This window comes from Flavobacterium phragmitis (genome assembly GCF_900112575.1).
In the GTDB taxonomy this organism is placed as follows: domain Bacteria; phylum Bacteroidota; class Bacteroidia; order Flavobacteriales; family Flavobacteriaceae; genus Flavobacterium; species Flavobacterium phragmitis.
Genome location: NZ_FOMH01000007.1, coordinates 250,043 through 307,713 on the forward strand (window position 1 = coordinate 250,043; position 57,671 = coordinate 307,713).

Consider the following 57,671-nt stretch of genomic DNA (forward strand, 5'->3'; position numbering starts at 1 on the left):
TATTCGGGCTATTATATTGATGTACCTCCTGGAAGATCTACAGTTACGGCAGGGATAGTTTTTGTAGGTACAGGCAATGGATATGTAACCTGCAGGCTATCAACCTCTAGTGGTAGTATGGGGTCGTTTCCAAGTAATGTTACCCCTAATCTCTCTGGATTCACTGTGGTAAACGGAACAAGTACGGGTCAGGTTCTCTGGTATGTAAATAATACAAATAATTATTCTCAAAGATTTTATATGTGGCTTGGAGCTGCTGCAGGAGCGGCGACAGCTGCTAATGTGACAGTGGGAGGTTATAATAACTATTTGGAAGCATTTATTATGGCGGCTTATTAGTGTATTAATCATGCTAATTTTTAGAAGAGTTCAGATTACTCATCACACTAAAAATATATTCAATAGTAAGACTGATAAAGAAATAATTACTTCTAAATTTCTTTTTTGTCAGGTGTTATAGAAAGTGGAATATCTATTTTTAAAAGCGTTTGTTAGTTTCAGACGCTTTTTTTTGTAATTTTATTAGTTCATTTGCTTGATAATCATTGATTTATACGAGGTGATATTTTTTTTTATTTTTATTCTAGTGGTATTAATACAGTTATTTTAATTATTAAAACAAAATGTCCAGACATAGATGGGCGTATTTATAAAAGGTATTTATGCTAAAGGTAAAGTATAACTTAACAACATATGGCAGTTTTCTTGCTGATGTGGCAACTGGTTTTAACGCAGTGTCTGCAAAAAAAGTTGTGATAAAAAATAACGAGCTGGTTTTTCCCGAATCAATAGGAAAAGGAATTTTCTCTTGTTACGATGTAGATACAGGACTTGCAGTGGTTATAATGGATTGTACTTTTTTTGAAGATGTAAATTTTATTCGTTTACCTGCCAATGTCAATTATTTTCATGCTATGAGCTTTAATCTCACTAATTTTTCCTCTATAGTAAATATGGATGGAAAAAATGGACAGATTAATGGAGAAAGTTGGCAGAATAAAATTTTTTACAGTACTGCCAAAACTGGATTATCCTGGACTGCGCCTCAAAATATTCCCATTAAAATTGTGATTTTGTTATTGTCACAGGAATGGGTAATTAACAAATTTCGTCTTAAAGAATTAGAAAGTCGGGTACCCCATCAAAAGGAATTGCTGGAAGATGCGCCACTGCAGTTTTCACTTGACATGGATCTCGAAACAGTATTGTTGACGCAGGAGATCATAGCAAGCAAACCCCCGGAGTTTTTTGTAAAACTATTTTATAAAGGCTATGTCAAACGTTTGATAGCGCATGTACTAGATAGAGATAAGAGAGATTTGCATCCTGAAGAAGTATTAAAATATCAGGATGTACTCAATATTGTTGAGGCAAAAAAAAATATAGAAGATCATTTGGAACAGTCGTTGCCTGCACTGGATGATGTAGCAAAAAGCTGTGGAATGAGCTCGTCAAAATTTGCTAATATATTTAAGGCGATGTATACTAAAAGTTATCTGCAGTTTTTTCAGGAATTAAAAATAGAAAAGGCCGCCGACTTGTTGAAGAAAAACTGGGAAATTCTTGATGTAGCAAAGTCTGTGGGTTTTGTAAACCAGAGCCACTTTACACGAGTGTTTAAGGAATATTACAGAATACCTCCAAAAGAATATCGTAATGCTGCAACAAAACATTGAAGTTTTGTGATTTGAAGAAAGGATAAATAGTTTTAAGCTTACTAAATTATGATAGAAGTAGAATATTATTTTAGTACTTCAAATCAATGGATAATGGATTTTGCTAAAAGTTTTAGTGAAAGTACTGGTCTTGAAGTAGTATGTAAAGAAAACAAGATTATATTTCCAGAGTCTATGGCTAGTGGACGATATGAGTATTATAAATTAAGTGAAAGTTTAGGAATGTTATGTGTCGATGCAATATTTTTAGATGAAATATTGTTGCAAAAAACAAAATTGGTAGGGAATGATTATTATGGGGTAGTTTTTAATATTGGGGAAGATGATATTTCGGTAGTGCAAAAATTGAACAAAAGGGTTATTGATATTAATAGCCCAGTAAAACAGGTTGTTCTTAGTTCACATACATTTAATTCTTCCGTATTATTTCCCAAAAATAAGCCAATTCGTTATGTACAGATTTTTGTTCATAGAAGCTGGGCTGTAAAAAATCTTACAGAATCAAGACCAACAGAGTTTACTAATTTTGATGATTTCGCAAATGCAATGCCAATGGGTGCGATTGCAGGTTTTGATCTTAAAAGTTATAAATTAGCGAATGAAATCTTAGAGCTTGATTCTGACAAGCCTAATCTTATACAAATACTTGAAGGATATGCTTGTCAATTAATAGCATTGTTTTTTAATAACCTTGAAGTGGAGTATTTAGAGAAGAAAAAAGGAATTTCTCAAGATATAGTAAGAATTATTGACCTTAAAGAGAAGCAAGAACTGAATCTTGCAGAAATAGTATCACTTGCACAAGCGGCTGAGGCATGCTTTATGAGTAAAACCAAATTTGCATCTATGTTTAATACATTGTTTAAGAAAAATTATGGCGAATACTTTATCCAAAAAAAAATGGAGAAAGCAGAACAATTATTAAAACAAGGTTTGAGTATCAATAGTGTCAGGACCATGTTAGGATATAGTAATATGAGTTACTTTGCTAAAACATTTAAAAAATTTTATGGTGTTGCACCTAAAACTTTTATAAGAAATAAAAGTTAAATGTTAGGGTAACATGTTATAAGTTTTAAGTCGAATATTTTCTTTAACAATCTCCTTTGATTAAACAAATTATATTAAAATAAAGGAAGAAATCTAATAACTCATTTATGCACTCGCAAAAGGCATTTTTTTGGATAAATTATAAATAAAACTTTCATCCTATTTGTATAAGTACACAATTTTATATACGGTTAGCCCGACAGATTTTTAAAAGCTGTCGGGCTTATTTTTTTGTAGAAATTATATTTCTGTGAGAGTTTCCGATAAGAAGATTTTTAATTTCATTTGAAGGTATAAGTTTCGCAGGGAGTTTGGAGGGTAACGGATATATTTTAATTAAAGGTGTTTGGCAGGATACGATATGTATTATATTGATAATAAAAAAAACCTAACAGGTTTTAAAACCTGTTAGGTTTGCTAGTAGTGAAAACTTAATTTCCTAATCTCTTAATGGTAGAAATGACTAAATTTTCTTTCTCATTCTCGCAACTGGAATATCAAGCTGTTCTCGATATTTTGCAATAGTTCTTCTCGCAATTGGATACCCTTTTTCTTTTAAGATTTCGGCCAATTGATCATCCGGAAGCGGTTTTCTTTTGTCTTCTTCTTCAATGGTATTTTGAAGGATCTTTTTAATTTCCAAAGTTGAAACATCTTCTCCTTGATCGTTTTTCATTGCTTCAGAGAAAAATTCCTTAATCAGTTTGGTTCCGTATGGTGTTTCAACATATTTGCTGTTTGCCACACGTGAAATCGTCGAAATATCCAAACCAACCATATCAGCAATATCTTTTAAGATCATTGGTTTTAGTTTGGTTTCGTCGCCATCTAAGAAATATTCTTCCTGATAATGCATAATTGCATTCATCGTTACAAAAAGTGTTTCCTGACGCTGTCTGATGGCATCAATAAACCATTTGGCAGAATCTAATTTTTGTTTGATAAACTGAACGGCATCTTTCTGTGCTGTCGATTTGTCTTTAGATTCTTTATACGTCTGCATCATTTCCTGATAATCTTTAGAAACGTGCAGAGAAGGAGCATTTCTTCCGTTTAAAGTCAGTTCCAATTCACCGTCCACAATTCTGATAGCGAAATCCGGAACTACATTTTCTGTAACTTTATTATTACCAGCAAAAGAACCACCCGGTTTTGGATTCAGTCTTTCAATTTCGTGAATCGCTTTTTTAAGCTGTTCGTTCGAAACGCTGTATTTCTGTAAAAGTTTATCGTAATGTTTCTTTGTAAAAGCATCAAACTGATTCTCGATAATGTCAATTGCCAAATCAACATATTCAGTTGGCGTTTTATGTTTTAATTGAAGCAACAAACATTCCTGTAAATCACGTGCACCAACTCCCGAAGGTTCCAATTCGTGAATCACGGTCATCATTTTCTCTACCATTGCTTCATCAGTATAAATTCCCTGAGTGAAAGCCATGTCGTCAACAATATCGGGAATGCTTCTGCGGATATAACCCATATCATCAATACTTCCAACAAGGAATTCAGCGATTTCGCGCTCTTCATCATTCAAAATAAAAGTATTCAGCTGATTGATCAAATCCTGATGAAAACTTATAGGAGCCGCAAAAGGTGTTTCGCGTTCTTCATCGTCACTGTAATTGTTTACCTGAGTTTTGTAATCAGGTGTATCGTCGTCGCTTAGATATTCGTCAATGTTAATGTCGTCTGCTTCGATTCTGTCTGATTCGTTATCGTCATAATCGTCGTAGTCGTCGTTAGCATATTCATCCGCTTCGTATTCGTCTTCTTTACCCGCTTCCAAAGCCGGATTTTCGTTCATTTCTTCTAATAAACGCTGTTCAAAAGCTTGCGTAGGCAATTGAATTAACTTCATCAGCTGAATTTGCTGTGGAGATAATTTTTGGGATAATTTTAAATTTAAAAATTGCTTTAGCATAGTTAAGGCGCTATTTTTTGCCACTAAGACGCTTTTTCTGCCACTAAGGCGCAAAGGCGCAAAGTTTTTATTTGTTTTTTTGTTTCTTGTCGCAAAGGCGCTAAGACACAAATTTTTTGTTTAAATTTTTGAAATTAAGGCACAAATTTTTTGTTTGCCTATATTTTATTGAAAATTTTAAAATACTCTTTTTGTATTTATAAATCTTCTGATTCCACTCTTTATTAACGGAACGTTGAAATTAATCAAAAAGCCTAAATCTTTATTCAGTAATTTTAGCTGACCTATAATTTGTGCTTCCCAAACTGGATTTATTTGTTCAACTGCTTTTATTTCGATAATTATAGAATCTTCAACTAGTAAATCTAATCTTAATCCTTCGCTAAATTCAATTCCGTCATAAAAGATAGGAATGTCAACTTGACGTTTTACATCAAGACCAGCTTTAGCAATTTCATGAGCTAAACAAACTTCATAAACTCTTTCCAATAATCCGGGTCCAAGTTGTTTGTGAACCTTGAATGCCGAGTTTACAATTATTTTTCCAATTTCTTCCGTTCTTTCAGAGAGCATATTTTTTTAAGGGTTTTGCCACGAAGGCGCGAAGGCACAAAGTTTTTTTAAGTTTTTAAATCTTCACTAAAAAATAAAATAATACTTGTGAATTTGTGTCTTCGTGGTATTATTTTAATTTTTTTGAGTCTTTAATTCAGTTAGTTTAAAAATAAACTTAGTGTCTTTGTGCCTTCGTGGCAAATCTCTTTTTTCTTAGAACTCAGCGCTTCCCGGAGTTCTTGGGAAAGGAATTACGTCTCTAATGTTTGTCATTCCAGTTACAAACAATACTAAACGTTCAAAACCTAAACCAAAACCGGCGTGAGTTGCCGAACCAAATCTTCTGGTGTCTAAATACCAGTATAATTCTTCTTTATCAATTCCAAGTTTTTCCATTTTCTCAACCAAAACATCGTAACGCTCTTCTCTTTCAGAACCACCAACGATTTCTCCAATTCCAGGGAAAAGGATGTCCATAGCGCGAACTGTTTCTCTTCCTGGTTCTGTGTTGTCGTTCAAACGCATGTAAAACGCTTTAATGTTTGCTGGGTAATCGAATAAGATTACCGGACATTTAAAGTGTTTTTCTACTAAATAACGCTCGTGTTCTGACTGTAAATCAGCTCCCCATTCGTTAATGATATATTGGAATTTCTTCTTTTTATTTGGAGTTGAATCTCTTAAAATGTCGATTGCCTCAGTATAAGAAACACGTTTGAAGTTGTTTTCTAAAACGAAGTTCAATTTTTCCAACAAAGCCATTTCGCTTCTTTCTGCCTGCGGTTTTGATTTTTCTTCTTCCAAAAGTCTTCCTTCTAAGAATTTCAAATCATCGCCACAATGGTCTAAAGCATATTTAATTACATACTGAATAAAATCTTCAGCCAAATCCATGTTGTCATCAAGGTTGTTGAAAGCAACTTCTGGCTCAATCATCCAGAACTCCGCCAAGTGACGAGAAGTGTTTGAATTCTCTGCTCTAAAAGTTGGTCCAAAAGTATAAATCTGACCCAAAGCCATTGCAAAAGTTTCTCCTTCTAATTGTCCAGAAACGGTTAAGTTTGTATGTTTTCCAAAGAAATCTTTTTTGAAATCAATGTTTCCTTCTTCATTTTTTGGAAGATTATCCAATGGCAAAGAAGTAACTTGAAACATTTCTCCAGCACCTTCAGCATCAGCTCCAGTGATAATTGGCGTATTTACATAAACGAAACCTTTATCCTGAAAATATTTGTGAACCGCATAAGACAATACCGAACGCACACGCATAATGGCACCAAAAGCATTTGTACGCACGCGCAAGTGAGCGTTTTCACGTAAAAATTCTAAAGAATGTTTTTTAGGTTGCATTGGGAATTTCTCAGCATCAGAATCTCCAAGGATTTCTAATTTAGAAACCTGAATTTCATATTTCTGACCAGCACCTTTACTTTCAACCAAAGTTCCAATTACAGAAACTGCTGCTCCAGTAGTGATTCTTTTTAAAGTCTCTTCTGGTGTATTTTCAAAATCAACAACACATTGAATATTATTAATTGTAGAACCGTCATTTAAAGCGATGAACTGATTATTTCTAAAAGTTCTCACCCATCCTTTTGCATTCACTTCCTGTAACGTCGTCGTACTGTTTAATAAGTCTCTAACCTTTGTGTGTTTCATTTTTATATATAATTGATATTAAATAATATTCGTTTTGAACAACTGCAAATATAATCGATAATAATTAATTTTTGAAGCTGTTTCCTGCTATCCGCTATATCTTTTTCTTGCTAAAGGAGCAAGAAAAAGGATATCGCTTCTATCAGGGCTAGGGCAATCGGTTTCAAAAGAAGCAATTTCTCTTGTTTTTGTCATTCCGAGGAACGAGGAATCACACTAGTAATTCCGTTAAGAAAGTCGCCAATCTTTGTCGATTTCCGAGCGTGATTGCTTCGCCAGTTCGCTATCGCTCGTGCCCTCGTTCCTCGGAATGACAAACTGTGGGTTAATCTTTGTCAAAGTTTTAAACTTTGACAAAGATTTGTATTTTTTAAATTCGTGTCAATTCGTGAAATTGCTTCGCCCGTTCGCTATCGCTCGGGTCGTGGCAAACAAAACCTTATTTCTCCAAATTCTCCAATTCCTCTTTCTTAGTTTTCTTCTTCTCAAAAGTTAAAACCAGCGATGGTAAAACTACTAAGTTAGCAAACATAGCAAAAACCAAAGTACAGGAAATTAATCCTCCTAAGGCGATTGTTCCGCTGAAGCTTGATAATGTAAAAGTCGCAAAACCTAAAATCAGAACTACAGAAGTATAGAAAGTACTTACTCCCGTTTCTCTTAAAGCGCTGAAAACTGATTTTTTCACTTTTCCTTTGTTTTGCATCAGATCATGTTTGTATTTCGCCATAAACTGAATCGCGTTATCAACCGAAATTCCGAAAGCGATACTAAATACCAAAATCGTCGATGGTTTTAACGGAATTCCGAAATAACCCATTAATCCTGAAGTAATGCAAAGCGGTAAAATATTCGTAATCAAAGAAGCTGCTACCATTTTGAACGAACGGAATAAATACAGCATCAAAATTGCAATTGTCAAAATTGCAAACAATAATGATTCGATTAAGTTGTGTGCCAAATAGGTTGTTCCTTTTTGGAAAACCAATGCTTTTCCGGTTATCGTAACTTCGTAACGGTCTTTCGGGAAAATCTCATCAATTTTCTTGCGGAGTTTTCCTTCTACTTTTGCCATTTCATCCGTTCCGATATCTTTCATGAAAGTCGTAATTCTGGCATATTGTCCAGTCGAATCCACATACGCTTTCATTAAATTTTCTTTGCTGTTTTTGGTTGCATTTTTAGCATAACCCAAAATAAAAGTCTGTTCCTGAGAAGTTGGCAATTGGTAATATTCAGGGTTTCCGTTGTAGAAAGCCTGTTTGGCATATTTTACCAAGTTTACAACCGAAACCGGTTTTGCCAATTCTGGAATTTCTGAGATAGTATTCTGCAGTTCATCCATTTTACGAATTGTCGCCGGCTTCATAACACCTTTTTTCTTTTTGGTGTCAATCATGATTTCCAAAGGCATTACTCCGTTGAATTCCTTTTCGTAAAATAAAATATCTTTAAAGAAAGAAGCTGTTTTTGGCATTTCTCCAATCAAACTTCCAGACACTTTCATCTGTCTTACTCCATTTAAACTAACTACAAAAAGTACTGCGTAAATGATATATACGATTGTTTTTTTACCTTTTACTACAGTTGCAACAGTATTCAATAATGTTGAAATATACGTTTTGTCTAAATGGTATAAATGTTTCGCTTTTGGCAATGGCATAAAACTGTAGATAATTGGCACGATAAAAAGTGTCAAAGTATAAACAGAAAGTACGTTGATTGAAGTCACCAATCCGAACTCAAAAAGTAATTCGTTTCCTGTAATCATCAAAGTTGCAAAACCAATTGCAGCTGTTAAATTGGTCATCAAAGTCGAAGAACCAATTTTTGAAATAACACGTTGCAACGCTTTTGCCTGATTGTTGTGCAGTTTTATTTCCTGCTGATATTTATTGATTAAGAAAATACAGTTGGTAATTCCGATTACAATAATCAACGGCGGAATAATTGCAGTTAAAATCGTGATTTTATATCCAAATAATCCAAGTGTTCCAAACGACCAGGTTACGCCGACAATTAAGATGCAGATCGAAATAAACGTAGCTCTGAACGAACGGAAGAAGAAAAAGAAAATCAAAGAAACCGTCAATAAAGACGCTCCAATAAAAAGTCCAATTTCGCCTTTCATGTTATCCGCATTGATTGTACGGATGTAAGGCATTCCCGAAACTTTAAGATCGATTCCAGTTGTTTTTTCGAATTTATCGATTTTCGGAACTAAATCTTTTAAGATAAAAGTCTTTCTCTCAGCTGTATTTACAAGTGCTTTGTTCATGTAAATTGCAGAACGAACGCTTCCACTTTCTTTGTTAAACAACAAACCTTCATAAAAAGGCAGATTGTGAAACAAATCGTACTGTACCGTTTTTAAGTAAGCCGGATCAAGCGCTTTGCTTTGTTCAATAAAAGGTGCTAAAACAAATTTTTGGTTTACGGTATCTTTTTCCAGTTTCTTCAAGTCATTTAAAGAAATAACCAAATCCACTTCTTTGGCTTTTTTCAAACCGTTCATTAATTCTGTCCAAGCAGCATAATTTTTTGGTGTAAAAAAGTTTTTATCCTGAAATCCAATTACGATAAGATTTCCTTCTTCTCCAAATTTATCTAAGAATTTTTGATAATCCTTATTCGCAATATGATCTTTCGGAAGCAAGTTGGCTTCAGTATAGGTCATAGAAAGGTTTTTCCATTGATAACCAAAGAAAATAGTTAAAGCGGAAAGGATAACTAGAATTGTTATTCTGTTTTTAAGTATGATTCGGGCCAATTTTTCCCAAAATCCAACTTGAACTGTGTTTTTCATAAAATCTTTAAAAATGGATGCAAATGTAGTGAAAAGTGCTAGAAATCATAAATAAACCACTGTATTTTACTTAACGTTAACACAAATTTGAAAGTTTGTTCTTTGTGATAATCCGATTCGTTTGTACTATTTAATGAATAGCTTTTCTCATCTTTGCATGAATTAAAAATCATGAAAAATAATTTTTATAACTTCGATTGGTTAAAAACGCTTCGGGAATTTAATTTTAAAGGAATGAAGTAAGTCATTCAAAACAGAAAAAACAAAGACAATGCAAGATAACAATACTACTACTTTTATTTTTTTAGCGATTCTTTTTTTGCTGATTGTTATCATTTGTTTTATGATTTACCAATTGATGCAGGCCAAAAAAGCAAAAGAAGATGCCGAAAAGAGTTTTTATGCGCTGGAAGTAAAAGTAAATGATCTACAGTTAGAAAATTTGGAGTCCAAATTGAATCCGCATTTGTTTAAGAATATTTTAAATTCGATTCAGTCGCATGCTTATCAGACTTATTTCGCTTTAGACAAATTAGCCAATGTTCTGGATTATATTTTATACGAAAGCAAAAAGAAATTTGTGACGGCAAAAGAAGAGATCAATTTTGCACTGAATCTAATCGAAATCAATAAAATTAAAATCAGTCCGCTTTTCGAATTGAAGATTAAAACGAATATAAACGAAGACGATAAATTGTACGATCAGCCTTTGTTAGCGCCTTTGATTTCTATTGATTTAATAGAAAATGCTTTTAAACACGCCGATCTTCAAAGTGCCGATGCTTTTATTTCGGTTGTTTTTGAATTTAAAGACAATGCTTTTTTTATGACGGTTTCGAACAAAATCTCCGACAAAAAAGTGCTGAAAAAGGAGCGAAGCGGTTTTGGACATGCGACTTTAGAACATCGCCTTCGAATTATTTACAAGAATAATTTCAAACTCGATAAGTTTATAGAAAACGACATTTATATTGCTCATCTAAAAATAGATTTACTTGAATACAAAACTGAAATGCTTGCTACTGGACGATGAGCTTCCGGGATTGACTTATTTGAAAATGCTTTGCGAACAAATTCCGGAACTGGAAATTGTAAAAACATTTAATAATCCTGAGAAACTTTTGTCTGATATTCCAGATCTGGATTTCGATCTTTTAATTTCTGATATCGAAATGCCAGGAATGGACGGCTTGCATCTGGCCGAAATTCTCGAGAATAAATTGGTGATTTTTTGCACAGCTTACAAAGAGTATGCTGCCGATGCTTTTAATATCGATGCGGTAGATTATATCACAAAACCGGTAAAGTTAGAACGGCTTCAAAAAGCAATCACAAAAGCTTTTGAACGTTTTGATAAATCGGATAATTCTAAAAAGTTTATACAACTGAATACTGATAAAGGGAAAACACTTTTGTATTTTAATAAAATTCAATACATCACAACAGCTGCAAGTGACAGTCGCGATAAAACAGTTTTGTTGGCAGATGGAAGTTTTCTGAATCTGAAAAACGTAAAATTTGACACCCTTTTGCATGAATTGCCTGATGCCGATTTTTGTAGAATTAACAAAAAAGAGATTGTTGCTGTAAAAGCGATAAAGTTCTTTAACCACAACGAAATTGTATTGCACCATGTGGAAGAAAACAATAAAAATACAGCTCTAATTCTGAGCGAAACTTATCGTTCTGATTTTTTGAAAAAGGTAAAATTATAACTTATTACAAAGTTTTTCCGACTTGTTACATACATTGAAAATTAGCTGGAAATTTGCTTTTTCACTTAAAACTCAGTTCTGATATTTGCGGCAATAAATCTAAAGAACGAGTTATGAATAACATTAAAAACTCTGTATTTTACATTACAATTATCGGTGGTTTTACGGCGCTGATTTATTGGGTAATTTCAAAAGGTGCCGCATTAGAAGTGGGGCGCAACATCGTAAAAAAACAAATCGAAAGCAACCATTGGAATGACTTCCTGGATTCTATGGTTCATAATTTACAGCATCCATTAGCTATTTTATTGGCACAGATTGTAACTATTATTTTAGTCGCACGTTTGTTTGGATGGTTTTTTAGAAAAATTGGTCAGCCGTCTGTAATTGGCGAAATGATTGCAGGTATTGTTCTGGGGCCGTCTTTGGTCGGAATGTATTTTCCTGAATTTTCAGCCACTTTATTTCCAAAAGAATCATTAGGGAACCTACAGTTTTTAAGTCAGATTGGTTTGATTCTTTTCATGTTTGTTATCGGAATGGAACTGGATCTTAAGGTGTTAAAAAATAAAGCCCACGATGCGGTTGTAATCAGCCACGCCAGTATTGTAATCCCGTTTGCTTTAGGATTAACTTTAGCTTACTTTATCTATCACACTTTTGCCCCAATTGGTGTTGAATTTTCTTCTTTTGGATTATTTATGGGAATCGCCATGAGTATTACTGCGTTTCCGGTTTTGGCGAGGATAGTTCAGGAACGTGGCATGCAGAAAACAAAATTAGGAACCATTGCGATCACTTGTGCCGCAGCCGATGATATTACGGCTTGGTGTATTCTAGCGGTGGTAATTGCTATTGTAAAAGCAGGTTCGTTTACAAGTTCATTGTATGTTATCGGTTTAGCGATTTTATACGTAATTATTATGTTGAAAATCGTTCGTCCGTTCCTGAAACGTGTAGGCGATTTAAATGCAACTCGCGAAAGTTTAAATAAACCAGTTGTTGCGATTTTCTTTATCACGCTTTTAATATCTGCTTATGCATCTGAATTAATTGGAATTCACGCTTTATTTGGAGCTTTCTTGGCAGGAGCAATTATGCCGGAAAACAATAAATTCAGAAACATATTCATCGAGAAAGTAGAAGATGTTGCCATTATCGTTTTATTGCCATTGTTCTTTGTATTCACAGGTTTGCGTACACAAATTGGATTGTTAAACGATCCGGAATTATGGAAAATTACTGGATTAATTATCGCTGTTGCCGTAGCAGGTAAATTCTTTGGAAGTGCTTTGGCAGCAAAATTTGTGGGACAAAACTGGAAAGACAGCTTGTCTATTGGTGCCTTAATGAATACTCGTGGTTTGATGGAACTTGTTGTTCTAAATATCGGTTACGATCTTGGAGTTCTTTCTACAGAGATTTTTACGATGATGGTAATTATGGCTTTGGTTACGACTTTTATGACAGGCCCGGCTTTAGATTTTATCGGATTTATTTTTAAAGATAAAGAAACTGCTGTACCGGAAGAAATAGGAAGTAAGAGTAAATATAAAATCCTCCTTTCATTTGCAACACCAGAAAGAGGAAAGAAACTGCTTCAGATTGCCAACAGTTTGGTTAAAAAACAGCCGGACAATTCGATTGTAACTGCAATGCATTTGTCATTGAGTACAGAAATTCACTCTTTTGACGTGAAAGATCATGAGAAAAAAATGCTGATTCCAGTTGTCGAAGAATCCAATCGTTTAAATCAAAAAGTGGTGAGTCTTTTTAAAGTTTCAAATGATATTGATACCGATATTATCGATTCAGCAAATCATGGAGAATATGATTTATTGCTGATTGGTTTAGGACAATCTATTTTTGATGGAACTTTGCTTGGAAAAATCCTTGGTTTTACAACCCGAATCGTAAATCCGGATCGTTTGATTGATAAGTTTACCGGAAAAGAAGGTTTGTTCGAAAATAATCCATTTGACGAAAGGACCCGTCATATTTTGGCAAAAACTAAAATGCCCGTTGGTATTTTGATTGATAAAGATTTGGAAGAAATCAATCAGGTTTTCATTCCGGTTTTTAGTAAAGAAGATGCTTTTTTAATAGATTATGCTAAAAAATTAATCAATAATAATGGTTCACAGATCACAGTTCTCGATGCCAGCGGTGAAGTAAAAAGTACTCGCGAGATTCAAGAAACCATCCGATCTATAGAACAGATTGCCCCAAATCATATTATGATTATGAATGACAGAACTATTAAGAAAGAGTTTTTAGATGGTCAAAACTTAATGATTATAAGTTTGGACAGCTGGAAGAAATTAATAGAATCTCAAAGTACCTGGCTGAATAATACGCCTTCGGTTTTGATTTTGAAACCATAAATAGTTTTAAATCTCAATTTTTTGAAATTCCAAATTCCAATTTTTACTGATTGGAATTTGGGATTTTTTTTGGAGCAGAACTTTGTCAAAGTTTAAAACTTTGACAAAGTTTTTTTTTACGTGAATGTCATCCTGAGGAACTAAGGATCACAAAAGAAACTACGAATAGTATTCATACTTTGCAGAGCTACTTGTGGAGATGTCTCCTTCGTCGACATGACAAATATTAAGGGTATGTATTGAGAAAAAATCTGCTGAGATCTGTTTAAATCTGCATGAAAAATAATATTGTTTCATTCTTTTAATAGTTTAAATAATCTTTTATCCATTCAAAGAATAAAAACAGTAGAGAATTTGGAATTTTTAAGTATTGAGATTAAAAAACTACAATCCCAAATCAAGCACATAAGAAATCTTAACCGCAATATTATCCTCAAACTTCAATAACTGATTTGGTCCATAACGATAGAATCCAGCAAGACCAAAACCTTTGTAGATTTTGTTTAATTCTAAACCTGATTCATAAAATCCTCTTTCAAGTGTTTTGTAAGCTGGGCCAACATGCTGTTCAGGGTTTTCCATATTACCCCAAGCCATTCTGGAAACTATAACCAATGAAGGTCTGACCTTTTTGAGAATTGTAATACGGTCGAAACCATGTTTGATTTGGAACATTAAATATTGGCTTGAGAAAAACTCATTAAAAAACATCGTTTCAAAAGCGTTTCTTCCAGAAAAAGTAATACGCTGAACCACCGTTTCTTTGGTTAAATTGTTAGGAGAAGTATTGTACAAATGTGTAATTGGAACATCTCCCATGGCTAAACCTGCTTGGAAAAGTAAACTGGTTTTCTGGCGGTTTAAATATTTCTTTTCGTACTCTGCTTTAAAATCGATTTTGCTGAAAGTGAAATCATTGTCGAATACATTTGGAAGAGACTGTGTGTATTGAAAAGTAAATCTAGGAAATCTTTTCTCCGTCTCATTTCTTCCCGTTGGAGTCTGCATGAAATCACTGAAAGGTGCCCAAACGATAGAAAGCATTGCCGTTGTCATAACATAACTCGAATACAATTTCCCATTGTAATTAAATAAATAATCAAATTTTGGTTCGATGTAGTTTCTTGAGAATTCTAAAACAGCTTCCGTTTTCGGAATAATTTTGGTCTGAATATTACCGCGCCATCCAGTATATTCGTAGAAAGTACTGATGTTAATCGGACGAGGATCATAAATTTTAAAAACACGTTTGTCAACTGCAAAAACAGTACTTGCAATCTCGCGCACGTCATCTGTATAATAGCCGTTAAACCAAGTGTTGGTGTATTTATCCAATAAAACTCCTGCTCCTAAACTGTATTTAAAAGCTCCATCTTTTGTTCCGTAAGCCGTATAACCTTCAAGACGGAAATTTTTAGATAATCGGTCATTTGTAATGCCGCCAAGACCAAGACGAAAACCTTCGTAATTATTATAGCTGATAATCTTTTTTAAATCCAGATCAACCGGGCCGATTGGATAAAAACCATTAATGATTTTTCTTCCAATTCCCAGACGTTTTTCAATTCGGTTGCTGACAGAAATACTGTCTAGTAATTGATATGTTTTTTGGCTCTTTAAGTCGAGATTTTCTTTTCGGTAGGCTTCCCAAAAACTTTCCGGTTTTTTAGCAGCATCGTCATTAATTTCGATATAAAGTGATGGGTTTTTTACCGAATTGTTGGTGTTGAAACGAATATCAAAACTATTACTTTCAGAAAGCAGATAAGTAAAGTCTGAAGCCACTTTTTTTCTCGGTTCAAAATTCTCTTCAACATCTCCATCAAATTGAATCGTTCCGCCAAGAATCCTAATGTCATCATCATTCTTTCCTTTTACAATCTTGAAAGTGGTATTGCTTTGGAACCAGATTTTTTCTTTCGGAATATATTCAAATTCATGAATACCGCTGATATCCAAAACGCCTTTTATTCGCATTACCGCTTTAGCGACAGCAAAATTTTCTTTGTCAATATATAAAACTCCTTCTAAACCAGATGATCTTCGTTTAAGCTTATTTTTGAAATAAATCATGTAAGCGTCACGACCTTTAATACTTACAGTGTCTAATAATTTATAATTGTAGGTAGATGTTGCAGAGTTCGAAATTGGATTTTCATATTTGGTTTCAAATAATTCATATTTCGAATCATAAATCGAAATGGACTGAAGATTAAATGCTAAAACTTCATAAATAGGCTGTTTAAAACCTGCAATTTTAGTTCCGAGAACCGTTTCTTTCAGTTTATTGTTTGTAAATTGATATTGCGAAACTTTCTCTGTTTGAAATAAATGCTGTTTGCTTACAATTTCCTTGAATTTATAATCAGAAGAATCAATGTTGATTATTTTTTTGTCTAAATCTTTATAAGATGCCGAAGAATCGATTCTGCCGTCTATAGAATCCGGATTTGCTGTAACAATAAGCTTGTTGTAGGTTTTGTATTCGAAATTGCTGAGTTTTTTCTGCGGATCATTTTGCCATTTGCTGGCAATCACTTTTCGAATTATTGTTAAGGCCGGATTTTCATTAGAAACAACAACTTCTTTTAAATCATCTGTCTGTTGTACAAGAGAAACAGCATAAAAAGTTTTGTTTTTGATTAGTGCAATAGTCTTCTTTTGAAAGCCAACATAAGATACGCTTAGAGTGGTTGCCGACGTACTGATTTTGAAAATGAATTTCCCATCAACATCTGTAATAGTGTTGTTGTTTTCTGATGTTGTAATGGTGGCAAACGGAAGAGGTTTGTTGTTTGAATCGGTTACGATTCCGTTTATTTGAATTTGCGCCTGAAGTGTAAGCGTAAAAAACAAAGTCAAAAAACAAAATAGCTTCATACAGAATGATATAGTTTCAAAAACGAAAAGAATTTAATTTTCGTATGCAAAAATAGCAATAAAAAAATCCGCCTGATACAATAAACCAGACGGATTTTTTATTTTATTCCAAAACCTAATTACACTTTCATGATTTCAGCTTCTTTTAAAGCTAATAATTCATCGATTTTTTTGATGTAAGCGTTTGTTAAGTTCTGAACTTCTTCTTCTGCAGATTTGCAGATGTCTTCTGAAGTTCCTTCTTTTTCTAATTTTTTGATGTCAGTATTGGCATCTTTACGAGAATTACGAATACCAATTTTAGCATCCTCAGCCTCAGATTTTGCTTGTTTTGCTAAATCACGACGACGCTCTTCTGTTAATGGCGGTACGCTGATAATTACCATATCACCATTATTCATTGGGTTAAAACCAATGTTAGCGATCAAAATTGCTTTCTCAATTGCCTGCAGCATATTTTTTTCAAATGGCTGTAATGTAATTGTTCTCGCATCTGGAACACTGATTTTAGATACTTGCGAAAGCGGTGTTGCAGATCCGTAATAATCAACAAAAACACCTCCAAGCATAGCTGGAGAAGCTTTTCCTGCACGAATATTTAGAAATTCTTTTTCTAAGTGTGCAATCGTACCATTCATTGATTCTTCAGTACTTTCTAAAATAAAATCTATTTCTTCAGTCATTGTTTTTTAGTTTTCAGTTTTATTTTCAGTTTTCAGTTAAAGTCATGCGACTGTAAACTGTTACTGATGACTATATATTTACTACAGTTCCTATATTTTGGCCTTCGCAGATTTTCAATAGGTTTCCAATTTTGTTCATGTCAAAAACTACAATTGGCAATTTGTTTTCCTGGCTTAAAGTAAATGCTGTGGTATCCATTACATTCAATCCTTTTTTGATTACGTCATCAAAAGAAATAAAATCAAATTTTACAGCTGCTGCATTTTTCTCTGGATCAGAATCGTAAACTCCGTCAACACGTGTTCCTTTTAATATTACATCAGCATTGATTTCGATTCCTCTTAAAACAGCTGCTGTATCAGTTGTGAAGTATGGGTTTCCAGTTCCTGCACCAAAAATTACAATTCTGCCTTTTTCTAAGTGGCGGTCAGCTCTTCTTTTAATATATGGTTCTGCAATAGATTCCATTTTTAGAGCCGTTTGCAGACGCGTTTTCATTCCTTTGTCCTCAAGCGCACCTTGCAAAGCCATTCCGTTAATTACAGTAGCAAGCATTCCCATGTAATCGCCTTGAACTCTATCCATTCCAGAGCTTGCTCCGGCAACTCCTCTAAATATATTTCCTCCTCCAATAACAATTGCAATCTCTACTCCTTTACTGTGAATCTGCTTAATTTCGTCTGCATATTCGGCTAATCTTTTTGGGTCTATACCGTATTGTAAATCACCCATTAGGGCTTCGCCGCTAAGTTTTAGAAGAATTCTTTTATATTTCATGTGTGTGTCGCGTTAATTTGTGCAAATATAGACATATTCTGATTTTTAAAAATAATGTTTGCAAAAAATTAATTATAAGTGCGATTTTAGACTAAAAAAGCCTTTTAAAGGCAAAACTTAAATGGGGATTTTTTTGCCACAAAGAGCGCAAAGATTTTATAGATAGATGAAGCCTTAATGCGAAAAGTTTGCAAAGCGTTCTGAACACAAAGCTCTGCGAACTTTGCAATTTCCTATTTCATCATTTAAGATAAAACTCTTAGTGTCCTTTGCGTTAAATTCTCATTTCAAGAGAAGATTAAATGAAATTTAAATAGACTATTAAATGTGACAAATGTCATTTCTGCATCTTTCTAAATTTTGTATTTTTATTGTAACAAAAAATAAACAAATATGAAAAGTACTGTAGCCAAAGCATTATTCAATAGTCATTCTTATGCAGAATACCGAAAACTAGTAACCGATTTATTATCTGAAGGAAAATCAACCGGAAATGAGCAGTCAGAAAGTTTGACCAACTATTCTAAATTGAATGAAGCGAGAATGAACAGGCTGGAGAAAACCATAAAAATTTCTGAATCTGTTGCAGAGAAACTCCAAAATCTGGACAATCATTATATCTGGCTGGTTTTGTCTGAAGGCTGGTGCGGAGACGCTGCGCAGATTCTTCCTATTTTAGACAAGATGGCTCATGTTTCTAACAAAAGAATTGATCTTAGAATTGCACTTCGGGACGAAAATGACGATTTGATGAAGCAATATTTAACTAACGGTGGAAGAGCAATTCCAAAAGTCATTGTAATTTGTAAAGAAGCCGGAATTGTTCGTGCAGATTGGGGACCAAGACCTAAAGGAGCAGCAGAATTAATGGCAACTCATAAAAGAGAAGTTGGACCAATTGATGAAAAAATAAAAACTGATTTACAGTTATGGTATTTGGCTGATAAAGGGATTTCTGTACAGGAAGAATTGCTTGAAATTATGGAGAATATTAAGTATAATCGATTGTAGTTTTTCTTAATGTGTTGATAAACAAATAATTTCGTTGATAAAATTATCTTAAAGTCTTTTTATCTTAGTTTGAATTTCGTATCTTAGTATTGATAACCCACGTCTATTATAACTTTCTGATTTACTCTTTTTATTGGTGTTTATTTAATGTTTAACAATTAAAAGTACACTATTATGAAAAAGTTATTCGAAAGGTTTTATGATTTCTTCTCTCAATTTTTATTTGGAGGAAAAAATGTGCCTCACTATTAACTCGGGGAAATAAGTATGAAATAATTTTACTTATCAACTTTAGGAAACATGGCACATTACTCCATAAAAAAGTAATGTGCTTTTTTATTATTTAAAACTTTCTTCAAACAAAGTAATGTCAATAGCATTTTTTACATCGTAATCACCAATTTTAGTGCGACGTAAAACTGTTAAATGTGAACCTGAATTCATTGCTTTTCCAAAATCATAAGCAAGGGAACGAATATAAGTTCCTTTAGAACAAACGACTCTAAAATCTACTTCTGGCAACGCAATTCTAGTAATTTCAAATTCGTGAATAGTAGTTTTTCTGCTTTCAATTTCTACTGATTCTCCTGCACGTGCATGCTCGTACAAACGAACACCATCTTTTTTAATGGCAGAAAAAATAGGCGGTTTTTGGTCAATTTCGCCTAAAAATTGTTTGACAGTTTCATGAATCAAAGCTTCGTCAATATGATTTGTTGGGAAAGTCTGATCGATTTCGGTTTCCAAATCATAAGATGGAGTAGTGGCTCCAATGTAAAAAGTTCCGGTATATTCTTTTGCCTGGCCTTGAAGCTCTGAGATTTTTTTGGTAAATTTTCCAGTGCATATTAATAAAAGGCCGGTTGCCAAAGGATCTAAAGTTCCAGCATGACCAATTTTGAACTTTTTTGGAAGTCCAACTTTATTAATCAAAAGGTATTTTAATTTATTGACAGCTTGAAACGAACTCCATTTTAAAGGTTTGTCAATCAATAAAACTTGTCCGTTTAAATATTCTTCAGGTGTCATTATATAATCGTAAGCGGGTGAATGAAAAAGTGAATCAATAATAAAATGATTCCAGCAAGGATTCTGTAGTAACCAAAAACTTTAAATCCGTTTTTAGTCAAAAATCCGATGAAAGTTTTAATTGCTAATAATGCTACAATAAAAGCAACAATATTTCCAATTACCAACATGTTAACTTGGTCGTGAGATAATTCGAAACCCGCTTTGTAATAATCGTAGCATTTTTTTGCTGTTGCTCCCAACATAGTTGGAACCGCTAAGAAAAATGAAAATTCTGCTGCAGAAGTTCTAGTCAGTTTTTGAGCCATACCTCCAACAATACTTGCACCGCTTCGAGAAACTCCAGGAATCATGGCAAGACATTGAAATAAACCAATTTTTAAAGCTTTGGCATACGTAATTTCAGTTGAAACTTCTGGATCATTTGGTTTGTTAAACCATTCGTCAACTTTTAATAAAATTAGACCTCCAATTAGAAGTGAAACGGCAACTGTAACAGGGTTTTCTAGTAAGCCATCAATAAAATCGCTTAATAATAATCCTAAAACAACCGCAGGAATAAAAGCGACTAAAAGTTTAAAATAGAAATCAAAAGTTTGAAAAAAACGTTTGAAGTATAAGATTACAACCGAAAGTATCGCACCAAGCTGAATTACAATGGTAAAAAGTTTAGTGAAATCGTCATGAGCGATTCCGAAAAAAGAAGAAGCAATAATCATATGTCCTGTAGAAGAAACAGGCAAAAATTCTGTAATTCCTTCAATAATGGCAAGAACAATAGCTTGTAATGTGTTCATTTAGAATTTTAGATTTCAGATTTTAGATTTCAAATTGTCACCCTGAGCGGAGTCGAAGGGCATTCCAATTGGAAATCTATAAACCTATTTATTTAGATTTTTTGAAGATAGAATAAATCGTGATTCCAAAACCGATTAAAACAGTTGTTGGTGCCAAACGAATACGTCTAAAGCTGAAAATGTCTTCATTAAAAACATTTGGATCTTTACTTCCTCCGCCAGACATTAAAATAAATCCTAGCGCTATTACAGCAATTCCGATTAATAGGATTTTGTAATTAATGGCATCAAAAAGGAATTCCTGTTTTTGAACTTGTTGTTCTTCTTTATTATTGTTGTTTTTCATTTTTATGTGTTTGTAAGCCTGAGCGAAGTCGAAGGCATTTTTTTTAAATCTAAAATCTGCAATCTAAAATCTGCAATCTAAAATCTGCAATCTAAAATCTGCAATCAAAAATTAATAAAGATCGTCAGTTCTTAAATTCAAGAAACGTTGCGTTGCAAAATGCGTGCTTACCCAAGTAATTAGAACTCCTAATCCGAAAACAGCAACCAAAACCAAACCAGTTAAAATTTTGTCTTCTAGAATTCCTAAACCAGGGAAATTAGTATCTACATATAGTAAAAGTGCAATTAAAGCAATAATAGCTAAACCAGCACCAAGCATTCCTAGTTTTACGCTTCGCATTACAAAAGGTTTACGGATAAAAGCTTTTGTAGCGCCAACCATCTGCATGGTTTTGATAATAAAACGATTTGAATGTATAGATAAACGTAGTGAACTATTGATTAATAAAACTGCAATTACTGTCAAGAAACCGCTGATAATCAAAATCCACATACTTACTTTTCTGATATTGTCATTTACTAGATTTACCAATTGTTTGTCGTAAACAATATCTGAAACCATTGCATTTTTGCGAAAGTTGCTTTCAATCTTAACGATACTGTCTCTTTCTACATAATCTGCTTTTAAGTGAATGTCGTATGAATTCAATAAAGGGTTTTCTCCCAAGAATGTAAGGAAATCTTCTCCAATAATATCAGTATGTTCTTTTGCTGCTTTTTCTTTGCTTACGTAAACAAAAGATTTAGCAAAAGGTGCTCTTTTAAGTTCGGTATTAAATGCTTTGATAATACTGTCATTTGCTTCATTTTTGAAGAAAACCGTCATGGCAATTTTTTCTTTAAAATCGTCTGCCAATTGTTTAGAATTAATAATGAATAATCCCAGTACTCCTAAAAGGAATAAAACCAAGAATACACTTAATACTACCGAAAAATAAGAGGAAATTAACCTGCGCTTTTGAAATTTATCAAAGTTAGAACTCATAGTCTGCTTAAATTATGTGGTAAAAATAATAAAGTATTTCTTGTATTTAAAGTTAATAACAAACTTTTATACTTAAAAGTACGATTTAAATATAGAAAAGAAGTTTTATTTGATGCAAAGTGTTACATGAATAATTAAAACAAAGAACGCAAAGTCTTTCGTAAGGTCCGCAAAGTAAAAAGTTTGGCACAGATTAAAAAGATTAAAAATGATTTTTAAGTCTGCGTAAATTCTTTAATCTGTGGCAAAAAAAGAATCTAAGTACATATTTTTAATCGTAATAATGCGTGCTTTTACTTAACCCTAAACAAGTAATTCATTATTTTATTTGTTTGTCACTGAAATAGCTTTGCTACAATCCGCAATAAATGTAAATTTGCGGCTAAATTAATTTAGTGAAAAGCTTAGAACCTTAGTAACTTAGAATCTTAGTCACTTAGAAATGAAGTACAATCCAAACGAAATTGAAGCCAAATGGCAAAAATATTGGGCAGAAAATCAAACTTTTGCAGCAAAAAACAACTCCGAAAAACCGAAACATTATGTTCTCGACATGTTTCCTTATCCTTCTGGAGCAGGATTACACGTAGGACATCCGCTGGGTTATATTGCTTCAGATGTGTATTCTCGTTTCAAAAGACATCAGGGTTTCAATGTTTTGCATCCAATGGGTTACGATAGTTTCGGATTACCTGCAGAACAATATGCAATTCAGACTGGGCAACGTCCAGAAGATACAACGCGTGTGAATATTGACGGTGGAGTAGATAAAGAAGGAAAGCAAATTGCGGGTTACAGAAAACAATTAGATAAAATCGGATTTTCATTTGATTGGGCTCGTGAAGTGCGTACCTCAAATCCGGATTACTACAAACATACACAATGGATTTTTATTCAATTGTTCAATTCTTGGTACAATAAAACAACAGATAAAGCAGAAGATATTTCAACTTTAGTTGCTGTTTTTGAAAAAGAAGGAAATGCAAATGTAAATGCCGTTTCTGATGATAATATTGCAGTTTTTTCGTCAAGCGAATGGAATGCATTCTCAAAAGATGAGCAAGAAAAAATCCTTTTGCAATACAGATTAACCTATTTGGCAGAAACCGAAGTGAACTGGTGTCCAGGCTTAGGAACGGTTTTGGCAAATGACGAAATTGTAAACGGAGTTTCAGAGCGTGGAGGCTTTCCTGTTATAAGAAAAAAAATGACACAATGGAGTATGCGAATTTCTGCTTATGCCGAACGCTTGCTTGAAGGTCTAAACGATATCGATTGGAGTGAGTCTATCAAAGAATCTCAAAGAAACTGGATTGGGAAATCGGTTGGTGCTTTGGTAACTTTTAATGTGAAAAATCATGATGAAGTAATCGAGGTTTTCACTACTCGTCCTGACACTATTTTTGGAGTTACTTTTATGACTTTGGCACCAGAACATGATTTGGTTGCTAAAATTACAACTCCAGAACAAAAAGCAGAAGTTGAAGCGTACATCGAAAAAACAGCAAAACGTTCTGAGCGTGAGCGTATGGCCGATGTAAAAACCATTTCTGGTGCATTTACAGGAGCTTATGCTGAACACCCATTTACAAAAGAACCAATTCCGGTTTGGATTGGAGATTACGTTTTAGCAGGTTACGGAACAGGTGCTGTAATGGCGGTTCCTTGCGGAGACGAAAGAGATTATGCTTTTGCGAATTTCTTTAAAGGTCAGAACGGAATGCAGGAAATCAAAAATATCTTCGCAAATGTTGATATTTCTGAAGCGGCTTATGGATCAAAAGACAACGTTGAAATCGCAAATTCTGATTTCTTAAACGGACTTAACTATAAAGAAGGTACTAAAAAAGCAATTGCAAAATTAGAAGAAATCGGTCAAGGAAAAGGTAAAACCAATTACCGTTTGCGTGATGCTGTTTTCTCTCGTCAGCGTTATTGGGGTGAACCTTTTCCAGTTTATTACGTGAATGGATTACCTAAAATGATCGAATCACAGCATTTGCCAATTATTTTACCAGAAGTAGAGAAATATTTACCAACAGAAGACGGTTTGCCACCATTAGGAAATGCAGCAGTTTGGGCTTGGGATACAAAACAAAATAAAGTTGTTGCAACTGATTTAGTTGATAATGTTTCAATTTTTCCTTTAGAATTGAACACAATGCCAGGATGGGCGGGAAGTTCATGGTATTGGATGCGTTATATGGACGCTCATAATGAAACTGAATTTGCGAGTAAAGAGGCATTAGCTTACTGGGAAAATGTAGATTTATACATTGGAGGTAGTGAGCACGCAACAGGTCACTTATTGTATTCTCGTTTCTGGAATAAATTCTTAAAAGACAAAGGTTTTGCTCCAACCGAAGAACCATTCAAAAAACTGATCAATCAGGGAATGATTTTGGGGACAAGTGCTTTTGTTTATAGGTTAGAAGGGACAAATACTTTTGTTTCTAAAAATAAAATTGGAGATCAAAAAGTGCAGCCAATTCATGCGGATGTTTCAATGGTGAATTCTTCTGATGAATTAAATGTAGAAAAATTCAAAGCCTGGAGAGAAGATTATGCTGATGCAGAATTTATTTTAGATGATAATGGAAAATATATTGTAGGTCGCGAGGTTGAAAAAATGTCAAAATCAAAATACAATGTAGTAACTCCAGATGATATTTGTGACGAATATGGAGCAGATACATTACGTTTATACGAAATGTTCTTAGGGCCATTAGAGCAAGCAAAACCATGGAATACTGCCGGAATTTCTGGAGTATTTGGTTTCTTGAAAAAATTATGGAGATTGTATTTTGATGATAATGGTTTAATCGTAAACAACGACGAACCAACAAAAGACAACTTGAAATCATTGCATAAAACCATCAAAAAAGTAGCAGAAGATATAGAGAATTTCTCTTTCAACACTTCGGTTTCTCAGTTTATGATTTGTGTGAATGAATTGTCTTCTCAAAACTGTCATTCAAGAGCGATTTTAGAGCCGTTAGCGATTTTGGTTTCGCCTTATGCACCTCACATTGCTGAGGAATTATGGTCGCAATTAGGACATACAACTTCAATTTCAGAAGTTGCTTTCCCAATTTTTGAAGAAAAACATTTAGTTGAAACTAATAAAGAATATCCAGTTTCTTTCAACGGGAAAATGCGTTTCACAATCGAATTGCCTTTGGATTTAACCAAAGAACAAATCGAAGAAATCGTTATGAAAGACGAAAGAACTCAAAAACAATTAGACGGAAGAACGCCAAATAAAGTGATTATTGTTCCGGGAAAAATTATCAATTTGGTAGGATAAACAAATAAATTCCAACATAGAAAATTCCAAATTCCAATTTTACGATTGGAGTTTGGGATTTTTTTTATGCTTTTTTTTCCGCCACGAATTGCACTAATTTCCACAAATTTTATTCTGAAATACTTATAGTTTGTCAGTCTGAGCGAAGTCGAAGACCACACAAGTAACTCTACAAAGATTGGCGATTTTGATTGCGGAGCTTCTGGCTTGGTCTTCGACTTCGCTCAGACTGACAATGCGTACCGTTCCTCGGATGACAACTAAGCAAAAAACCTTGCGACCTAGCGCCTTTGTGGCAAAAAACCTTGCGTACCTTGCGTAAACCTCCGCGTGCCTTGCGGTTAAAAACCCCGCAAACATTGGAATTTGGAATTTAATTATTGGAAATTTTAAAAACTTTTGTAACATTTTAATAGTTGCCGTATCAAAAGCATGGATCCGATTTAATTAACAACTTAAAAACTATTAAAAATGAAAAAGTATATCATCTTAATTATCGCATTCCTATTCTCAGCATTATGCCTAAATGTTTTTGCACAAACAAAATCATATCCTTTTGAAGTTCTTAAAACCGGAAGTGGCAAACAATCAATCCTATTCATTCCTGGATTTGCTTCTTCGGGAGATGTCTGGAACGAAACCAAAGCAGCTTTTGAAAAAGATTTCACTTGTTACACATTAACAATGGCAGGATTTGCTGGAGTAAAACCACAACCGAATCCTTCATTTGAAAACTGGAAAAACAGAATCGCTTCTTATATCAAAGACAATAAAATCGAAAAGCCCATCTTAATTGGTCATAGTATGGGCGGAGGATTGGCTTTGGCAATTGCTTCTGATTATCCTGAATTAATCGGTAAAATTGTGGTAGTTGATGCATTACCTTGTTTGGCGGAGTTAAGCAATCCTTCTTTTAAATCAAAAGAAAATAATGATTGTTCGCCAATGGTTACCCAAATGGTAGCAATGAATGAAACGCAATTTCGTGATATGCAAAAACAAACTATGCCAAGACTTTTAGAAGATAAATCTAAATTGGATATGGTGGTGGATTGGAGTGTAAAATCAGATAGAACAACTTTTGCACAAATGTATTGTGACTTTTATAATACCGATTTGAGAGATAAGATTGTAACTATAAAATGTCCAGCATTAATTTTGTTAGAATCTTATTTTATAAATTTAAAACCAGCAATCGAAGGGCAGTATAAAAATCTGAAAACAGCTAATTTCCAATATGCCACAAAAGGAATGCATTTTATAATGTACGATGATACAGCTTGGTATTTGGCGCAATTAAATAATTTTTTAAAATCTTAACATGGAATTCGAAGAAATCTACAAAACATATTGGGATAGAATTTTCAGACTATGCATGGGATTTGTGAATGATTATGATGTGGCACAGGATTTAGCTCAGGAAACTTTTATAATTGTTTGGCAAAAACTGGAAACTTTTAGAAACGAATCGGCGATTGGAACCTGGATTTTCAGAATTGCTTCCAATAATTGTCTGAGGCAGATTGAAAAACAAAAACGTTTTCCAAAATCAGAACTTCCGGTTCACCTTTCAGAAGAAAAACAAACGTCATTGGAACCACAGATTCAGTTTTTATATCAATGCATTGCTGCATTACCTGAAACCGACCGTATCATTATTTCGTTGGAATTAGAAGATATTAAACAAGTAGAAATTGCTAAAATCATCGGACTTTCAGAAGCGAATGTTAGAGTAAAAATTCACAGAATCAAAGAAAAACTGACTCAAAAATTTAAAGAAAATGAACAACGATAACAATATAGATTTTAAAGATTTATGGAAAAAACAGACCGTAAGGCAACCCGATATGAAAGATTTACTGGAAAGGGTAGGGAAGTTTAAAAAAGCAGCTTTAAAAAGTTTATGGTTTGCCAATATTTTACTTTTTGCGACAAGCGTTTTTATAATTTTTATATGGATTTATTACCAGCCACAGTTTATTTCGACCAAAATAGGAATCGTAGTAACTCTATTAGCAATGGTAATTTACCTAGTAATTTATAATCGATTATTGAAAAATTACAATCATATTGATGCAAAACAAAGCAATCACGATTATCTACAGAAATTGATTGAAATAAAAAAGAAACAGCAGTTTATGCAGACTAAAATGATGAGTTTCTATTTTATAGCGCTTACAGTGGGGATTTGTTTGTACATGTATGAATACGCTAGCAGAATGACGCTTTTTGGAGCAAGTTTGACGTACGGAATAACCTTGTTGTGGATTTTGTTTAATTGGTTTTATATTCGGCCAAAACAAATCAAAAAACAGCAAAGTAAATTAAATAGTTTGATTGAAAAGTTTGAAGAAGTCAACAATCAGTTAGAATCATAAAAAAAAAGAAGCTTCGTAATTTCCCCTACGAAGCTTTCTTTTTACCAAAACTTAAATCTAAATTCTAAAACTAACCCTTAAAGAGGAAAAACATAAGGAGTAAGAGATAATACAATGATTCCGTCACTATTTGCTGTAGCGGTTAATTCATTTTCTAATTTTCCTCCTATATAAAGTTTTCCTGTCAAAGTTTGTCCAGCCTGACCACCATATCCGCTAGCGCTTAATGATGCTCCCATAGATTTTGCTTCTGCAGTAAATTCTTTAGTCCAAGGAAGTTTAGTAATATCTTCATTTAATGCATTTCCTCCTTTTTCAAAATATGTAACAGAAGCATTTCCTGTGTAATTTCCAGTAATTTCATATCTCACATCTCTTGAGTTATTTCCAGATCCATTATCGTCATTATCGCTGCTGCAAGAAACTGCTGTAAAAGCAAGAGTCAATACAATTGCTAAAGTTTTCAAAACTGATTTCATAATAAAATTCTTTAATTAATATACATAATAGAACAAAGTTAGACGCTTATCCTGCGGACGGCAATACCTGATAAAATGTATTTTTTATTACCTGATATCAGGTAAAAGCAGGGGATTTCTTTTTGAAAGTCATTAAGCTTTAATAACTTTGAGTAAATGCTACATTTATGAAGAAACTCTACGCCTTTTTGTTTTTTTTATTTTTTACTGCAATTTCCAATTCACAAGTTATTCTTTCATTAGATGATGATACTGTTTATATTGACAGTATTGTTAAAATCACTAAAAACACAAAATCCGACAGTATTAAAAGTTTGAATAGTTTTAGATTATCAAAACTGTTTTTGATGGCGCAGAATGCTGAAAAATCTAAGGAATATCTTGAACAGGCAAATAAGCTTAAAGTCAAATTTCCTTTTCTAAAAGATGCTTCTATCTTTTATAATGCCTACAGTTTTATAGAAAAAGGCGATTTGGAGGGGTTTGAAAAAGCTTTATTGGAAGCCAATACTAAACTTAAAAAATACCGCAATAAAGAAGCTTATAAACTTCGTGCCGTGATACTTCAGAATTATGGTATTATGCAGCAACGCAAGAATAATGAAAACGCTTATATGAAATTGCTGGTCAATGAGGCGATTCCTATAGCTAAAAAAAGTGGCGATTACGAATTAATCAGTGCATTAAATAAAGCAGTTGCCATTATTTTTATGAATAATAGTGAAAGGGAAAAAGCAGCTGAATATCTCGATCAAGCACAGAAGTACATTGAAAGTGCAACCAAAAAATCGGCGACTTTGGCGGAGTCCAAAATGGAAACTTATATTATTAATGCTGAGAATTTAGTAGAACTTAAACATTTTTATGATGCCAAAAGTATTCTGGATAAAGCATTCGAGATTTTGAAAGATTATCCAGAATCAAACTTGAACGACTCTTATTTTTATTCGGAAGGAATTTATTATGCCAAACAAAACAAACATAACGAAGCTTTGGTAAGTTTTGATAAAGGAATAAAATCATCTGCAAAACATAATAATCTGATTGCTTTAAACCGATTGAAATTTGCTGAATATGAAGTGCTTTTTAAACTTAAAAATTATGAAAAGGCAAAAAGTAATATAGAATATCTAATAGAAAAAACACCTTTTATAGTAGATAAGAAAAATTATTACAAAGAATTGTCAAAGGTTTACAATGCTACAAAAGAATATTCTAAAGCCTATTATTATTCTAATAAATATAATGTTGTAAACGATAGTCTTAACGGTGATAAATTAAAAAACGAAATTGTAGAGCTTGAAGCGAAATACAAAAAGGCTGAAAGTGAGAAAAAGATTTCTTTGTTGCAGTCCGAAAATGAAAAAGCAGTTTTGCAGGTTAATAATAATCGTTTGAATATGATGCTCTTTGCGGTGCTTTCGTTTTTATTGTTTCTGACGGTTTTGTTTTTATGGAGCTGGAATAACTATCAGAAAAAACTAAGCTATCAGAAAGAAGTCAATCATAAGCAGGAATTGGATGTGCTGGAAAATGAAAAGAAACTATCTATTTCAAATGCTTTGATACAAGGAGAAGAAATAGAACGAAAAAGAATCGCCAGAGATTTACATGACGGTTTGGGAAGTATGCTTTCGGGGTTGAAAATGCATTTGAATATTGCAGATCGTGAGAATAAAGAAAATAGTCCCAATATTAACGAAATGCTGAATGATTCTATTAAGGAACTTCGGAACATTTCTCAGAATTTAATGCCAGAAAGTTTAATGAAACTAGGACTCGAACATGCCTTGAAAGATTTATGTGCTTCGCATTCTACTTCAGAAACGGTAATCGAATTGCAATATTTAATAAAAAAGTCCAGCGTTCCAGAACATTTTAAAGTGATGATTTTTAGAATCATTCAAGAGCTTTTAAATAATGCTTTGAAGTATGCAAAAGCAACAGAGATATTGGTTTCCTGTTCTCAGAATAAAGATGTTTATTTTATTACTGTTGAAGATAACGGAATTGGTTTTAATATTCAGCATGCAGAAAAACGGGAAGGAATGGGATTGCGAAACATTAAAAACCGAGTTGCATTTTTAAATGGAAAACTAGAAATTGATTCAGAAATTGGTAAAGGGACGTCAACATATATTGAGTTGAAAATTTAATTAGAGTTTATAAAATCATGGTATATAAAACAGTTATTGTAGACGATCATCCTATTGTAATTTCGGGAATTGCAGGTTTGTTGTCTGATTTAGAAAATATAAAAATCGTAGAAAAATTTGAATCAGGAATTGTGCTTCTAGACTATATTGAAGACAATACAGTCGATTTGATTTTAATGGATATTTTTCTTCCTGTAATCAATGGAGTTGATCTTTGTAAAACCATCAAACAAAAACATCCTAAAATTGTGATTATTGGCATGAGCAGTCAGTCAGAAAGAAGTTTGGTTATGCAGTTTATTCAGAATGGAGGAAATGGCTATATTTTAAAAAATGCTTCTTTTGATGAATTTAAAAATTGTATTTATAAAGCCATTGATGGTGAAATTGTTTTTAGTGAAGAAGTAAAAACAATAATCAGCCAGCCCTTATCTGAAGAGTTAGAACGTATTCCTGCTTTGAGTCGAAGAGAACGTGATATTGCCTTATTACTTTCGCAGGGAAAATCGACTCAGGAAATTGCAGATGATTTATTTTTGAGTTTCCTAACCGTTCAAACGCACCGCCGAAATATTCTTCAAAAGTATAAAATGAAAAATGTGGCAGAATTAATCGCTTTTCTGCTGAAGAACAATATGCTGAATTGAGACAAAATCGGTCTAAAAATGTCAAAATGACATTTTGTTAAAATGGTTCGCAATTTGATGTTTGTTTTGTAAATTTAAAAATCAATCTAAAAACACAAAAAAATGGGATCAGGATACCTAATTATTGCTGGAGCTATCATGTTGTTCAGCTGGCTGGTAAGCTCTCAGCTAAAGAGTAAATTTGAATTATACTCGAAATTGCAGTTAAGAAACGGTATGAGCGGAAGAGAAATCGCTGAAAAAATGCTTGCTGATAACGGAATTACAGATGTTCGTGTAATTTCGACTCCAGGGCAGTTAACAGATCATTATAATCCTTCAGATAAAACCGTAAATTTAAGTGAAGCAGTTTATAATCATCGTAACGCAGCGGCAGCGGCAGTTGCGGCGCATGAATGCGGTCACGCAGTACAGCATGCAATTGGTTACGAATGGTTGACAATGCGTTCTAAATTAGTGCCTATTGTAAGTGTGGCTTCCAATTTTGTACAATGGATCTTGCTTGCGGGAATTTTAATGATCAAAGTTTTTCCAGGTTTATTGTTGGTTGGAATTGTCATTTTTGCAGCAACCACTTTGTTTACCATTATTACGCTTCCGGTAGAATATGACGCAAGTAACAGAGCTTTGGCTTGGTTGGAAAACAAACATATGCTGACGCAAGAAGAGCAAGCAGGAGCAAAAGATGCATTAAAATGGGCAGCCAGAACTTATGTAGTGGCTGCAATTGGTTCTATAGCAACGTTGTTATACTATATCTCGATTTATGCAGGGAATAGAAGGAACTAAATAAATTTAATTTTCAATATCATAAAATTCCAAATTCCAATTTTGTTGGGTTTGGAATTTTTCTTTTTTACGACCTTTCTTTTTCCGTAGTTGAAAGCACGGGCTATGTTTTTGGAATTTGGATTTTAGAAAATTTGGATTTTTTTTCTAAAGCTGAATCTGCCTATCAATCTGCTGGTCCAAAGAAATAAACGTTTCAGTTCTTGAAACACCTTCAATAGCTTGGATTTTATTGTTTAAAAGAGACATTAAATGCTCATTGTCGCGGCAAATGATTTTAATTAAAACCGACCAGTTTCCGGTAGTGTAATGACATTCCAAAACTTCAGGGATTTTTCTGAGTTCTTTTACGGCTTCTGAGTTTCTAGAAGCTTTATCCAAATAAACTCCAACAAAAGCCATAGTGTTATAACCTAGAACTTTTGGATTTACAGTGAATTTAGATCCAGAAATAACACCAGATTGCTCCAGTTTTTTTAATCGCTGATGAATTGCTGCGCCGGAGATTCCAATTTTGTTGGCGATCTGCAAGATTGGTTTTCGGGCATCGTCCATTAAGTAGCGGAGGATTTCTTTGTCGATGCCGTCGATTTCAATTAAAAGGGAGTTGATTTTCATAACTTACAATTTGAAACTATTTCTTGTGATTTGGGTTTGGAATAGAAATCAAATGTAGTTAAAATGCTCAAGAAATAGAAATTCCATTTTTTTTAAATTCCAATTTCCAAAAACATAGCTCGTGGTTTCAATCACGGGAAATGTATCGTTGAATATTTCAGATTCAATTGAAAGACAGGTAATAGTTGCGGATGTTCATTGCGTTCCTGCGGCTGAAACCGCAGGTTATGCTTTCTTTCACAGATGTTTTAAACATAGCCCGTGGTTTCAACCACGGGAAACAGAAGGTGGTAAAAAGAAAAATTCCAAATCCCAATTGATTAAGTTGGAATTTGGAATTTAAATATTTTTCTCTTAGTCAGGTTATTTTCCTTTGTTTGCTTCTGCAACGTATTTTTCAAGCGCCATTGTCATCGAAGGAGTTTCAGGTGTTGGAGCAAGAATATCGATTCTTAATCCGTGGTCTAAAGCTTCTTTCTGAGTTGTGCTTCCAAATACAGCAATTCGAGTATCATTTTGTTTAAAATCTGGGAAGTTTTTAAACAATGATTTGATTCCGGTTGGACTGAAGAAAGCTAAAACGTCGTAATACACGTCTGCTAAATCAGATAAATCACTCATTACAGTTCTGTAGAAAATTGCTTGTGCCCAATCTACTTTTAGACTGTTTAATGTTACAGGAGCATCTGCATTTAACTGGTCAGATGCTGGAAGCAAAAACTTTTCGTCTTTGTACTTCTTAATTAGCGGAGATAAATCTGCAAAATCTTTTGCTCCAACGTAAATTTTACGTTTTCTGTATACAACATACTTTTGAAGGTAAAATGCAACGGCTTCAGATTGACAGAAATATTTCAATCCTTCTGGAACTTTGTAACGCATTTCATCAGCAACTCTAAAAAAATGATCTACAGCATTTCGACTTGTTAAAATGATCGCAGTGTAATGATTAAGATCGATTTTTTGTAATCGAATCTCTTTTGCGCTAACCCCTTCCACATGAATAAATGGTCTGAAATCAATTTTTATTTTGTGTTTGTGTTGGAGCTCAAAGTAAGGAGAATTCTCCACTTTAGGTTCAGGCTGTGACACCAAAATTGTTTTCACTTTCATATTATAAACATTTTCTAAGCACTCCCTTTTGTTATCCAGTAATAAAGAAAATAATAAGGGGCTATTTCGAGAGCGCAAAGATATAAAATAAAATAAAATAACTTGCCGATTATTACGTTTTGATACGTTTTAATTGAAATAAAGTAGGAGTATACACTAATACACAGCGAAATACCAATGATTATAAGTGGTATTATTTGCGGAATATTATTGTAATAGAACAAAATAGCATTGATTGGAAGGATCAAAACGCCTATATAAGTCCTGTAAGTTACCTTTTGTAAGTTAAATAGTTCTACAAAATCATCAATGTTGAAGGAAGTCGCTACAATTTTTTCAATTAAATACTTCCCTAAAATGAAATAAAGTAGGAAAGTGGCAATCTGAATAAACAAAATCCAGTCGGTTTTGGAAGCATATCCAAAGATGTTCATTGTAAGCTGAATGAAAAATGCATACGAGATAATTTGTACAAAAAATAAACCAACTGTAAAACTGCTTTTCATGTGGCTGTTGTCGCGATAAATCTTAGCATATTTATCAGAAAATATAAGTTTACTAAATTCACTAAATCTAGTTTCGTAAGCCGATTTTGTCATGGCAACAACAGCAAAGGTCAGCACAAATAAAAGTGTTGCCCAGTCTTTGTTTTCCAGAATTCGAGGATGAAGTTGTTCAATCATAGCGTTACAAAATTAGTAATTTTTTGATGCAATACTTTTATTATATATTTATTATGAATCAAATGCTATAAAAAGTTTACTTTTGCCGTGAAATTACCCAGAAAAAATGAATGATAGTATTGTCATAATTCCCACATACAACGAAATCGAGAACATAGAAAGTATAGTAAGAGCTGTACTTTCACAGCATAAAGCTTTTCATTTACTGATTATCGATGATAATTCTCCTGATCACACAGCAAAGAAAGTGATTGCTTTGCAGGAAGAATTTCCAGACAAACTTTTTTTAGAACAAAGAACAAAGAAATCAGGTTTAGGAACAGCTTATGTTCATGGATTTAAATGGGCTTTGGAAAGAGAGTATCAATTCATTTTTGAAATGGATGCCGATTTTTCTCATAATCCAAATGATTTGGAAAAGTTATATGATGCCTGTCATTTTGGTGGAGCAGATTTAGCAATTGGTTCTCGTTATGTAAAAGGAGTAAATGTGGTTAACTGGCCTTTAAGCCGTGTTTTAATGTCTTACTTTGCATCGGTTTATGTTAAGTTCATTACTGGAATGAAGATTCACGATGCCACTGCCGGTTTTGTGTGTTACAAAAGAGAAGTTCTGGAGAAAATCAATTTAAACAAAATAAAATTTGTAGGGTATGCGTTTCAAATTGAAATGAAATACAGAACGTACTGCGCCAAATTTCAGATCACCGAAGTTCCTATTATTTTTACTGACAGAACAAAAGGAGTTTCTAAAATGAGTAATGCTATTATTAAAGAAGCAATACTTGGAGTAATTTCGCTGAGATTAAGAAAATTAGTCAATTCATTATAAACCAAGCACGATGAACAGGATTTTAATAAAAAATGCCAAAATTGTAAACGAAGGGACAATTTTTGAAGGTGATGTTTTAATTGAAAATGATCTGATTGTTGAAATTGCTGACAGCATTTCATTAAAAACATCAGATTGTATAGTAGTAGATGCCGAGGGTAATTATTTAATGCCGGGAGCTATAGACGATCAAGTGCATTTTAGAGAACCAGGGTTAACACATAAAGGAGATATCGAATCGGAATCTCGAGCTGCAGTTGCGGGGGGCATTACTTCTTTCATAGAACAGCCTAATACGGTTCCGAATGCGGTTACTCAGGAAATATTAGAAGATAAATATCAAATTGCTTCTCAAAAATCATTTGCGAATTATTCGTTTATGATGGGAGCAACAAATGATAATTTGGAAGAAGTTTTAAAAACCAATCCAAAAAATGTTGCTGGAATTAAAATTTTCTTAGGTTCATCAACTGGAAATATGTTGGTGGATAACGAAGCTGTTTTAGAAAAGATTTTTTCTAGTACGCCAATGTTAATTGCAGTTCACTGTGAAGATGAAACTACAATTAAAAATAACCTTGCCGCTTTTAAAGAGCAATACGGTGATGATGTGCCCGTAACGGCTCACAATTTGATCAGAAGTGCCGAAGCTTGTTATATTTCTTCTTCAAAAGCGGTGGCTTTAGCAAAAAGAACTGGAGCGAGATTGCATATTTTTCATCTTTCGACTGCAAAAGAAATGGAATTGTTTACCAATAAAATTCCGTTAGAAGAGAAAAAAATTACAGCTGAGGTTTGTGTACACCATCTTTGGTTTACAGATGAAGATTATAAAACAAAAGGAAATTTCATCAAATGGAATCCTGCTGTTAAAACGGCTGATGATCGAGCAGAACTTTGGAAAGCTTTAAATGATGGTAGAATCGATGTTATTGCAACCGATCATGCTCCTCATACAAAAGAAGAAAAACAACAGTCGTACTTAAATGCACCTTCTGGAGGCCCGTTAGTACAGCATGCAGTTGTGGCAATGTTTGAAGCACATCATCAAGGAAAAATTAGCGTAGAGAAAATAGTGGAAAAAATGTGCCACAATCCTGCTAAACTTTTCAAAATTGAAAAAAGAGGTTTTATTAAAGAAGGATATTATGCCGATTTAGTTATCGTAAATCCAAGTCTGCCTTGGAGCGTGAAATCAGATAATATTTTGTACAAATGCGGTTGGTCTCCTTTTGAAGGTTTTACATTTAAATCTAGAATTACGCATACTTTTGTGAACGGAGAATTGGTATATAATAATTTTAAAGTGAAAGATACCAGAGCCGGAAAAAGATTATTGTTTGACAGATAAAAAACAGCTATGAAGAATTTTATAGTAATAATGGTGGTTTTGTTTCTTTCTGTAAGCTGTAAAAAAGAGCTCGTAAAACAGCCGGAAAAGCTTATCGAGAAGAGTGAAATGATTGATATTATGTACGATTTATCACTTTTGGAAGCCATGCGCTATCAAAAGCCATTGTCTTTAGATTCTGTTGAAAACGATCCGACCAAGTTTATTTTGAAAAAATATAAAGTTGATAGTCTTCAGTTTGCCCAGAATAATGTTTATTACGCTTCCGACTATGAAACGTATAAAGATATGTTTGATGAAGTGAACAAAAGAATAGCGGTCAATCAAAGAGCGGCTGATTCTCTAGCTAAAATTGATGAGAAAAAAGCAGCGAAAGCGAATAAAGAGAAACTAAATAAGTTGAAGCAAGAGTCAAAAGATTCTGTGAAAAAAATAACTCCAAAAATCAATATTGATTCTATAAAAAGGATTCAAATGCAACAGAGAAGACAAAATGCAAAACAGATAAAATAATTATTGTCTTTTGATATAGTCATGCACATCAGTAAAAACCGTTCCTAGAGCGGTTTTTATTTTTTCATTAGTATACAAATTTTTAGAGTAAGAAGCTTTTGCTGTTGCTTTGGTAATACTTCTTTTTCTGAAGAATAAAGTTGAAAATATTCCGTCCAGAATCCAGAGCATATTCATAAAAAATGGTTTGGCATGAATATGTGGTCTTGTTACTTTCAAGGTGTCTGCAACAGTATTCAAAATATCTTTGAAAACAATATTGTCAGCAATCAAAGTAAAACGCTCGTTTACGATGTGACTTTTCATTAATTCGAAAGTGATTCTGGCAACATCATCAACAGTAATAAAACCAGTGCTTCCAAGAGTATAGAAAGAAAGTCCCTTGGAAACCTTTTGATAAATCTCACTGCTTCCTTGTTCAAAAACGCTCATCATTTTTGGCGGACCTAAAATAACTCCTGGGTTTACAATAATAACATTTAGTCCTTCTTGTTGTCCACGCCAAACTTCCATTTCTGCACCATATTTAGAAATAGCATAATCGCTGTGGGGTTTTTCAGGATTCCAGTCGGTTTCTTCTGTTATGTGGGTTTCGTGAGGAGCAATATCGCCTAGGGCGGCAATAGAACTGATAAAACAGAATTTTTCAATTTCTTTGGCAATCGAAAAATTGACCATGTTTGCTGTTCCTTCGATATTGGTTTTCCGAAGCTTTTCCTCGTCTTTTGGATCAAACGAAATCAAAGCAGCGCAATGATAAACCTCTGTAATATCGATAAAAGCAATTTCTAATGAAGGAACGTCTAAAATATCGGCTTCCAACCAATTAATCTTTTCAAACAAGTCTGTTTTTCCGTAAAAATCAAAAACCGCTTTGGTTTTTGCGATGTTGTTTTGACTTCTGTAAATAGCCCGAACATTTTCTCCATTTTCAATTAAATGAAGTAATAAATGCGCGCCGACTAAACCAGTTCCTCCAGTTGCTAATACCATTTTGTAAAGATAAGTTTTTGTTGGAAAGGTGCAAAGTTGCAGAGTGACAAAGTTGCAAAGTTTTTTTTGATTTTTCCACAAAGGCGCTAAGGCGCAAAGTTTTTTTATTTCAATAAATTTTGTACAATACCTTCGTAGTAAAAAACAAAAACTTTGTGCCTTAGTGTCTTCGTGGCAGACTTTTTTGTCATTGCGATTGACATTGATTACATTTGCGCAAATTATTTTAAAAAAATGAAGAATCTAGTTGAAGAATTAAAATGGCGCGGGTTATATCATGATAGTATGCCTGGAACGGAAGAACAATTACTAAAAGAAGCTACCTCTGCGTATATCGGTTTTGATCCAACGGCAGATTCACTGCATATCGGAAGTATGGTTCAGATTATTTTATTGGTTCACTTAAAGAATTTTGGTCATAGACCGATTGCTTTAGTAGGTGGAGCAACTGGAATGATTGGAGATCCTTCTGGTAAATCTGATGAAAGAAACTTGCTTGATGAAGAAGCTTTAGCTAAAAACGTTGCCGGAATCAAAAGTGTCTTGTCTCGTTTCTTAGATTTTAATTCAACCGAAGCAAATGCTCCAGTAATGGTAAATAACTACGATTGGATGAAAGAATTCTCTTTTATCGATTTTGCACGTGAAGTTGGAAAACGTATCACTGTAAATTATATGATGGCTAAGGATTCTGTAAAAAAGAGATTTAGCGGAGAAGGAGAGGGAATGTCTTTTACGGAGTTTACGTATCAGTTAATTCAAGGTTACGATTTTTATCATTTATATAAAAACAACAATTGCGTACTGCAAATGGGAGGTTCTGATCAATGGGGCAATATTACCACAGGAACAGAATTAGTGCGCAGAATGGGAGGAGAGAATGCTAAAGCTTACGCTTTGACAACTCCTTTAATTACAAAAGCAGATGGTTCTAAATTCGGAAAATCTGAAGGAGGAAATGTTTGGTTGGATGCAGATAAAACTTCGGTATACAAGTTCTACCAATTTTGGGTAAATACAACAGATGCAGATGCTGAAAAATATATCAAAATCTTTACTTTCTTAGATAGAGATACAATCGATGCATTAATTGAAGAACACAAAACAGCGCCACATTTAAGAGTTTTACAAAAGAAACTGGCTGAAGAAATTACGGTTTTTGTTCACAATAGAGAAGAATTGGAAAAAGCAATTCAGGCATCCAATATCTTATTCGGAAATTCAACTGCCGAAGATTTGAAAAAACTGGATGAAGCTACTTTCTTAGAAGTTTTTGACGGAGTTCCACAGGCTGAAATCACAAAAGCAGATTTGGAAAACGGATTGGATATTATTACGGTGTTAAACGAAAAAACAGGTTTCTTTAAATCTAACGGAGAAGCGAGAAGAGCTTTAACAGCAAACTCTATTTCTGTAAATAGAGAAAAAATCAAAGAAGATTTTACTTTGACAACAAACGATTTAATCAATAATCAGTTTGTGCTATTACAGAGCGGAAAGAAAAATTACTTTGTGATTAGAGTGAAATAATTCTCTAACTTTACTAAAATACTTTAGTAATATGAAAACACAATTTATTACAGATGAAGAGGGAAATAGAACAGCTGTTTTACTACCAATCAAACAATACAATAAGCTTTTGGAAAAATTGGAAGATTTGGAAGATGTGAAATTGTATGATGAAGCAAAAAGAAATGATGATGGTTTCAGGATATCAATAGATGAAGCTTTTAAAATCATTGAAGAAAAGCGTAAGGCAAATAAATAATGACTTACAGAATTGAATTTCATAATAAGGTTTTGAAAGCTTTAATTAAGATTAACGAACCTTACTATTCAGCTATTAAAAAGCAGATTTATGATTTAGCTGATAATCCACGGCCAGTTGGTTATAAAAAATTAAAAGGCAGGCCAGGATACAGAATTCGAGTTGGAAATTATAGGGTAATCTATGAAATATTTGATGATGTACTTTTAATTGATGTAATTGATTTAGGTCATAGAAAAGATATTTATGAATAACTAAAAATCATCAAATTGCAATCGCAAATAGCATAATTATAAAACGTCCCAATAACTAGAAAAAGTTATTGGGATTTTTTATTTTAATTTATTGGTAATGAAAATATAAATCTTTTTTTATTAAGTTTATTCCCTATAAACTAACCTAATAACTATGATTGGAATTTTATTTGTTTACTGGATTTGGAAAGGATTTACCGGTTTAGCTCTTGAATATGATAAGAATAAATGGGGCTATTTTGGTATTGGAATAGCGTCGTATTATGGCGGTACACTCGTCTCGGGTTTTGCTGTTGGACTTTTGTCTGTTTTAATCGGCGGTGTCGATAATGTAAACGACGATAGTTTTATTAACCCGGGATGGAATATATTTTTTGTGCTTTGCGGAGGTTTGGCCTGTTATGGTGTTTACAAGCTTTTGGAAAATAAAGGAGAAAAAGAAAAAGCACTATCCAAAAAAGAAGGAATAGACAGCATTGGAGTAATTGACGAAAATTAACCTTTTTACAAAACCATCAAATTACAACCACGAATATCAGAATTATCAAAACGTCCCAATACCTCAAAAGAGTTGTTGGGATTTTTTTTGCCTAAATCCTGGGTTGCAATGAACGAACAGGAATTGATATTGGCTAAATCAATAACATTGATTCCGCCGGTTCTTCCATTATCCACATATGTAAGTGCATCTTCAGGATCACGAACCAAAATATTCATCCAGGATGGACATTCAAAAATTCCGTCACCTAAAGAATATGCTTGTGCTAAAAGTTCGGTCATGCCATATTCTGAGTGAATGGAAGAAACTCCAAAACCTTTACATAAAATTTCGTGTAATTCTTCGCGAATCATTTCTTTGCGTTTTCCTTTCATTCCTCCAGTTTCCATGATGATGGTATTTTGAAGACTGAATTGGTGTTTTTCAATTAAATCTAATAAAGCATAAGTAACACCAATTAAGATTACGTTTTGGCCTGCTTCATCCAATTCTGTTAACTTTTTAATTAAGTCATCGTGATTGTGCAGATAAAATCCGCTTTCAGGCTGATTCGAGAGTTTTATTAAATCTTCTACCATGTAAATTAACGAAGAGCCTTCACGCTCTAAATAAGACGGTAAAAGGGCTAAAACAACGTAATCTTCGATATTGCCATAAAACTGCGAAAATCCTTTGCGGTAACTTTCCTCATATAGGGAAACATCGGTCACTAAATGTCTGCTAGTAATCATTCCGGTTGTACCGCTGCTGGTAAAAGTTACTTGTGCAGGATCGTTATTCGAAACTACATCATGGCTTTTGAAAAATTGGATGGGTAGAAAAGGAATTTGTTGTAATGATTTTACCTGTTGCGGATTCACTTTTAGAAAATCGCAAAAATCACGATACACTTTGTTGTTTTCGTGCTGAAAACGAAACACCTTTAGTGCTATTTTTTCAAATTGTTTCTGACTCGAAATGGTAAATATATCGCTGGTTGTAATCAAAACTTTTTTTTGCAAAGATATTATATTTAGTGTTCAGTCACAGTTTTCGGTCGCAGTTTTCGACAAAGTATCTAAACTGAAAACCGTGACTGAGAGTGTAAACTAAAAAAAGCTCCAAAGGAGCTTTTATCGTATAATGAGTTTTCGTGTTGTTGATGCGTTTTGTTCGCTTATTTTTATAATGTAAACACCTGGAGGTAAATCTGAAACGTTTAACTCTTTTGTTACTAAATGAGCCTGAAGTACTTTTTTGCCCAAAATATCGAACACAATAACTTCCTTTTCTAAATCGTTCTTAGAAGATATGTACACTTTTCCGTTTGTAACGGGATTAGGATACAAGCTGAGACCCTCAATAGAAGTAGATTCCTGAGGTTTTGGTAATTGCTTGCCGTCTTGCGCTGAAACGCTTACAGTAAAGAAAAATGCCAATAAGAAAGTAATATAAAAGTAGTTTTTTGCCATCGCATGTATTTGGATATCGTAAATATACAAAAAAAATTACAAAAAGTACGCCAAAAAAAAACATCCTAAATATTTAGGATGTTTTTAACATTATGTTTTCGAAGTTATTAGAAACCTACTGTCCATCCAGCAGCCCAAGTTGGTTGAGCAACACCAGAACCAGCACCAGTTGCAGTAGCAGATTCTACTGATATAGCAGCTACGTCAGCAGCAGTTCCGTCTGTTTTCTTTCCTTTAGTTTTTGTAGGTACATCAGCAATATAAAGTACGTTTGTAACTTTTAAAGCTGTTGGAACAAAAGCGATAGTTTCATCGTTTTCAACATCGATACCAGTTTTCCATCCGCTTAATACAACGTTAGAAACTTGACCTTTAGTTCCTCTTCTGAATTTGATACCTTGGTTTTCAGTATATACAGTTGCATCTGCAGCGCTTCCAGGTCCAATAAGAGTCATATTAGTGATTGTTGGGTTAGCGATTGGAGTATTAGCGTATCCTAATTCGAAGTTATCAGCTTCAATTCCTCTGTTTCCTTTTCCGAAAGCTAATTTACCATACCAGTTAGTGTTAGTTCCAGACCATCCTTCAGTCCAGTCAAATTGATCATCTTCGTTACCGATAGCAACTAAGTTAGAAGTATTTACAGTTCCACCGAAAAATTCGAATCCGTCATCAGAACCGTGGAAAGCTTGTACGTTTTCAACAACTGTACCTGAACCAACTCCGAAGAAAGAAAGTGCGTTGAATTCTTTTTCAGTGTTGAAAGCAGCTCCAGCGTACTCGATTCTTAAGAATCTAATTACTCCAGAGTTATCATTAGCTACAGTTCCGCCGTAAGTTAAGTCAGCAACTTCTGATTGAGCAGTTCCTGTTCCTCCAGTTGTACGGTTAATTGGAGCTTTTCCACAGATTACTAATCCACCCCAGTCTCCAGGAGCTTTAGTAGCTAAACCAGATGTCATAATAACTGGTTTTGCAGCTGTACCATTTACGTTGATTTTACCTCCTTGTGCGATTGCAATATAAGCAGATGTTCCTCCAACTCCTTGAATTACTGTCCCAGCAGGAATAGTAAGAGTAGCGCCAGAGTTAACTTGAATTTTTCCTGTTAGTTTGTAAGTTGTTCCTGCATCAAGAACTACTTCTCCGTCAGTAATTGTTCCTTTAAAATCATTTGCGTTAACCACAAATGAAGACGATGGTTTGTTGTTGTCGTCACTAGAGCAGCTTGTCATTAAACCTGCAGATAAAGTAACAATTCCAATTAATTTTACAATTGAGTTTTTCATAATTGTGTTGTAATTTTTGTGTTTAATTTCTTGAGGCAAAGATGGAGCAGAAATCTTTTTTGGATGTTAAGAAACCATGATTGTTAGTTTAACAAAAGCTATATTTAATATTAAGTGAATGTTAGGTTTGTAAATTGAAAATAAACTGTTTTTGCAATCTCAGAGTACATGAGGTTTGACAGTATATAAAAAAAGAGACTGGTTGTTAAACCAGCCTCTTTTCTATTTTTTGTTTGTCTCGTCCTGATTAGAACGTATAGTTAAGTTTGAAGCTTAATCCTAATCCTTTTTTGTATGATAAAACATTTACATCACCAGAAGCATTTTCTTGAACTCTGTTGATTTTTGGATCAAGAATATTTTTTACAACAAAATCTAATCCTAAGTTTTTATTCAATTTAGATTTAGCGATAAAATCTAATGAACCAAAAGCTTTGTCTACTAAATCACCTCTTCCGTTTGTACCAATAGCATTAATACGATCTGAGAAATAAGTATAAGCAACGGTTGTGTTTAAACTTCTGTCGTTATCCCATTCCGCTAAGTAAGAAAGGTCAGCATTCAATAATAAATCAGATGCTCCTGTAAATTGACTTTTAGTATTTGTAAATACAACTTGGTAATCTGTTTCTTTGTCTACTTTATCAGCATTTAATTCCTGACTTGTGTGTAAGTAAGAAGCATTAATACCAGCAGATAATTTTTTAGTGTTTACATCGTCAAAATTGAAAAGTGTTTTACGATACTCTACCTCAGCTCCTGCTACATATCCATAATCTCCAGTATTAATATATGAAATATCATTAGAAGAAGATGCGATTGTAACTTCGTTCATTGGATTTAAAATGTATTTTCCAAACGCTGTAAACGAAATTAACTCGTCGCTGGTAGGGAACATTTCCCATTTAAGGTCTAAGTTGTAATCGTCTGATTCGTATAAGTATGGGTTACCAACTTTTACTTGTAATACTTCTTCGTAAACGAACAATGCTCTTTCTTTAAATTGAGGCAATGTATATGTTTTGCTGAAACCTAAACGTAAATTTTGTTTTTCGTTCAATTCGTATTTCATTGTTAAACTTGGTAGGAAAGCAAATTTATCTAATTTATCGCTTCCAACATCTCCTAACTGTGTATTCCAATCTACGTCTTGTCTAATAGATTCTGCGCGTAAACCAAGTACAGCAGTTAATTTTGGATTGAATTTATATTCGGTATTTAAATAACCTCCAAAGATTGTTTGTTTACCATCATAAGTTTGTGGATCTAAGGCATTTGGTACTTGAGAGTTTCCTCTGAAAGTAGAAATGTTGAAATATCCATTATTTAAATTTGTTTCGTTGTAAAACAAATCTAAATTATTTGGGTCAACAATTGTATTTGTATAGCCTGGTTGAGATAAGAAGTTAAATTGAGAAGCTTCAAAGTTTCTATTTTTAATTCTTCCGCTAGCTCCTAATGTGAATTTCCCTTTGTATTCATCATCAGAATTTTTATTGAATTTGTAATCAACAGAAAGATTACCTGCTAATTCGTCTTCTTTTAATTTTTGGAAATATCTATGGTTATCCGGTCTAGAGATAGAAGATAAAACATAGCCTGTTGGCTCATTTCTAAAAGTATTTTGAGCTCTGTCTGGCATCGAACCATCGATAATGTTGTAAGATGCTCCCCAGTTTAATTTAGAACGATCACTTAATTTATGGTCTCCAAGTAATTGATTAATCCAAAGACTGTTTTTCTCGTAGTTAAAACGACGAATTAAACCATTACCATTGTTAGCAAGATCGACAATGTATCCTGCATATTCTTCTTTAGATTGAGATGAAGTATTAATGTAAACAGTGTTAAAACTTACTTTATTGTCTGAGTTGATTTTGTATCCAACATTCAATAAACCTGTCGAGTTTGTTTGGTAACCCATGTCAGTGTAAGAATAAAAATCTTTGTTGGCAACTCCTGCTCCGTTTACTCCTCCTTTTGCTGTAGCATTACGAATTGAGTTGTATTCATTACTGAAATTTGCAGTAGCAAAGAAACTTAATTTCCCGTTATCCCCTACATTGAAAGATTTTCCACCAGATAAACCTATTGAACCTGCAATTGGATTTTTGCCATCCATTTGTAAAGTGTTGTAGTTGTATTGAGTCAGAGGACTATTTGGGATAGAAGGATTATCAAAACCAAAACTGCTGATTCCTCTTTGTAATTTAAAATCATTTTCAGCCAATGCATTTGTGTTTACATTTGAGCCTAGTTCAATTTTAAAATATCCATTTCCTTTGTAGTCTTTTGAGATGATGTCTACGTTTCCTCCAGCAAAATCACCATATAATTTACTGCTATAAACTTTATCGATAGAAACATATTCCAAAATATCTGTAGAGAAAATTTCTAAATTGATGTTTTTCTTTTCAGGATCGTTTGAAGGAATTGGTAATCCGTTCATGGTTGTTGAATTGTAACGGTCTCCTAAACCTCTCACAAAAATGTTTCCAGAACCTTCTTGTTTTGTAATACCAGTAGTTTTAGAAACTGCCGCGGCAACATCACTTACTCCTTTTCTAGAAAGTTCCTGCGCACCAATAGATTGTTTGATGTCTACGGCATTTTTTTGTTCTAGAAGTAAAGCAGTCTCTTTTTGTTTGCTTCCAGTTGAAGCTTGAACCACGACATCTTTTAGAGTATAACTTCCTGAAGAAAGAGCTTGATTTATCACTACAGTTTCGCTTCCTTTAACAGCAACTGGAGTTTCTACAGATTCGTATCCTAAAAAACTAAATACAAGAGTATAATTTCCTGGATTTACGCTCAAAGAATATTTTCCGTCAACGTCGGTATTTACGCTAATATTTGTACCTTTAATTAAAACATTAGCAAATGGTAACGGATCATTGTTCATGTCCTTGTCGGTTAGAACTCCAGAAATCGTACCTTTGTTTTGCGCAAATGAAATCGCGCAGATAAATAATGCAATAAATAGAAATCTTAAATTGAATTTCATTGTTCAGTGTTGTGTTAATTTATTTTGGTGCAAAGAAATAACCGCACCGTGAAGTCGATGTTACCAACTTGTTATGTTTTTGTGTGCTTAAGATTATCAAATTGTTACCAGATTAAATTACCGTTAACACCAATTTTTTAAGGTTCTTTTGTTACTATATTTACCCCGTGAAATAAAAAACATCGGATAAATAATTAAAAAAGATTTGATGTAAAAATCTCAATTTTTGCTATTTATGAAAAAAACACAAACTAAGATTTTATTAGTTGACGACGAACCAGATATCTTAGAAATCGTTGGCTATAACCTTGCTCAGGAAGGCTACCAAATTGTTACTGCTTCTAATGGAAAAGATGCTATAGCTAAAGCTCAGAAAGAATTGCCGGAATTAATTATTATGGACGTGATGATGGCAGAAATGGACGGCATGGAGGCATGCGAGCACATCAGAAAAATTCCTGAACTAAATAATGTTATCATAACATTCCTTACAGCAAGAAGTGAAGATTACTCGCAAGTAGCTGGTTTTGACGCTGGTGCTGATGACTATATTACAAAGCCAATTAAACCAAAATTATTGGTCTCTAAAGTAAAGGCTCTGTTAAGAAGGTTAAAAGAACAAGAAGTTACTACAGATACTTTAAATGTTGGCGGAATCGAAATTAACCGTGAAGAATACAAAATCATAAAAGGCAATGTAGAAATTGCTTTACCAAGAAAAGAATTCGAATTATTTTATTTGTTGGCTTCTAAACCAGGGAAAGTTTTCAAGAGAGACGAAATCCTTGATAAAGTTTGGGGTAACGAAGTTGTGGTTGGAGGAAGAACAATTGATGTTCACATTAGAAAACTACGCGAAAAAATAGGCGAAGACCTTTTTAAAACCATAAAAGGTGTTGGTTATAAATTTGAAGTTTAAGTTTTTAAGATGCTAAGATGCTAAGATTCTGAGGTGCTAAGTTGCTAAGACTCTTTGGGATTTTGGTGAAGATTTAAATCCATTCAAATTCTTTGAAAAATATTCAATACATTTAAACCATATAAGAATTGAAGTTCTATAATCTTCATTTTCTTATATGGTTTTTGATTTGCTCAAAAAAATAGCTAAAAACAAAACTTAATTTTCTTAATATCTTAATGGTTCAATTTTTCAATGAAAATTAATTTTAAAAAAACATACAAGTTTGCCATAAAATCGGCTTTGTATATAAGTCTCTTTACTACCGCATTTGTACTGATGTTAATGTCTTTATTTTATAAAAATCAATTACAGCATCAAGTTGCATTTGGAATAATTTTCATTATAGTCATTTATATTTTCTCTTTTTTGGTTTTACAATATCGGGTAGAGCGTTTCATTTATCGAAGGGTGAAGAAAATTTACGATGAGGTTTCGTTGTTAGAATCTACCACTTTGATCAATCAGCCCATTAATACGGATATGGAAACGCTGTCACGCGAAGTGAAAAAGTTTGCAACCGATAAAAAACTGGAAATCGAAATGTTAGAAATTCGTGAACAATACAGAAGAGAGTTTTTAGGAAACGTTTCGCACGAATTGAAAACGCCTTTATTTACCGTTCAAGGTTATGTTTCGACTTTGCTTGACGGTGCAATGGATGATAAAAATATCAGAAAAAAATATTTAAAACGTGCCGAAAAAGGAGTAGAGCGTTTGATTTATATAGTGGAAGATCTGGATATGATTACCAAATTGGAATCGGGTGATTTAAACTTAAATATGACCGATTTTGATATTGTCGAATTAATCCAAAATGTTTTTGATTTATTGGAAATGAAAGCCGATAAAAAGAAAATCAAACTGGCTTTTGAAAGTAAAAATGTGCAGTCTGTGATTATTCGCGGAGATCAAGATAGAATTCAACAAGTCTTAGAAAACCTGATTGTCAATTCTATTAAATACGGAAAAGAAGGCGGTTTAACAGAAGTTGGTGTGGTAAATTTAACGAAGAAAAAAGTCTTAATTCGTATTAGTGATAACGGAGAAGGAGTTGAAAAACAAAACATTCCAAGACTTTTTGAACGTTTCTATCGTGTTGACAAAAGCGGAACACGTTCTGAAGGAGGTTCTGGTTTAGGTTTGGCGATTGTAAAGCATATTATTGAGGCACATAAAGAGAAGGTTTATGTAGAAAGTGAGTTCGGAATTGGCTCAGAATTCTCTTTTACGCTTGAAAAAGCATTTAAAAACCAAAAAGCGGATGTTAAAAAATCGTAATGATGTTTTAGCTGAATGCCCTAAAACAAAGAGGTTTAACGATAAATAAACATTTGGTTTTAGGTCGTAACATTAAATTTTTATTATAGTAACATCTGGTTAATGATTTCTTAACATAGGTGCTCCATCTTTGCATCCTGAATTTAAGGGATTTAGAGAACTAATGATAAAAAGAAACTTATTAGCAGTTTTATTACTGTTAACCTTCGCTGCTAATGCGCAGGAACCAAATAAACAAGAATTAAATAAGCAGGATGTAAAAAACGAAGTAATGCGTATTTTAGATTCTATCAACAAAGCGAAACTTCCGGACACTAAATCCGGAGGAGGAATTGAAGAGCATTGGTATGATAGAATCTCGTTAAGGGGTTATGCACAAATTCGATACAACGGTCTTTTTTCTACAAATGATAAAGTTTCCTGCGAACAATGTGATAAATCTTGGGGAACAACTTCTACAGCTCCAGATGCCAAAGCAAACAACGGACTTTTTATTCGTCGTGCACGTTTAGTGTTTTCAGGACAAGTTCATCCCAATGTATTTTTCTATTTCCAGCCAGACTTTGCTAGTTCACCAAGTACAGGAATTCAGAACTTTGTTCAGATTCGTGATTTGTATTTTGATCTTTCTTTTGATAAGCTAAGAGAATATCGTGTTCGTGTTGGGCAAAGTAAAATTCCGTACGGATTCGAAAATATGCAGTCAAGCTCGCAACGTTTAACTATGGACCGTTCTGATGCGATTAACAGTTCTATATTAAACGAACGTGACTTGGGAATCTTTTTTTATTGGGCTCCAGCCGAAATAAGAAAACGCTTTGAAATGCTGGTAAAAGATGGTTACAAAGGTTCTGGAGATTTTGGAGTTTTTGCTTTTGGAGTTTACAACGGACAAATTGCGAATAAGTTAGATGGAAACCGAGATCTAAATGTAGTTACAAGAGTTACATATCCATTCGTAATTGGAAGCCAGATTATTGAACCTGGAATTCAGGCTTACACAGGAAAATGGGCTTTTACTGGAGAAATTTCTTCGGGTGTTACGGTAAATGATCCGCAATATATAAAAGATCAGAGAGTTGGAGCCACATTTGTTTTATATCCAAGGCCTTTTGGAATTCAGACAGAATACAATATTGGAAAAGGTCCTCGTTACAATACAGCAACTAAATCAGTTGATGAAACGGACTTGAACGGAGGTTACGTTTTATTGAACTATAAATGGGATATTAAAAAACAGCGTATTTATCCTTTCGCCAAATTTCAATATTATGACGGAGGTAAAAAATATGAGAAAGACGCCAGAAGTTATGTCGTAAGAGATTACGAATTTGGTATCGAATGGCAACCAATCAAAGCTTTTGAGTTGACAGCAGAATATGTAGTGGCAGACAGAACTTTCGAAGACAGCGCGCTTCCAATAAACAGACAACAAGGAAATGTGCTAAGATTACAAGCTCAGTTTAATTTCTAAAATCAGTACGCAGATAAAACAGATTCGCTTTTGCGAAGACGCGGATAAAAACTGATTTTTTATTTGAGAAAAAATTCAATTGCCTCCAGCTTTAGCTGGAGGTTTTTTTTATTGTAGTAATAAGGCTTTAGCCAAACTAGTTTGCGGCAATTATGCAGTTTTGTCTTCAAAAACCTTAAATAAAGAATCCCAATCAATGTTGTTTTCAAATTGAGATAGTCCTTTAAAAGCCTTTACTTTTGATAAATCTTCAATAGTAAAGTCATCTTGCATTGCATAAGGAACCAAATTTTCTTCCTGAAGTTTTACAGCAAGATATTCCTGTTCGTATTGTCCCGGAGTAGGAATAAAAAAAGCTTTTTTGCCCAATTTAGCCAAATCCATTACAGTGGTGTAACCCGAGCGACAAAGCACAAATTCACTTTCGTTAAAGGTTTGTTCCAGCTGTTTCGAATTCATAAAATTATAATAGGTAACATTTCCAGCCTGCCATTTTTCTTGAGATTTATCTACAATCCCTTGAACAAAAACCACTTTGCCTGGATATTTTGCCGCCTCTTTCTGTAGTTTTTCATCTAAGAAAGTACGTTGCGGTTCTGGGCCAGATAATATAATCATAAGGTCATATATTTTTGGAGTGTCTTTTTTTCGCATTCGGCTTAGCGGACCAATATATCTTAAATTTAGTTCGTCGGTTTTCAAATGACCTAACTCTCCAGTAAGATTTACTTCGTCATTGGTATCAGGAACCCAGCATTCCGTATATTTTTTGATGATTTTCTGATGGCATATACTTGTAAACCAAGTCGTATTTCCGGTCATCACGTTTAACTGATGCGTCATAAAAACGGATGGTACTTTTTTACTGAAAACCCCCAATCTATTATCAGAAATAATACCATCAATTCCATGTTTTTTAATCCAGGTATTGACCATTTTTTTCTCATCCAAAATGGCAGTAATCATTTTAGGAAGGTTTTTGATCAGCTTCCATTTAAAGTTTTTTCCATTCTTTGCATATTCAATATGATAAGAAGGAAGTTCTAAAGTCTGTATATAAGGAAATTCTTTTCGCAATAAAGCCAGAGCAACTCCGTCTGAGGCAATAATCGGAATATAATTATTCTCCTGAAGCGCCTTTATAATAGGAATACAACGAGTTGCATGGCCAAGACCCCAATTTAATGGAGCGACTAAAATAGTTTTATTCGCAGAATAATCAATGCTCATTTTTAATACTTTTTAAAAACGAAGATAAAGAAATATGTTTTGGATGTTATTTCGAGGGTATTACTAAATTATTAACTCTATATTCTCATAAACACTGGAAATTTATAGGGGTGTTTCAAAAATAATTTTGTTTTATCAAATAAGATTATCTCTATGTTAAGTAATTTTCGATTTTTTGAAATGACTTTAATAAGGAAATTTGTAGGTTTAGTTGCAAAATAAAAAAAACCGAACTAATGTTCGGTTTTAAATAGAGCGTTCCAAGAATGTCTCAGAGCCTTAGCATCTTAGTAACTCAGCATCTTAAAATTAATCCTGAATATACGTTTTATTACCATTTTTGTTAATGTAATATTTACCGCCTCTTGGTCCAGTGTATACTTTTTTACCGTTGTATTCCCCAGTAACTTTATCTGGAACAGACGGTGCTTTTTCGTTTGTTTCCTTTAAAGTTTTTGTGGCAGATTTTTTAGCTGCTGTAGCGTCTTTCTTTGCGTTATCAGCTTTAGCGGTTGTTTTTTTAGCATCGGCTTTAGCTTTGTCTGCTGTGCTTTTAGCTTTGTCAGATGCCGCTGTTGCTTTTTTAGCGTCAGCTTTTGCTTTTGTAGCTTCTTTGTCGGCCGTTTTTTTGGCTGCATCAGCAGATTCTTTCTTCGCTTTAGATGTTGTTGCTTTGGCATCATCTGCTGCTTTTTTAGATTTTGTGGCTTCTTTTTTGGCATCAGCCGAAGCTTTATCTGCACTTGCTTTTGCTTTTTTTGCCGAAGCTTCTGTTTTACTTTTCGCCACTTTTGCAGTTGTTTCCTGGGCGTAGAAATTAGCTGAGAAAATAGCTAATAAACAGGTTAATACTAATTTTTTCATAAGGTTATACGTTTAAATTTTCAATTAAAGTTAAACAATTTTTTGTCACCTTTTTCGCAGTGCGTTAAAAATATGCGCGAAGCTGAATATTACCCGTATGAATCGTATTTCCTGTTTCGCTTTTACGCCCCAGATAGTTTAAATTAACATCTAAAAAGGATGTAATGTTCTTTTGCAAAAGCAGTTTCCAGACCAAATTGGATCCTGCCTGAAGTCCTTCCAGCATTTGGAAACCAACAGATGAGAATTCATTTCCGTTAAATTTATTTTCATAAAAAGAAAATTCTCCGTTTACGGTTACTTTCTTTTCGCCGGCATAAGAAAATGATGTTCCGATGCGGTTTTGTTTTAAAGTTTCAAAATTGCCTATTTGATTTTTCTTGTTCTGAAGTTCATAAAAGAAATCCAGCTTGGTGTTTTTAGAAAACAAATAACTCACTTTTGGTGCCAGTTGCCATCCATTAATATCATAGTTTTTCTCCTCAAAATCTTCCGAAACTAAATCGGTTTTAATGGTTTTGGTAAAGAAATTGAACAGCCAGCTTTTCTGATACAAATGAGTGTATTGAATTTGATGTGAATAATTACTCACATTTTGTGAACCAATAGAAAGTAGACTTTTTCCTTTATTGACAAGATAAGAATAGGTAACCGAATGTTTCTGACGGCCGCGGTTGTAAAATAAGCTGTTTCTGAAACTCGAATTCAACCCTAAAATGTTTTCTTCCGAAGAATTAAACGGATTCAATTCTAGTTTTTCGCCTTCGCTTTTTACTTTTCGATCCATTATAAAAGAAGTCTGATTGTAGAAATAAGACAACAATTTCTTGAGACCTTTTTCATTTTGCCATTGCAACGGATTCAATGTCAAAGACTGTGAAAACTTATTCTGATTGGTTTTAATGTAAATCTGATTCGGAAGAAAGATTCTCACGTATTTGGCCTGATCCTGAAAAACGGCAATTTCAAATTCTTGTAATTCTTGAATTCCGTTGCCGTTATAATCATTCCAAGTGTAAACACCTTGTCCAGTTGGTACTTCTACATAAGTGAATTCTTGTTGTGCAATGGTTCCTGAACTGGTTTCGTAAGTAGTTCCAATCTGCAGTAACTGATTAAAAAAACGATCATTATATAAAACTCTTGAGTTTAATGATGGTTCATTTTTTCGGGTATTATCTGTAAAATCCAAATTTCGATAACTCGCATAAACTGCCAAATCGGTTGTTTTATTCTGGATTAGTTTGGATTTTAAATAATAGGTTTGCGAATTATTGACATGCTGTAATAATCCGTTTTGCAAACTATCATTTCGTCTTTGCAGATAACCAACTTCAACAAACACTTTTGTACTGTCGCCTCGTCCGGTAAAAACGCCATATTCTGAAAAGCGCTGGCTTAAAGTGGAAAATTGATTGGTGACTTTATCCTTTTCCTGATTGTCTTCAAGTTGGAAAGTTCCTCCAACCCAATTTTTTCCAAAATGATATTTTGTTCTGGTTTGGTTTCGGATAAATTTTGAAGTCGAAGCCGTTGCATCAGAATTCAAAAAACTTCCGTTGTTCTCGATTGTCCATTTTTTTATTTTGAATAAAGCCGAAGTTGTATGTCTGGAACCTGTATAACTTTCGCTGAAATCCAATTTCTCAAACTGGTACGTAACCAAACCGATGTTTGAAGTTTTCTTTTTAGAAAATAAATTAAAATTGAAACCCGTAACCAAAAGACTCTGATTGCCTAAAAGTGTTCCGGTTAAGTTCCAGTCGCGATTAAACTCGATATTATACAAACGTTCAATAGATTTGAAATCCTGCTGTACATATTGATAATTGGCAAAAGCATCTAAACTCCAGCTTCGGGAAAAAAGACGTTTTTTTAGATTGGTTTTAAAAGCCACACCTTCATTATTAGCATCATCAATCGTAGAAAATAAGTTTTGATCGTTATTGCTTACTGCTAATTCGAAATCAACCAAAGTTTTTTCATTCGGATTGTATTTTCCTAAAAAAGTAGCAACCTGAAGTTTCATTGGTGCCACAAGTTGTACAATGGGCTCGTAATTTCCCTGTAAAATACCATTTATTGGTTCAACATATTGATAAATACGCTCAACCGAATTGTTGTTTTGAATGATATAATTTCCCGCATTGGCTCCAACCTGACTAAATCTTACATTGTACAAAACATCTTGAGGATTATTCGAATATTCGTAAACTTCAACTGAATTAATAAGGATTTTTTTGTACAAGATTTTATTGTCTGCATATTTATCTTCGTAAGCAGAAGGCGCTTTCATTAAATTAGTGTCGTCGCCAGCTTCACTTAAAATCTGAACTTGTTCCGGAGAAAGATTCTGCTGTAAAGGCTGATTTTTCAAATCATTTTCAGAATACAAGTAACCACCAAAACTCCATTTTTTATTTTCATGAGTCGCGCCCGCATAAGTTACAAGACGATTGTAATTTCGTTCCGAATATTGATATTCAACATTAATCCTCATTTCTGAAGTAATGGTAAAAAGCGAAGTAAATACAATTTCTCCGGCATTATAATCAATGACATAATCATTGTTTTCGCCACGTTTCAATAAAACACCATTTACATAAACCCTTTCAGAACCTGAAATTACCAAAACGTACAATTCGCCATTTTGTCCTTTCAATTTATACGGACCCTGATTTCCTTCCTGACCTGTAAAAGTACTTTTGGCATATTGTCCTTTTACAAAAGCAACAGAAGCAAAGACATTGGTCTTACTTTTTTCAGTATCAAAATCAAAACTGGCTGTCAATCCTTGTACCTTTTTATTGAAATTCATGAATTGGGTTTTCCTGTTTTCTAAAAAGACGTCGCCTGCGCGAATGCTCCAATCGTCACTAAAAAGTTCCATGAAAATATTGTCAAACTGATCCAGTTTTTGAGAATAACCGCCATCCTGTAACGGAATATTATTGTCCTGAAGCGAAGCACGTAAGCTGACTTTATCTGAAATTTTTCCTGTAATCTGTAAATCCAAATTAGAATTTAAAACCGTACTCTGATTATTTCCGATAGTGATTCCTCGTGTGATGCTTCCAGAAGTATTTAATCCGTCAAAAGGAGTTACTTTTTTCGCGTTGGCATTATTATCGATTCGGTATAATTTTTCGGTTCCAACATCGCTGTTTACAATTTGTTCCGATTTATAAAGACTGTATTCTTTGGTTAAGAAATCTGGATATTTGAGGTAATTGACAATTAAAGTGTCGGAAGTCGAAGAGAAGTTTTCCTTTAAAAGTAAAAAGCCTTTTTGGAAATCAATTTTATAAAATGAAGAATCTATAGGTTCTTTTTTAGTATTTAAAAGCTGAAAGAAACCGGAATTGATACTGACATTTTCAATCCGAATCGTGTCTTTTGTACTTATTATTTTTTTGGTTTTGTATAACGATTCAGTTTCCTGAGCCTGAAGGGCCGAAAACCAAATGAAAACCGTCAAAAACAATAATTTTTTCAACATACTACCTTAACTCTCAAAAGTCAAAAGTAGTATTTATAATTGGGAAAACTGGAAACGTTATTTTGTGTTTTTGACATGAAGGAATAGTTTATTCAGTGAGGTTTCTATCTTTTTTGATTCCTGCTCTGTAACTCATAAAAACAGCAATACCGGATAAAAATGGTCCAATGGATAATCTAAAATCCGAAAATGAAATTTCTTTTAAACTTTCCTTTTGAAGCAAGGGAGCTAAATCAAAGCCAATGAATAATAGAACAAGAATTAAAAAAATAATTACGAATTTTTTTCGAGCTACCATATAATTGTAATTAGTAGTATAATTTATCTTTTTACGCTTTCACACAAAATCATTAAAATGAGAATCATAATGACACAAAGAAAAACCGAATTGGGATTGGCAAAATTTATAGTCCATCCCATTTCTTTTATCCTTTTTGGCGGAAACATTCTTTTGTCTTTTGGATTATAATAGAAAAGTCCCCAAATCCAATTGTCTGGATTGTGGCTCCAATTGTCTTTTTCTTCTTCTGTTGGCTTTTGGAAATGTTTCATTTTATTTATTATACAAAATTAGTGCAAGATTTTCCATCCTCGTTGATACCCTAGGAAAAACTTCAAATAAACATTCAATCATATCTTATTGTTATCAGATTATTTGCTTCTTCCAAAATAAATAATTGTAAATATGGGTACTGTTATTACATATATAATCAGATATATATAATTCTTTTCTAAACCAATAGCCTTAAATATCATATAAGAAAAAACCAATGTGGTAATAATTGCAATTACAACTAAAAATAACTGCATTTTTTTATATACATTTTCTCTATTCTCATCTGTAAGCTCCACGGGGTAATTGGCATATTTTGGGTTTTTTATTAGAAGTCCCAGAAAAACAAGTATAAACAGATTAACTATAGAAGAAATACATAATGAATTCTTATGGCTATAACCATCCACTTTTCCCGTTATATCTATATGAGATGCAACAGTTTCAGGAATCTCTGAATAATTACTGAAAAGTAAAAGAATATAGATTGAAAATATTGACAGAGCAATTAGATAAAGTATTATTATTTTTTTAGACACCATAATTTAAAATTTATAGATTGATAAGTTGGATAAAGAAGCAATATCAAAGCAGCACAGATTGAAAAGAAAAATGAAAATATACCGTGATAAATTATTATAAAAAGATGAAATATGATTCCAGCACAAAGGATTGCTTTGCGATATTTTACAGATGCTGTTAAACCTAAAAATAATAAAATTTCAAGGACAATAGTTCCATAGGTCAGCAATGAGACAATTACAGGGATACTTAATAGTTGGTTCATCCATGTTGAAATACCGGTTGGCATTCCGAAAACACTATGGTTGAACCAATAATAGATTGCTGTACCATTTACCCATTCTGCTACTGTTAGCTTACCAAACGAAGCATGATAGTATATGATTGCAACCTGAATCCGTATTATCCAGATTGAAAACAAACCTATTATGTTTTTGGCAGAATTGTTTGGTGCCACATGTTTCCAATGATTTTTTCTTGGGTCGGTCAAACAAAAAGGTATTAATAAGAAACTTAAAATAGATGCAATCTGATCCCCTCCATCTATTACAGATGAAAAATAAAGAAAACTTATGCTAATCCACCAATGAAGCACCGAAGTGATTTTTATGAAATAACCTGAAATTGTTATTAATAGGATAAAAATTGCCAATCCCTTCATATAAATAATGTTATCAAAACCGAGCAAGGTAAAAAAATTGTATTTGTTTACAGGCAATACTGGATTTAGTAAAGGGTTTATTATTGTGCCATCAATTTTTTTATGAAATAAGATGCTAATAGGATTTGCTATTAAAGTGAGTAAAGTTCCAAAGGCAACAATACTTCTTGCAAGACCCACAATATTTGTATATGGAAAAAGCTTTAAACATAAGGTTTTAATCCG

51 protein-coding genes (1 of these 51 cut by a window edge) are annotated in these 57,671 nt (G+C 33.5%); 24 read left to right on the forward strand and 27 right to left on the reverse strand.

Translation table 11 applies throughout. The annotated features are described in order from the left end of the window. The 3 genes from BM289_RS14310 to BM289_RS14320 form a co-directional block, all read left to right on the forward strand. Nucleotides 1-339: hypothetical protein (locus BM289_RS14310; protein WP_167365432.1), on the forward strand; the 339-nt coding region annotated here is incomplete at its 5' end. 323 nt (nucleotides 340-662) lie between these two features. After that, on the forward strand, nucleotides 663-1,676 hold the full coding sequence (locus BM289_RS14315) for a helix-turn-helix domain-containing protein (protein ID WP_091494675.1): 1,014 nt from the start codon (nucleotides 663-665) through the stop codon (nucleotides 1,674-1,676). Between the two features lie 48 nt (nucleotides 1,677-1,724). Continuing rightward, nucleotides 1,725-2,726, forward strand: coding sequence for a helix-turn-helix domain-containing protein (locus BM289_RS14320; protein WP_091494677.1), 1,002 nt, complete (start codon nucleotides 1,725-1,727; stop codon nucleotides 2,724-2,726). Nucleotides 2,727-3,189: 463 nt separating this feature from the next. On the opposite strand, the gene rpoN is transcribed toward BM289_RS14320, so the two are convergent. The 4 genes from rpoN to BM289_RS14340 all read right to left on the reverse strand — a co-directional run bounded on the left by rpoN (nucleotide 3,190) and on the right by BM289_RS14340 (nucleotide 9,670). Next, nucleotides 3,190-4,650 (reverse strand): RNA polymerase factor sigma-54, encoded by a 1,461-nt coding sequence (gene rpoN / locus BM289_RS14325; RefSeq protein ID WP_091494921.1) that lies wholly within the window; start codon nucleotides 4,648-4,650, stop codon nucleotides 3,190-3,192. 177 nt (nucleotides 4,651-4,827) lie between these two features. Beyond that, complete coding sequence (locus BM289_RS14330) at nucleotides 4,828-5,223, reverse strand: GxxExxY protein (protein ID WP_091494679.1); 396 nt, start codon at nucleotides 5,221-5,223, stop codon at nucleotides 4,828-4,830. Nucleotides 5,224-5,418: 195 nt separating this feature from the next. Then, nucleotides 5,419-6,864 carry an asparagine--tRNA ligase gene (gene asnS / locus BM289_RS14335; RefSeq protein WP_091494681.1) on the reverse strand — a complete coding sequence of 482 codons (1,446 nt, stop codon included), beginning with the start codon at nucleotides 6,862-6,864 and terminating at the stop codon, nucleotides 5,419-5,421. Between the two features lie 439 nt (nucleotides 6,865-7,303). Further along, nucleotides 7,304-9,670 carry an efflux RND transporter permease subunit gene (locus BM289_RS14340; RefSeq protein WP_091494683.1) on the reverse strand — a complete coding sequence of 789 codons (2,367 nt, stop codon included), beginning with the start codon at nucleotides 9,668-9,670 and terminating at the stop codon, nucleotides 7,304-7,306. Nucleotides 9,671-9,941: 271 nt separating this feature from the next. Between BM289_RS14340 and BM289_RS14345 the strand changes: the two genes are divergently transcribed. From BM289_RS14345 to BM289_RS14355, 3 genes are all read left to right on the forward strand, one after another. Beyond that, entirely contained in the window at nucleotides 9,942-10,703 is a 762-nt protein-coding gene (locus BM289_RS14345) for a sensor histidine kinase (protein WP_091494685.1), read from the forward strand. Further along, complete coding sequence (locus BM289_RS14350; protein ID WP_091494687.1) at nucleotides 10,666-11,385, forward strand: LytR/AlgR family response regulator transcription factor; 720 nt, start codon at nucleotides 10,666-10,668, stop codon at nucleotides 11,383-11,385. Before BM289_RS14345 ends, BM289_RS14350 begins: the two co-directional genes overlap by 38 nt. A gap of 113 nt (nucleotides 11,386-11,498) precedes the next feature. Then, nucleotides 11,499-13,769, forward strand: coding sequence for a cation:proton antiporter (locus tag BM289_RS14355; RefSeq protein WP_091494689.1), 2,271 nt, complete (start codon nucleotides 11,499-11,501; stop codon nucleotides 13,767-13,769). Between the two features lie 384 nt (nucleotides 13,770-14,153). Here BM289_RS14355 and BM289_RS14360 read toward each other — a convergent pair whose 3' ends face one another. The 3 genes from BM289_RS14360 to pyrH all read right to left on the reverse strand — a co-directional run bounded on the left by BM289_RS14360 (nucleotide 14,154) and on the right by pyrH (nucleotide 18,110). Continuing rightward, nucleotides 14,154-16,649: a DUF5686 family protein gene (locus BM289_RS14360; protein ID WP_091494691.1), complete on the reverse strand. Its 2,496-nt coding sequence runs from the start codon at nucleotides 16,647-16,649 to the stop codon at nucleotides 14,154-14,156. 119 nt (nucleotides 16,650-16,768) lie between these two features. Then, on the reverse strand, nucleotides 16,769-17,332 hold the full coding sequence (gene frr, locus BM289_RS14365; protein ID WP_091494693.1) for a ribosome recycling factor: 564 nt from the start codon (nucleotides 17,330-17,332) through the stop codon (nucleotides 16,769-16,771). 70 nt (nucleotides 17,333-17,402) lie between these two features. Further along, nucleotides 17,403-18,110, reverse strand: a complete 708-nt coding sequence (pyrH, locus tag BM289_RS14370; protein ID WP_091494695.1) for a UMP kinase — start codon at nucleotides 18,108-18,110, stop codon at nucleotides 17,403-17,405. Nucleotides 18,111-18,503: 393 nt separating this feature from the next. Between pyrH and BM289_RS14375 the strand changes: the two genes are divergently transcribed. Continuing rightward, nucleotides 18,504-19,121: a thioredoxin family protein gene (locus BM289_RS14375; protein ID WP_091494697.1), complete on the forward strand. Its 618-nt coding sequence runs from the start codon at nucleotides 18,504-18,506 to the stop codon at nucleotides 19,119-19,121. Nucleotides 19,122-19,460: 339 nt separating this feature from the next. Here the strand turns inward: BM289_RS14375 and truB are convergent, their stop codons facing one another. From truB to BM289_RS14395, 4 genes are all read right to left on the reverse strand, one after another. Further along, nucleotides 19,461-20,150: a tRNA pseudouridine(55) synthase TruB gene (gene truB, locus BM289_RS14380; RefSeq protein ID WP_091494698.1), complete on the reverse strand. Its 690-nt coding sequence runs from the start codon at nucleotides 20,148-20,150 to the stop codon at nucleotides 19,461-19,463. Then, the gene (locus BM289_RS14385) at nucleotides 20,150-20,947 is read right to left on the reverse strand and encodes an undecaprenyl-diphosphate phosphatase (RefSeq protein WP_091494700.1); all 798 of its coding nucleotides are present in this window, start codon (nucleotides 20,945-20,947) and stop codon (nucleotides 20,150-20,152) included. The genes truB and BM289_RS14385 overlap by 1 nt, the downstream gene beginning before the upstream one ends. A gap of 88 nt (nucleotides 20,948-21,035) precedes the next feature. Next, nucleotides 21,036-21,293: a DUF3098 domain-containing protein gene (locus BM289_RS14390; protein ID WP_091494702.1), complete on the reverse strand. Its 258-nt coding sequence runs from the start codon at nucleotides 21,291-21,293 to the stop codon at nucleotides 21,036-21,038. 111 nt (nucleotides 21,294-21,404) lie between these two features. Next, nucleotides 21,405-22,280, reverse strand: a complete 876-nt coding sequence (locus BM289_RS14395) for a cell division protein FtsX (protein ID WP_091494704.1) — start codon at nucleotides 22,278-22,280, stop codon at nucleotides 21,405-21,407. A 442-nt stretch (nucleotides 22,281-22,722) separates the two neighbouring features. Here BM289_RS14395 and leuS point away from each other — a divergent pair, with 442 nt between their 5' ends. From leuS to BM289_RS14420, 4 genes are all read left to right on the forward strand, one after another. Continuing rightward, complete coding sequence (leuS, locus tag BM289_RS14400) at nucleotides 22,723-25,587, forward strand: leucine--tRNA ligase (protein ID WP_091494706.1); 2,865 nt, start codon at nucleotides 22,723-22,725, stop codon at nucleotides 25,585-25,587. A 471-nt stretch (nucleotides 25,588-26,058) separates the two neighbouring features. After that, a complete protein-coding gene (locus tag BM289_RS14410; RefSeq protein ID WP_091494710.1) occupies nucleotides 26,059-26,907 on the forward strand; it encodes an alpha/beta fold hydrolase in 849 nt (282 codons plus the stop codon). A gap of 1 nt (nucleotide 26,908) precedes the next feature. Next, complete coding sequence (locus BM289_RS14415) at nucleotides 26,909-27,382, forward strand: RNA polymerase sigma factor (protein ID WP_091494712.1); 474 nt, start codon at nucleotides 26,909-26,911, stop codon at nucleotides 27,380-27,382. Then, a complete protein-coding gene (locus tag BM289_RS14420; RefSeq protein WP_091494714.1) occupies nucleotides 27,369-27,965 on the forward strand; it encodes a hypothetical protein in 597 nt (198 codons plus the stop codon). The genes BM289_RS14415 and BM289_RS14420 overlap by 14 nt, the downstream gene beginning before the upstream one ends. Nucleotides 27,966-28,042: 77 nt before the next feature. On the opposite strand, the gene BM289_RS14425 is transcribed toward BM289_RS14420, so the two are convergent. After that, nucleotides 28,043-28,444, reverse strand: a complete 402-nt coding sequence (locus tag BM289_RS14425) for an MmpS family transport accessory protein (RefSeq protein ID WP_091494716.1) — start codon at nucleotides 28,442-28,444, stop codon at nucleotides 28,043-28,045. A 167-nt stretch (nucleotides 28,445-28,611) separates the two neighbouring features. On the opposite strand from BM289_RS14425, the gene BM289_RS14430 reads away from it, so the two are divergent. From BM289_RS14430 to BM289_RS14440, 3 genes are all read left to right on the forward strand, one after another. Continuing rightward, entirely contained in the window at nucleotides 28,612-30,600 is a 1,989-nt protein-coding gene (locus tag BM289_RS14430) for a sensor histidine kinase (protein WP_091494717.1), read from the forward strand. 17 nt (nucleotides 30,601-30,617) lie between these two features. Further along, complete coding sequence (locus BM289_RS14435; RefSeq protein WP_091494719.1) at nucleotides 30,618-31,247, forward strand: response regulator; 630 nt, start codon at nucleotides 30,618-30,620, stop codon at nucleotides 31,245-31,247. A gap of 102 nt (nucleotides 31,248-31,349) precedes the next feature. Further along, nucleotides 31,350-32,036 (forward strand): zinc metallopeptidase, encoded by a 687-nt coding sequence (locus tag BM289_RS14440; RefSeq protein ID WP_091494720.1) that lies wholly within the window; start codon nucleotides 31,350-31,352, stop codon nucleotides 32,034-32,036. 147 nt (nucleotides 32,037-32,183) lie between these two features. Here the strand turns inward: BM289_RS14440 and BM289_RS14445 are convergent, their stop codons facing one another. The 3 genes from BM289_RS14445 to BM289_RS14460 form a co-directional block, all read right to left on the reverse strand. Then, on the reverse strand, nucleotides 32,184-32,654 hold the full coding sequence (locus BM289_RS14445) for an Lrp/AsnC family transcriptional regulator (RefSeq protein ID WP_091494722.1): 471 nt from the start codon (nucleotides 32,652-32,654) through the stop codon (nucleotides 32,184-32,186). A 363-nt stretch (nucleotides 32,655-33,017) separates the two neighbouring features. Beyond that, nucleotides 33,018-33,767, reverse strand: coding sequence for a uroporphyrinogen-III synthase (locus tag BM289_RS14455; RefSeq protein WP_091494726.1), 750 nt, complete (start codon nucleotides 33,765-33,767; stop codon nucleotides 33,018-33,020). A gap of 14 nt (nucleotides 33,768-33,781) precedes the next feature. Then, entirely contained in the window at nucleotides 33,782-34,450 is a 669-nt protein-coding gene (locus BM289_RS14460; RefSeq protein ID WP_091494728.1) for a DUF4271 domain-containing protein, read from the reverse strand. A gap of 106 nt (nucleotides 34,451-34,556) precedes the next feature. On the opposite strand from BM289_RS14460, the gene BM289_RS14465 reads away from it, so the two are divergent. From BM289_RS14465 to BM289_RS14475, 3 genes are read left to right on the forward strand one after another with little or no spacing between them, the layout of a single operon-like run. Next, nucleotides 34,557-35,282 (forward strand): polyprenol monophosphomannose synthase, encoded by a 726-nt coding sequence (locus BM289_RS14465; protein ID WP_091494730.1) that lies wholly within the window; start codon nucleotides 34,557-34,559, stop codon nucleotides 35,280-35,282. Between the two features lie 10 nt (nucleotides 35,283-35,292). Then, entirely contained in the window at nucleotides 35,293-36,633 is a 1,341-nt protein-coding gene (locus BM289_RS14470; RefSeq protein ID WP_091494732.1) for a dihydroorotase, read from the forward strand. Between the two features lie 9 nt (nucleotides 36,634-36,642). After that, complete coding sequence (locus tag BM289_RS14475; RefSeq protein WP_091494734.1) at nucleotides 36,643-37,146, forward strand: DUF4296 domain-containing protein; 504 nt, start codon at nucleotides 36,643-36,645, stop codon at nucleotides 37,144-37,146. Here the strand turns inward: BM289_RS14475 and BM289_RS14480 are convergent, their stop codons facing one another. Beyond that, the gene (locus tag BM289_RS14480) at nucleotides 37,147-38,139 is read right to left on the reverse strand and encodes an NAD-dependent epimerase/dehydratase family protein (protein ID WP_091494736.1); all 993 of its coding nucleotides are present in this window, start codon (nucleotides 38,137-38,139) and stop codon (nucleotides 37,147-37,149) included. A 234-nt stretch (nucleotides 38,140-38,373) separates the two neighbouring features. On the opposite strand from BM289_RS14480, the gene tyrS reads away from it, so the two are divergent. The 4 genes from tyrS (at nucleotide 38,374) to BM289_RS14500 (ending at nucleotide 40,660) form a co-directional block, all read left to right on the forward strand. After that, complete coding sequence (gene tyrS / locus BM289_RS14485) at nucleotides 38,374-39,669, forward strand: tyrosine--tRNA ligase (protein ID WP_091494923.1); 1,296 nt, start codon at nucleotides 38,374-38,376, stop codon at nucleotides 39,667-39,669. Between the two features lie 31 nt (nucleotides 39,670-39,700). After that, nucleotides 39,701-39,907, forward strand: coding sequence for a hypothetical protein (locus BM289_RS14490; RefSeq protein WP_091494738.1), 207 nt, complete (start codon nucleotides 39,701-39,703; stop codon nucleotides 39,905-39,907). After that, the gene (locus tag BM289_RS14495) at nucleotides 39,907-40,161 is read left to right on the forward strand and encodes a type II toxin-antitoxin system RelE family toxin (protein WP_091494740.1); all 255 of its coding nucleotides are present in this window, start codon (nucleotides 39,907-39,909) and stop codon (nucleotides 40,159-40,161) included. The genes BM289_RS14490 and BM289_RS14495 overlap by 1 nt, the downstream gene beginning before the upstream one ends. A gap of 154 nt (nucleotides 40,162-40,315) precedes the next feature. Further along, entirely contained in the window at nucleotides 40,316-40,660 is a 345-nt protein-coding gene (locus BM289_RS14500) for a hypothetical protein (RefSeq protein ID WP_091494742.1), read from the forward strand. A gap of 5 nt (nucleotides 40,661-40,665) precedes the next feature. Here BM289_RS14500 and BM289_RS14505 read toward each other — a convergent pair whose 3' ends face one another. From BM289_RS14505 to BM289_RS14520, 4 genes are all read right to left on the reverse strand, one after another. Beyond that, on the reverse strand, nucleotides 40,666-41,646 hold the full coding sequence (locus BM289_RS14505; protein WP_167365434.1) for a LuxE/PaaK family acyltransferase: 981 nt from the start codon (nucleotides 41,644-41,646) through the stop codon (nucleotides 40,666-40,668). Nucleotides 41,647-41,772: 126 nt separating this feature from the next. After that, nucleotides 41,773-42,111: a T9SS type A sorting domain-containing protein gene (locus BM289_RS14510; protein ID WP_091494746.1), complete on the reverse strand. Its 339-nt coding sequence runs from the start codon at nucleotides 42,109-42,111 to the stop codon at nucleotides 41,773-41,775. 107 nt (nucleotides 42,112-42,218) lie between these two features. Further along, the gene (locus BM289_RS14515) at nucleotides 42,219-43,400 is read right to left on the reverse strand and encodes a hypothetical protein (protein ID WP_091494748.1); all 1,182 of its coding nucleotides are present in this window, start codon (nucleotides 43,398-43,400) and stop codon (nucleotides 42,219-42,221) included. 247 nt (nucleotides 43,401-43,647) lie between these two features. After that, nucleotides 43,648-46,404 (reverse strand): TonB-dependent receptor, encoded by a 2,757-nt coding sequence (locus BM289_RS14520; RefSeq protein WP_091494750.1) that lies wholly within the window; start codon nucleotides 46,402-46,404, stop codon nucleotides 43,648-43,650. A gap of 235 nt (nucleotides 46,405-46,639) precedes the next feature. Here BM289_RS14520 and BM289_RS14525 point away from each other — a divergent pair, with 235 nt between their 5' ends. The 3 genes from BM289_RS14525 to BM289_RS14535 all read left to right on the forward strand — a co-directional run bounded on the left by BM289_RS14525 (nucleotide 46,640) and on the right by BM289_RS14535 (nucleotide 50,117). Beyond that, complete coding sequence (locus tag BM289_RS14525; protein ID WP_091494752.1) at nucleotides 46,640-47,323, forward strand: response regulator transcription factor; 684 nt, start codon at nucleotides 46,640-46,642, stop codon at nucleotides 47,321-47,323. A gap of 234 nt (nucleotides 47,324-47,557) precedes the next feature. Then, nucleotides 47,558-48,643, forward strand: a complete 1,086-nt coding sequence (locus BM289_RS14530; protein ID WP_091494754.1) for a sensor histidine kinase — start codon at nucleotides 47,558-47,560, stop codon at nucleotides 48,641-48,643. A 163-nt stretch (nucleotides 48,644-48,806) separates the two neighbouring features. Further along, nucleotides 48,807-50,117 (forward strand): porin, encoded by a 1,311-nt coding sequence (locus BM289_RS14535; protein ID WP_091494756.1) that lies wholly within the window; start codon nucleotides 48,807-48,809, stop codon nucleotides 50,115-50,117. Nucleotides 50,118-50,267: 150 nt separating this feature from the next. Here the strand turns inward: BM289_RS14535 and BM289_RS14540 are convergent, their stop codons facing one another. From BM289_RS14540 to BM289_RS14570, 7 genes are all read right to left on the reverse strand, one after another. Continuing rightward, nucleotides 50,268-51,347 carry a glycosyltransferase gene (locus BM289_RS14540; protein WP_091494758.1) on the reverse strand — a complete coding sequence of 360 codons (1,080 nt, stop codon included), beginning with the start codon at nucleotides 51,345-51,347 and terminating at the stop codon, nucleotides 50,268-50,270. 309 nt (nucleotides 51,348-51,656) lie between these two features. Continuing rightward, nucleotides 51,657-52,211: a hypothetical protein gene (locus tag BM289_RS14545; RefSeq protein ID WP_091494760.1), complete on the reverse strand. Its 555-nt coding sequence runs from the start codon at nucleotides 52,209-52,211 to the stop codon at nucleotides 51,657-51,659. A gap of 64 nt (nucleotides 52,212-52,275) precedes the next feature. Further along, nucleotides 52,276-55,710 (reverse strand): porin family protein, encoded by a 3,435-nt coding sequence (locus BM289_RS14550; RefSeq protein WP_091494762.1) that lies wholly within the window; start codon nucleotides 55,708-55,710, stop codon nucleotides 52,276-52,278. Nucleotides 55,711-55,798: 88 nt separating this feature from the next. Beyond that, nucleotides 55,799-56,008: a hypothetical protein gene (locus BM289_RS14555; RefSeq protein WP_091494764.1), complete on the reverse strand. Its 210-nt coding sequence runs from the start codon at nucleotides 56,006-56,008 to the stop codon at nucleotides 55,799-55,801. Between the two features lie 23 nt (nucleotides 56,009-56,031). After that, nucleotides 56,032-56,262 (reverse strand): DUF5808 domain-containing protein, encoded by a 231-nt coding sequence (locus tag BM289_RS14560; protein ID WP_091494766.1) that lies wholly within the window; start codon nucleotides 56,260-56,262, stop codon nucleotides 56,032-56,034. 99 nt (nucleotides 56,263-56,361) lie between these two features. Then, a complete protein-coding gene (locus BM289_RS14565; protein WP_091494768.1) occupies nucleotides 56,362-56,805 on the reverse strand; it encodes a DUF1648 domain-containing protein in 444 nt (147 codons plus the stop codon). Further along, nucleotides 56,787-57,671: the 3' portion of a sporulation-delaying protein SdpB family protein gene (locus BM289_RS14570; RefSeq protein ID WP_091494770.1), read on the reverse strand. The gene runs 21 nt beyond the window's last position; the window shows 885 of its 906 coding nt (coding positions 22-906); its start codon lies beyond the right edge, outside the window — the gene reads right to left on this strand; its stop codon occupies nucleotides 56,787-56,789. The genes BM289_RS14565 and BM289_RS14570 overlap by 19 nt, the downstream gene beginning before the upstream one ends.

Coding starts and splice junctions, on each gene's coding strand:
- BM289_RS14315 (WP_091494675.1), top strand. CDS start 663: ATGCTAAAGGTAAAGTATAACTTAACAACATATGGCAGTTTTCTTGCT.
- BM289_RS14320 (WP_091494677.1), top strand. CDS start 1,725: ATGATAGAAGTAGAATATTATTTTAGTACTTCAAATCAATGGATAATG.
- rpoN (WP_091494921.1), bottom strand. CDS start 4,650: ATGCTAAAGCAATTTTTAAATTTAAAATTATCCCAAAAATTATCTCCA.
- BM289_RS14330 (WP_091494679.1), bottom strand. CDS start 5,223: ATGCTCTCTGAAAGAACGGAAGAAATTGGAAAAATAATTGTAAACTCG.
- asnS (WP_091494681.1), bottom strand. CDS start 6,864: ATGAAACACACAAAGGTTAGAGACTTATTAAACAGTACGACGACGTTA.
- BM289_RS14340 (WP_091494683.1), bottom strand. CDS start 9,670: ATGAAAAACACAGTTCAAGTTGGATTTTGGGAAAAATTGGCCCGAATC.
- BM289_RS14345 (WP_091494685.1), top strand. CDS start 9,942: ATGCAAGATAACAATACTACTACTTTTATTTTTTTAGCGATTCTTTTT.
- BM289_RS14355 (WP_091494689.1), top strand. CDS start 11,499: ATGAATAACATTAAAAACTCTGTATTTTACATTACAATTATCGGTGGT.
- BM289_RS14360 (WP_091494691.1), bottom strand. CDS start 16,649: ATGAAGCTATTTTGTTTTTTGACTTTGTTTTTTACGCTTACACTTCAG.
- frr (WP_091494693.1), bottom strand. CDS start 17,332: ATGACTGAAGAAATAGATTTTATTTTAGAAAGTACTGAAGAATCAATG.
- pyrH (WP_091494695.1), bottom strand. CDS start 18,110: ATGAAATATAAAAGAATTCTTCTAAAACTTAGCGGCGAAGCCCTAATG.
- BM289_RS14375 (WP_091494697.1), top strand. CDS start 18,504: ATGAAAAGTACTGTAGCCAAAGCATTATTCAATAGTCATTCTTATGCA.
- truB (WP_091494698.1), bottom strand. CDS start 20,150: ATGACACCTGAAGAATATTTAAACGGACAAGTTTTATTGATTGACAAA.
- BM289_RS14385 (WP_091494700.1), bottom strand. CDS start 20,947: ATGAACACATTACAAGCTATTGTTCTTGCCATTATTGAAGGAATTACA.
- BM289_RS14390 (WP_091494702.1), bottom strand. CDS start 21,293: ATGAAAAACAACAATAATAAAGAAGAACAACAAGTTCAAAAACAGGAA.
- BM289_RS14395 (WP_091494704.1), bottom strand. CDS start 22,280: ATGAGTTCTAACTTTGATAAATTTCAAAAGCGCAGGTTAATTTCCTCT.
- leuS (WP_091494706.1), top strand. CDS start 22,723: ATGAAGTACAATCCAAACGAAATTGAAGCCAAATGGCAAAAATATTGG.
- BM289_RS14410 (WP_091494710.1), top strand. CDS start 26,059: ATGAAAAAGTATATCATCTTAATTATCGCATTCCTATTCTCAGCATTA.
- BM289_RS14415 (WP_091494712.1), top strand. CDS start 26,909: ATGGAATTCGAAGAAATCTACAAAACATATTGGGATAGAATTTTCAGA.
- BM289_RS14420 (WP_091494714.1), top strand. CDS start 27,369: ATGAACAACGATAACAATATAGATTTTAAAGATTTATGGAAAAAACAG.
- BM289_RS14425 (WP_091494716.1), bottom strand. CDS start 28,444: ATGAAATCAGTTTTGAAAACTTTAGCAATTGTATTGACTCTTGCTTTT.
- BM289_RS14430 (WP_091494717.1), top strand. CDS start 28,612: ATGAAGAAACTCTACGCCTTTTTGTTTTTTTTATTTTTTACTGCAATT.
- BM289_RS14435 (WP_091494719.1), top strand. CDS start 30,618: ATGGTATATAAAACAGTTATTGTAGACGATCATCCTATTGTAATTTCG.
- BM289_RS14440 (WP_091494720.1), top strand. CDS start 31,350: ATGGGATCAGGATACCTAATTATTGCTGGAGCTATCATGTTGTTCAGC.
- BM289_RS14445 (WP_091494722.1), bottom strand. CDS start 32,654: ATGAAAATCAACTCCCTTTTAATTGAAATCGACGGCATCGACAAAGAA.
- BM289_RS14455 (WP_091494726.1), bottom strand. CDS start 33,767: ATGAAAGTGAAAACAATTTTGGTGTCACAGCCTGAACCTAAAGTGGAG.
- BM289_RS14460 (WP_091494728.1), bottom strand. CDS start 34,450: ATGATTGAACAACTTCATCCTCGAATTCTGGAAAACAAAGACTGGGCA.
- BM289_RS14465 (WP_091494730.1), top strand. CDS start 34,557: ATGAATGATAGTATTGTCATAATTCCCACATACAACGAAATCGAGAAC.
- BM289_RS14470 (WP_091494732.1), top strand. CDS start 35,293: ATGAACAGGATTTTAATAAAAAATGCCAAAATTGTAAACGAAGGGACA.
- BM289_RS14475 (WP_091494734.1), top strand. CDS start 36,643: ATGAAGAATTTTATAGTAATAATGGTGGTTTTGTTTCTTTCTGTAAGC.
- BM289_RS14480 (WP_091494736.1), bottom strand. CDS start 38,139: ATGGTATTAGCAACTGGAGGAACTGGTTTAGTCGGCGCGCATTTATTA.
- tyrS (WP_091494923.1), top strand. CDS start 38,374: ATGAAGAATCTAGTTGAAGAATTAAAATGGCGCGGGTTATATCATGAT.
- BM289_RS14490 (WP_091494738.1), top strand. CDS start 39,701: ATGAAAACACAATTTATTACAGATGAAGAGGGAAATAGAACAGCTGTT.
- BM289_RS14495 (WP_091494740.1), top strand. CDS start 39,907: ATGACTTACAGAATTGAATTTCATAATAAGGTTTTGAAAGCTTTAATT.
- BM289_RS14500 (WP_091494742.1), top strand. CDS start 40,316: ATGATTGGAATTTTATTTGTTTACTGGATTTGGAAAGGATTTACCGGT.
- BM289_RS14510 (WP_091494746.1), bottom strand. CDS start 42,111: ATGGCAAAAAACTACTTTTATATTACTTTCTTATTGGCATTTTTCTTT.
- BM289_RS14515 (WP_091494748.1), bottom strand. CDS start 43,400: ATGAAAAACTCAATTGTAAAATTAATTGGAATTGTTACTTTATCTGCA.
- BM289_RS14520 (WP_091494750.1), bottom strand. CDS start 46,404: ATGAAATTCAATTTAAGATTTCTATTTATTGCATTATTTATCTGCGCG.
- BM289_RS14525 (WP_091494752.1), top strand. CDS start 46,640: ATGAAAAAAACACAAACTAAGATTTTATTAGTTGACGACGAACCAGAT.
- BM289_RS14530 (WP_091494754.1), top strand. CDS start 47,558: ATGAAAATTAATTTTAAAAAAACATACAAGTTTGCCATAAAATCGGCT.
- BM289_RS14535 (WP_091494756.1), top strand. CDS start 48,807: ATGATAAAAAGAAACTTATTAGCAGTTTTATTACTGTTAACCTTCGCT.
- BM289_RS14540 (WP_091494758.1), bottom strand. CDS start 51,347: ATGAGCATTGATTATTCTGCGAATAAAACTATTTTAGTCGCTCCATTA.
- BM289_RS14545 (WP_091494760.1), bottom strand. CDS start 52,211: ATGAAAAAATTAGTATTAACCTGTTTATTAGCTATTTTCTCAGCTAAT.
- BM289_RS14550 (WP_091494762.1), bottom strand. CDS start 55,710: ATGTTGAAAAAATTATTGTTTTTGACGGTTTTCATTTGGTTTTCGGCC.
- BM289_RS14555 (WP_091494764.1), bottom strand. CDS start 56,008: ATGGTAGCTCGAAAAAAATTCGTAATTATTTTTTTAATTCTTGTTCTA.
- BM289_RS14560 (WP_091494766.1), bottom strand. CDS start 56,262: ATGAAACATTTCCAAAAGCCAACAGAAGAAGAAAAAGACAATTGGAGC.
- BM289_RS14565 (WP_091494768.1), bottom strand. CDS start 56,805: ATGGTGTCTAAAAAAATAATAATACTTTATCTAATTGCTCTGTCAATA.